The organism is Nonomuraea sp. MG754425, from assembly GCF_021699195.1.
Taxonomy (GTDB): Bacteria; Actinomycetota; Actinomycetes; order Streptosporangiales; family Streptosporangiaceae; genus Nonomuraea.
In genome coordinates this window covers 1-50,489 of the sequence record NZ_SSXE01000052.1, presented here as the reverse complement: position 1 = coordinate 50,489, position 50,489 = coordinate 1, and the positions used below count along the sequence as shown (strand labels likewise).

The 50,489-nt window shown below is 71.5% G+C and carries 37 protein-coding genes; 7 read left to right on the top strand and 30 right to left on the bottom strand.

Annotation, left to right across the window (positions count from 1 at the left end; translation table 11 throughout):
- Positions 1-166: 166 nt before the first annotated feature.
- Both FAF44_RS19885 and FAF44_RS19880 read right to left on the bottom strand, forming a co-directional pair.
- Positions 167-2,887 (bottom strand): alpha-L-rhamnosidase, encoded by a 2,721-nt coding sequence (locus FAF44_RS19885; protein ID WP_237104703.1) that lies wholly within the window; start codon positions 2,885-2,887, stop codon positions 167-169.
- 2 nt (positions 2,888-2,889) lie between these two features.
- Complete coding sequence (locus FAF44_RS19880) at positions 2,890-4,596, bottom strand: beta-L-arabinofuranosidase domain-containing protein (RefSeq protein WP_237104702.1); 1,707 nt, start codon at positions 4,594-4,596, stop codon at positions 2,890-2,892.
- A 139-nt stretch (positions 4,597-4,735) separates the two neighbouring features.
- Here FAF44_RS19880 and FAF44_RS19875 point away from each other — a divergent pair, with 139 nt between their 5' ends.
- A complete protein-coding gene (locus tag FAF44_RS19875) occupies positions 4,736-6,613 on the top strand; it encodes a glycoside hydrolase family 127 protein (RefSeq protein WP_237104701.1) in 1,878 nt (625 codons plus the stop codon).
- Positions 6,614-6,678: 65 nt separating this feature from the next.
- On the opposite strand, the gene FAF44_RS19870 is transcribed toward FAF44_RS19875, so the two are convergent.
- The 21 genes from FAF44_RS19870 to FAF44_RS19770 form a co-directional block, all read right to left on the bottom strand.
- Positions 6,679-7,983 carry a glycoside hydrolase family 28 protein gene (locus FAF44_RS19870; RefSeq protein ID WP_237104700.1) on the bottom strand — a complete coding sequence of 435 codons (1,305 nt, stop codon included), beginning with the start codon at positions 7,981-7,983 and terminating at the stop codon, positions 6,679-6,681.
- On the bottom strand, positions 7,980-10,166 hold the full coding sequence (locus tag FAF44_RS19865) for a hypothetical protein (RefSeq protein WP_237104699.1): 2,187 nt from the start codon (positions 10,164-10,166) through the stop codon (positions 7,980-7,982). The genes FAF44_RS19870 and FAF44_RS19865 overlap by 4 nt, the downstream gene beginning before the upstream one ends.
- Before the next feature lie 5 nt (positions 10,167-10,171).
- Positions 10,172-11,158 (bottom strand): DUF5605 domain-containing protein, encoded by a 987-nt coding sequence (locus FAF44_RS19860; protein WP_237104698.1) that lies wholly within the window; start codon positions 11,156-11,158, stop codon positions 10,172-10,174.
- A gap of 11 nt (positions 11,159-11,169) precedes the next feature.
- Positions 11,170-12,552, bottom strand: coding sequence for a DUF5060 domain-containing protein (locus FAF44_RS19855; RefSeq protein ID WP_237104697.1), 1,383 nt, complete (start codon positions 12,550-12,552; stop codon positions 11,170-11,172).
- 14 nt (positions 12,553-12,566) lie between these two features.
- Positions 12,567-13,997: an ABC transporter substrate-binding protein gene (locus FAF44_RS19850; protein WP_237104696.1), complete on the bottom strand. Its 1,431-nt coding sequence runs from the start codon at positions 13,995-13,997 to the stop codon at positions 12,567-12,569.
- Positions 13,998-14,018: 21 nt separating this feature from the next.
- Positions 14,019-15,191, bottom strand: coding sequence for an exo-alpha-sialidase (locus tag FAF44_RS19845; RefSeq protein ID WP_237104695.1), 1,173 nt, complete (start codon positions 15,189-15,191; stop codon positions 14,019-14,021).
- A complete protein-coding gene (locus tag FAF44_RS19840; protein WP_237104694.1) occupies positions 15,188-16,267 on the bottom strand; it encodes an exo-alpha-sialidase in 1,080 nt (359 codons plus the stop codon). The genes FAF44_RS19845 and FAF44_RS19840 overlap by 4 nt, the downstream gene beginning before the upstream one ends.
- Positions 16,264-17,310, bottom strand: coding sequence for an ABC transporter ATP-binding protein (locus FAF44_RS19835; protein WP_237104693.1), 1,047 nt, complete (start codon positions 17,308-17,310; stop codon positions 16,264-16,266). The genes FAF44_RS19840 and FAF44_RS19835 overlap by 4 nt, the downstream gene beginning before the upstream one ends.
- The gene (locus FAF44_RS19830; RefSeq protein ID WP_237104692.1) at positions 17,307-18,302 is read right to left on the bottom strand and encodes an ABC transporter ATP-binding protein; all 996 of its coding nucleotides are present in this window, start codon (positions 18,300-18,302) and stop codon (positions 17,307-17,309) included. The genes FAF44_RS19835 and FAF44_RS19830 overlap by 4 nt, the downstream gene beginning before the upstream one ends.
- A gap of 6 nt (positions 18,303-18,308) precedes the next feature.
- Positions 18,309-19,436 (bottom strand): ABC transporter permease, encoded by a 1,128-nt coding sequence (locus FAF44_RS19825; RefSeq protein WP_237104691.1) that lies wholly within the window; start codon positions 19,434-19,436, stop codon positions 18,309-18,311.
- A gap of 63 nt (positions 19,437-19,499) precedes the next feature.
- Positions 19,500-20,498 carry an ABC transporter permease gene (locus tag FAF44_RS19820; RefSeq protein WP_237104690.1) on the bottom strand — a complete coding sequence of 333 codons (999 nt, stop codon included), beginning with the start codon at positions 20,496-20,498 and terminating at the stop codon, positions 19,500-19,502.
- Positions 20,499-20,507: 9 nt separating this feature from the next.
- The gene (locus tag FAF44_RS19815; protein WP_237104689.1) at positions 20,508-22,496 is read right to left on the bottom strand and encodes an ABC transporter substrate-binding protein; all 1,989 of its coding nucleotides are present in this window, start codon (positions 22,494-22,496) and stop codon (positions 20,508-20,510) included.
- A 21-nt stretch (positions 22,497-22,517) separates the two neighbouring features.
- Complete coding sequence (locus FAF44_RS19810) at positions 22,518-24,863, bottom strand: Ig-like domain-containing protein (protein ID WP_237104688.1); 2,346 nt, start codon at positions 24,861-24,863, stop codon at positions 22,518-22,520.
- Positions 24,864-25,140: 277 nt separating this feature from the next.
- The gene (locus FAF44_RS19805; protein WP_237104687.1) at positions 25,141-26,157 is read right to left on the bottom strand and encodes a sugar-binding transcriptional regulator; all 1,017 of its coding nucleotides are present in this window, start codon (positions 26,155-26,157) and stop codon (positions 25,141-25,143) included.
- Entirely contained in the window at positions 26,147-27,709 is a 1,563-nt protein-coding gene (locus tag FAF44_RS19800; RefSeq protein ID WP_237104686.1) for an FGGY family carbohydrate kinase, read from the bottom strand. The genes FAF44_RS19805 and FAF44_RS19800 overlap by 11 nt, the downstream gene beginning before the upstream one ends.
- A gap of 4 nt (positions 27,710-27,713) precedes the next feature.
- Complete coding sequence (locus FAF44_RS19795) at positions 27,714-28,664, bottom strand: transketolase family protein (RefSeq protein ID WP_237104685.1); 951 nt, start codon at positions 28,662-28,664, stop codon at positions 27,714-27,716.
- Positions 28,661-29,569 carry a transketolase gene (locus tag FAF44_RS19790; RefSeq protein ID WP_237104684.1) on the bottom strand — a complete coding sequence of 303 codons (909 nt, stop codon included), beginning with the start codon at positions 29,567-29,569 and terminating at the stop codon, positions 28,661-28,663. Before FAF44_RS19790 ends, FAF44_RS19795 begins: the two co-directional genes overlap by 4 nt.
- 51 nt (positions 29,570-29,620) lie before the next feature.
- Complete coding sequence (locus FAF44_RS19785) at positions 29,621-30,604, bottom strand: sugar phosphate isomerase/epimerase (protein ID WP_237104683.1); 984 nt, start codon at positions 30,602-30,604, stop codon at positions 29,621-29,623.
- A gap of 21 nt (positions 30,605-30,625) precedes the next feature.
- On the bottom strand, positions 30,626-31,492 hold the full coding sequence (locus FAF44_RS19780) for a nucleoside hydrolase (protein WP_237104682.1): 867 nt from the start codon (positions 31,490-31,492) through the stop codon (positions 30,626-30,628).
- An 84-nt stretch (positions 31,493-31,576) separates the two neighbouring features.
- Positions 31,577-32,884, bottom strand: coding sequence for a hypothetical protein (locus FAF44_RS19775; protein WP_237104681.1), 1,308 nt, complete (start codon positions 32,882-32,884; stop codon positions 31,577-31,579).
- The gene (locus FAF44_RS19770; protein ID WP_237104680.1) at positions 32,877-34,277 is read right to left on the bottom strand and encodes a pectinesterase family protein; all 1,401 of its coding nucleotides are present in this window, start codon (positions 34,275-34,277) and stop codon (positions 32,877-32,879) included. Before FAF44_RS19770 ends, FAF44_RS19775 begins: the two co-directional genes overlap by 8 nt.
- A gap of 258 nt (positions 34,278-34,535) precedes the next feature.
- Here FAF44_RS19770 and FAF44_RS19765 point away from each other — a divergent pair, with 258 nt between their 5' ends.
- The 5 genes from FAF44_RS19765 (at position 34,536) to FAF44_RS19745 (ending at position 38,552) form a co-directional block, all read left to right on the top strand.
- Positions 34,536-35,210, top strand: coding sequence for a DUF998 domain-containing protein (locus FAF44_RS19765; protein ID WP_237104679.1), 675 nt, complete (start codon positions 34,536-34,538; stop codon positions 35,208-35,210).
- Between the two features lie 4 nt (positions 35,211-35,214).
- On the top strand, positions 35,215-35,589 hold the full coding sequence (locus tag FAF44_RS19760) for a YciI family protein (RefSeq protein WP_237104678.1): 375 nt from the start codon (positions 35,215-35,217) through the stop codon (positions 35,587-35,589).
- An 18-nt stretch (positions 35,590-35,607) separates the two neighbouring features.
- On the top strand, positions 35,608-36,867 hold the full coding sequence (locus FAF44_RS19755) for an RNA polymerase sigma factor (protein ID WP_237104677.1): 1,260 nt from the start codon (positions 35,608-35,610) through the stop codon (positions 36,865-36,867).
- Between the two features lie 90 nt (positions 36,868-36,957).
- The gene (locus FAF44_RS19750) at positions 36,958-37,329 is read left to right on the top strand and encodes a YciI family protein (RefSeq protein ID WP_237104676.1); all 372 of its coding nucleotides are present in this window, start codon (positions 36,958-36,960) and stop codon (positions 37,327-37,329) included.
- On the top strand, positions 37,326-38,552 hold the full coding sequence (locus FAF44_RS19745) for an RNA polymerase sigma factor (protein ID WP_237104675.1): 1,227 nt from the start codon (positions 37,326-37,328) through the stop codon (positions 38,550-38,552). The genes FAF44_RS19750 and FAF44_RS19745 overlap by 4 nt, the downstream gene beginning before the upstream one ends.
- Before the next feature lie 15 nt (positions 38,553-38,567).
- On the opposite strand, the gene FAF44_RS19740 is transcribed toward FAF44_RS19745, so the two are convergent.
- The 7 genes from FAF44_RS19740 to FAF44_RS19710 form a co-directional block, all read right to left on the bottom strand.
- Complete coding sequence (locus FAF44_RS19740; RefSeq protein ID WP_237104674.1) at positions 38,568-41,480, bottom strand: glycosyl hydrolase; 2,913 nt, start codon at positions 41,478-41,480, stop codon at positions 38,568-38,570.
- Positions 41,481-41,781: 301 nt separating this feature from the next.
- Positions 41,782-43,599 carry a right-handed parallel beta-helix repeat-containing protein gene (locus FAF44_RS55825; protein ID WP_237104673.1) on the bottom strand — a complete coding sequence of 606 codons (1,818 nt, stop codon included), beginning with the start codon at positions 43,597-43,599 and terminating at the stop codon, positions 41,782-41,784.
- A complete protein-coding gene (locus FAF44_RS19730; RefSeq protein WP_237104672.1) occupies positions 43,596-44,363 on the bottom strand; it encodes a hypothetical protein in 768 nt (255 codons plus the stop codon). The genes FAF44_RS55825 and FAF44_RS19730 overlap by 4 nt, the downstream gene beginning before the upstream one ends.
- Before the next feature lie 8 nt (positions 44,364-44,371).
- Positions 44,372-46,279: a hypothetical protein gene (locus FAF44_RS19725; protein WP_237104671.1), complete on the bottom strand. Its 1,908-nt coding sequence runs from the start codon at positions 46,277-46,279 to the stop codon at positions 44,372-44,374.
- Positions 46,280-46,281: 2 nt separating this feature from the next.
- Complete coding sequence (locus tag FAF44_RS19720) at positions 46,282-47,091, bottom strand: carbohydrate ABC transporter permease (protein WP_237104670.1); 810 nt, start codon at positions 47,089-47,091, stop codon at positions 46,282-46,284.
- Positions 47,088-48,020 (bottom strand): carbohydrate ABC transporter permease, encoded by a 933-nt coding sequence (locus tag FAF44_RS19715; RefSeq protein WP_237104669.1) that lies wholly within the window; start codon positions 48,018-48,020, stop codon positions 47,088-47,090. The genes FAF44_RS19720 and FAF44_RS19715 overlap by 4 nt, the downstream gene beginning before the upstream one ends.
- Positions 48,017-49,288, bottom strand: a complete 1,272-nt coding sequence (locus tag FAF44_RS19710) for an ABC transporter substrate-binding protein (RefSeq protein WP_237104668.1) — start codon at positions 49,286-49,288, stop codon at positions 48,017-48,019. Before FAF44_RS19710 ends, FAF44_RS19715 begins: the two co-directional genes overlap by 4 nt.
- Positions 49,289-49,448: 160 nt before the next feature.
- On the opposite strand from FAF44_RS19710, the gene FAF44_RS19705 reads away from it, so the two are divergent.
- Positions 49,449-50,489 (top strand): FCD domain-containing protein (locus FAF44_RS19705; protein ID WP_237104667.1); only part of this gene is annotated, 1,041 nt, incomplete at its 3' end.

The following is a 50,489-nucleotide window of genomic DNA, read 5'->3' as shown; positions in this document are numbered from 1 at the left end:
CGCCCGAACGTGACGGGACGCCCGCCGAAGGCGTTGGTCCGCCGCACCCGCAGCCCCGTCCCGCCCACGCGGGCGCGCACCACGTTGCGGACCGTCACCTCCCGCAGCCGCGCCCCGAGCGCCTCGGCGGCGGCCGACCAGGTGGTCACCGGCCGGCCGCCGGACCTCACCACGCCGAGGTGAAGGAGTACCGGCCGGACTTCACCCGGCACACCACGGCCGAGCCGGTCCACTCGGCCCCGGTCACCGGCTCGCCGGACTCGCGCACCGACGCGGGATCCGTGGTGGGCACGTGCACGGTGGCCACCGCGCCGGGCGGGATCCGCACCGACAGCCGCAGCGTGCCCCCGTCCACCTCCCACCGGCTGTCCAGCCGTCCGAGCGGCGTGTCGTACGCGGCCGACGCCCACCGCAGCGACCCGCCGACCAGGGGCCGGATCCGCGGACGGCGGAAGCCCACGGAGTCCTCCTCCTGCCCGAGCCCCGCCACGCCGGCGTACAACCACGCGCCGACGGAGCCCAGCGCGTAGTGGTTGAAGGAGTTCATGGCGACGGGGCCGAAGCCGGCCTCCTCGGTCCAGCCGTCCCACCGCTCCCAGATCGTGGTGGCCCCGCGCTTGATCGAGTACCCCCACGACGGGTACCGGTCGTCGTGCAGCAGCGCGTACGCCAGGTCGGCGTGCCCGTGCTCGGACAGGACGGGGCCGAGCAGCCCCACCCCGGCGAACCCGGTGGTCAGCCGCCGCCCGCGCCGTTCCAGGTCGGCCACCAGGTGGGCGACGGCGGCGGGCACGAGGTCGGCGGGGACCAGGGAGTGCGCGAGCGCCAGCAGGTAGCCGGTCTGCGTGTCGCCGGTGATCCGCCCGTCCGGGGCGACGAACTCCCGCGCGAACACCTCGCCGATCCGCGCCCGCAGGTCCGCGTACCGGGCGTGCGTCTCGTGCTCGCCGAGTACGGCGGCGGCCCGCGCGGTCAGGTCGGCGCTGAGCGCGAAGTACGCGGTGGCCAGCACGTCCCGGTCGGTGCGCACGCCGGCCTGGAGCCAGTCGCCGTAGTGGCTGCCGACCCGCTCGCGCCAGACGAGGCCGGGGTTGTGGCGTTCGATGTGGTCCACCCAGCGGCGCATGCTGGGCAGGCTGTCGCGCAGCACCCGCTCGTCGCCGTAGACCTGGTACAGGTGCCACGGCACGATCGTGGCGGCGTCGCCCCAGGCGGGGGTGCCGTTGCGCTCGGTCATGACGTGCGGCACGACGTCCGGCACCGCGCCGTCGGGCGTCTGCGCGCTGCGCAGGTCGGCCAGCCAGCCGGTGAAGAACGCCGCCACGTCCGCGTTGTAGCAGGCCGTGGGCAGGAACACCTGCGCGTCGGCGGTCCAGCCGAGCCGTTCGTCGCGCTGCGGGCAGTCGGTCGGCACGGAGACGAAGTTGTCGCGCTGGCTCCACCGGATGTTGCTGACGAGCCGGCGCACCGTGGCGTCGGAGCAGGAGAACTCGCCCGCCACCGGCGTGTCCGAGTGCATCGCCCGGCCCACGACCTCGACGTCGGCGTGCCCGGCGACCTCGACGTAGCGGAAGCCGTGCACGGTGAAGCGCGGCTCGAACGTCTCCTCGGCCCGGCCCGCCGCCACGTAGTGGTCGGTGGCCTCGGCCGAGCGCAGGTTGGCGGTGTAGAGGTCGCCGTCGGAGGTGAGCGCCTCGCCGTGCCGGAGCGTCACGCGGGTGCCCGCCGGCGCGCCGCGCAGGGTCAGGCGGACCCGGCCGGCGATGTTCTGGCCCAGGTCCACGATCGTCCGGCCGTCCCGGGTGGTGCGCTCGACCGGGGTCAGGTCCTGCGTCACCCGCACGGGCTCGGTCACGGACGGCACGAGCACCGTCAGGTCGGTGTCGGCGACGCGGGCGGGGGCCCAGGCGGAGTCGTCGAAGCCCGGCAGGTCCCAGCCGTCGTGCTCCAGGCGGGCGTCGTATGACTCGCCCATGAGCAGGTCGGCGTAGCGCAGCGGGCCGGTCGTCTCCTTCCAGCGCCCGTCGGAGCCGATCACGGTGCGGGTGCCGTCGGGGTGCTCGGCCACGAGCTGGACGAGCAGTTGCGGACGCCGGCCGTAGTGCTGGGCCTGCCGGCGGCCGTCCCAGCCGAGGCTGCCCGACCACCAGCCGTCCGCGAGCACCGCGCCCACGCACAAGGGCCCGTCCCCGGCCAGGTCCGTGACGTCGTACACCTGGTACGGGATGCGCTGCCGGTAGTCGGTCCAGCCGGGCGTCAGCTCGCCGTCGCCGACGCGCCGGCCGTTGACGCGCAGCTCGTACAGGCCGCGGGCGGTGACCGCGATCCGCACGGCGCTGGCCGGGCGCAGGTCGAGCACGCGACGGAAGTAGCGCGGCGCGGGCAGGTGGGACGTGCGCACGGTGCGCGGCTCGCGGTCGTCCGTGGGCGGTTCGAACGGCGGCTCGGTCTCGGGGTCGTGCTCGATCCAGGCCGTGCGCCACTCGTCGGCGTGCAGCACCCCGGTGTCGAACCAGGACCGCGCGGACCCGCCGTCGCGCACCTCGACCTGCCAGGTGTAGCGGGCGAACGACGCCAGCGGCGCGCCGCCGTAGCCGGCGCTGACGTCCGGCCCGTCGATCCAGCCGCTGTCCCAGGCCAGGACGTCGCCGGGGCCGCGCACCGTGATCCGGTGGCCGGCCGGGGCGTCGCCGCGCCGGTCGGAGGCCAGCCGCCAGCTCAGCCTGGGGGCGGCCGTGCCGACCCCGAGCGGGGTGTCGCGGTGCTCGCAGCGCAGGTCGTACGGGCGGAGTTCGGGCGCGGCGGGCGGCTCCGGCAGCGACCAGTCGTCCGGCATGGGCAGCCCGTCCGGGCTCACCACGTCCTGCGGCATGGGCGGTTCCGCCATGTTCACCACGTCCACTCCTTCGCGGGCCGGGTCAGTTCGTAGTGCCGCTTCGGGGCGGTCGGGTGCACCTTGCGCCCGCTGTACATCGGCCGGGCGGTCCCCTCCGGGCTGATGCCGATCACGTCGTCGCCGCGCCAGCGCACCTGGTACTCGCGCCCGGCCGCGACCTCGGTGCTGGTCGTCTCCGGGACGGGGAAGGTGACCGTGACGCGCTCGCCCGCACGCGGGGCGGGGATCGACAGGTAGCCGTCGGGCGCCCACACCCCGGCCTGGCCGCCCTCGACGCTCTCGGTGCCGCGTGTCACGCGGACCTTCGCGTACCCGGCCCAGTCGGGCACCCGCAGCCGCAGCTCCGGCAGGTCCTCGTGCACGTCGAGGTCCACCCGGCCCTCGTGGGGCAGGTGGCTGAGCACGGTGACCCGTCGGGTGGCGCGGGTGAGGAGCAGGTTGACGCGGGTCACCCGGTCGTCGGAGGTGACGATCGAGTTCCAGCCCCAGAACAGGCCGCGCACGCCGGAGCCGACGCAGCACGCCTGCACGTCGGCGGTGTGGCCGCGGCCCAGCTCGACGTCGCAGACGTAGTCGTTGGGGGCCCCGTAACCGGCGAAGGCCCCGCGGACGCGCTCGCCCACCCGTACGTGCGTGCTCCAGCCCGGCTCGTCGCCCGAGGCGTCGGGCGCGGACTCGACCCAGCCCAGGTCGAGGAGCTGCGACTCGACGAGGTGGTTGCGCAGGAACCGTTCGACCACGCCCCAGTAGGCGGTGTGCCCGGAGGCGGCCAGCGTCGTGCCGGTGCCGATGAGGTCGACCAGGGAGCAGCTCTCGTGCTCGTAGCGCTGGTCGGCCAGGTCGCCGGGCGTCCAGCCGAACGCGGTGGCCTGGCCGAGCGCCCAGTCGTAGCTTCGGCGCACGAACGCGGTCAGCTCGTGGTCGCCGGTGTGACGGGCGTAGCGGGCCAGCCCTTCCAGGGTGCCCAGGCGGGTGTGGAAGTGGCCGCTGCGGTAGGCCCGCGCCGGGTTGAAGCCGCCGTCCTCGTTGAACACGCCGCTCTTGTGCACGATCAGCCGGGCGAACCAGCCGCACAGCTCCAGCGCGTCCTCGTTGCCCGTCGCCTGGTGGTAGCGGAGCAGCGGCATGATCAACCGGCCGCTGAACGAGGCCGGGTCGGGGGCCAGGTGCAGCGCGATCGCGTTGGGGGAGGGCCAGCCGCCGGGGGTGTACTCGGAGGCGGGGTAGAACCACACGTCCCGCTCCTTGATCGCGATCCGTTTGAGCGCGGCCACGTGCCGGTCCACCAGCTTCTTCGCCTCGGGGTCGCCGTCGGAGACGAACCACGTGGTCAGCGAGAGCAGCACGGCCCGCTGGTCGATGAGGTTGGCGTTGGCCGGCCAGCCGCGTTCCGGACGGGCGTGCCGGTAGCTCAGGCCGTCCGCGCCGAAGAAGCCGGCGAGCCTGGTCCTGAAGCCCTCCTCGACCTCCCGCCACGTGTCCTGGCCGGTCATCTGCCTGGCCAGCAGGCAGGCGTCGAGCAGCCGGCCGTGGCTGGAGCCCCAGTCCCAGTCGCCGTGCCGCAGGACCGCCGGGCGGGCCAGCAGGTCGGCGCTGAAGTACGGAATGCCGCTCATGTCCGCGTCCGGCAGCCCGGCCACCGCGTTCATCGCCAGTTCGGCCCGTTCCTCGAGCAGCACCGTGTCGGGGATCTCAGGCATCTCCATCCCTTCGTTGCACATAAATATTCAGTTATGCATAGATGTCACATTCACCCTCCTTCGCCCGTGAGGTCGCCGTCAAGATGTGTATAAATATTCGTGGCTTGTTGGATATGTAAGTCTGGGGCACGATGGCCGCATGAGCGATGATTCGGTGGTGCGCCCGCGCCCGGAGGCGGCAGTGACCTTGCGACCGGCCCGTGCGGGGCGCGTCGGAGGCGGCTTCTGGGCCGCGCGGCAGCGGGTCAACCGCGACGTGACCATCCCGCTGGGCGGCACGCGGATCCGCGAGTCCGGCGCCTTCGCCAACCTCGAACGGGCCGCCCGCGGCTCCGCAGGCGGGCACCAGGGCAAGGTCTTCGCCGACTCCGACGTCTACAAGTGGCTGGAGGCGCTGGCCTGGGAACGCGGCCGGGCCGACAACGGCGTGCTGGCGAAGGCGTACGAGGAGGCGGCCGGGCTGGTCGCGGCGGCCCAGGCCCCCGACGGCTACCTGCACACCCACACCCAGCTCACCGGCCGCGAGCGCTACTCCGACCTGGCCTCCAGCCACGAGCTCTACTGCGCGGGCCACCTCATGCAGGCCGCCGTCGCCGGCAGCCGCGCCGTCGGCGACGACACGCTGCTGCGGGTCGCCACCCGCCTGGCCGACCACCTCGTCAAGGACCTGCCCGCGGACACCCTCGACGGGCACCCCGAGATCGAGACCGCGCTGGCCGAGCTCTACCGCGAGACCGGCACCCGCCCCTACCTCGACCTGGCCGCCCGCATGGTCACCACCAGGGGCGGCGAGACGCTGCCGCTCAAGGGCCACCACGGCCCCGGCATCCGCCAGGACCGGGTGCCGCTGCGGCGGGCCACCACCGTCGAGGGGCACGCCGTCCGCGCCGTGTACCTGGCCGCCGGGGCCACGGACGTCGCCGTCGAGACCGCCGACGAGGACCTCCTCGCCGCGCTCGCCCGCCAGTGGCGCGACATGGTGGCCACCAAGACGTACCTGACGGGCGGCCTGGGCTCCGTCTGGTACGGCGAGCAGTTCGGCGGCCCGCACGAGCTCACCCCCGAGACCGCCTACTGCGAGACCTGCGCCGCGGTCGGCAGCGTGCAGTGGGCCTGGCGGATGCTCCTCGCCACCGGCGAGGCCGACTTCGCCGACCTGATGGAGCGCACCCTCTACAACGCCGTCCTGCCCGGCCTCTCGCTCGGCGGCGACCGCTTCTTCTACGTCAACGCGCTGCGGGTGCGCGCCGGAGCCAACCCCGACGACCGGCGCGCCGCCGCCCGGGGCCGCCAGGACTGGTACGGCACCGCCTGCTGCCCGCCCAACGTCATGCGCCTGTTCTCCTCCCTCGGCCACTACCTCGCCTCCGAGGACGAAGAGGGCGTACAGGTGCACCTGTACGCCTCCGGCGAGATCCGGGCGCGCGGCGCCCTGCTGGAGGTGCGCACCGACTACCCGTGGGACGGCCGGGTCGAGATCGTGGTCCGCGAGACCCCCGACCGGCCCTGGACGCTCGCGCTGCGCATCCCCGCCTGGGCCGACGGGGCGGGCGTGGACGGGCAGCCCGCACGCGCCGGCGGGTACCACCGCGTCCGGCGGACGTGGCGGCCCGGCGACCGGATCACCCTCGACCTCGCCGTCCGCCCCCGCCTGACCGCCGCCGTGCCCCGGCTGGACGTGGCGCGCGGGCAGGTCGCCGTCGAGCGCGGCCCGCTGGTCTACTGCCTGGAACAGCCCGACCACCCCGGCGCCATCGTGGACGACCTGTGCGTGGCGGCGGACCCCGCCCTGCGGGACGGCTCCCCGGTCGCCGGCCTGCCCGCCGAGGTGGTGCCGGTGCTCGCGCGCGGCCGGGTGCACGCGCACCGCGAGGACGACGCGGGCTTCCCGTACCGGAGCGCGGACGGGCCCCGCGAGCCCGAGCACACGGGGCCGGTCGATCTCACGTTCGTGCCGTACTACGCCTGGGCCAACCGCGGCGCCGGGCCGATGACGATCTGGGCGCCGATGCACTGACCGCGCGACCGACGACGGCGCCGCCTCCACCCTGGAGGCGGCGCCGTCCTGTGACGGCGGGCCCGTCAGGGCGGGTCGGCCACCGTGACCCGCCGCACCGACAGGCCCTCGACGTCGCCGACCACGTCCGCGCGCAGCACCCGCGCGAACGAGCTGTCCCTGATCGTGATGTCGCGCAGCGGCTGCTCCGGATAACCCCGCAGCAGGTACGCGCTGCGCGTGCGATCGCTGCGCACGCCCGCCACGCTGATGTTGCGGATCGGCGGCGGGTCGTCCCCGTTGTGCCCGTCACCGTGGTAGAGGTCGATCGACACGGCCTCCTTGGTCAGCTCGCTGATCTCCACGTCCCGCACGAAGACGTTCTCCACGAAGCCGCCCCGCACCGAGTTCGTCTTGATGTAGAGCCCGAAGTACAGGCCGGGGCCGCCCCAGCGGCAGCGCTGGACGAACACGTTGCGGATCCCGCCGGTCGTGTCCGTGCCGATCGCGACCGAGCCGTAGCGGTAGCGCATGTCGCAGTCCTCGATCAGCACGTCCTCGCACGGCACCCCCACCCGCCGGCCGTCGGGGCCGCGGCCCGCCTTGACGGCGATGCAGTCGTCGCCCACGTCGAACACGCAGCCCGAGATCACCACCGACCGGCACGACTCGGGGTCGCAGCCGTCGTTGTTCGGGCCGTGTGAGTAGATGTCCACGTTCCTGACCAGCACGTTCTCGCAGCGGACCGGGTGGATCTCCCACATGGGGGAGCGTACGAGGCGCACGCCCTCCACCAGCACGTTGCGGCACAGGTACGGCTGGATCATGTTCGGCCGCAGGTAGTGACCGGCCCCGAACACCCGCTCCTCCACCGGCACCCCCTCGGCGGCCATACGCTGCAACTCGGCCCAGTCCCCGGCCTCGTACGGCATGCCCTCCCGGTAGCCGAACTCCGGCGTCCCGACCCACGGCCACCAGTGCTCGGGCCCGGCCGAGCCGTCCAGCGTGCCGCCGCCGGTGATCGCGATGTTCTCCTGGCCGTAGGCGTAGACGAAGGGGGAGTAGTTGTAGCACTCGATGGCCGAGAAGCGGGTGTAGACGGCCGGCAGGTAGTCGGCCGGGTCGGTGCTGAACAGGATCGTCGCGCCCGCCTCCACGTGCAGGTCCACGTTGCTCAGCAGGTGGATGGCCCCGGTCGGGTACGTGCCCGGCGGCACCCGCACATGCCCGCCGCCCGCCTCGTGGCAGGTCTCGATCGCGGCCCGGAACGCCTCCGTCCACGTCTCGCCGCCGCCGAAGTCGGTCAGGTCGAACCAGCGGTCGGGGAACTCCGGCGGGCGCACCCGCTCGCGCAGTTCGTCGGCGTACCGCCACGCCTCTTCCTCGTTCATGCCGCCTTCCTCATGCGCAGCGCGTGGTAGAGCGGCAGCGCGATCACCCAGGACGGGTTCCACGTGTTCGCCTCGCCCGTACGCTGCCAGTTGGTCTGGAAGAATCCCTCGCCCTGCTCTCCCGGCGTCCCGAAGCCCCAGTCGCCGGGCTCCCGGCAGACGCCCTGGCCCATGGCGAGCAGGATGCGCTCCGCCCGCTCGGCGTAGCGGGCCCTGCCGGGCGTCCGGCCGAACTCCATCAGCTCGGAGGTCGGGAAGAACACGTCGAGGTGGTGGTTCTGCACGCTCACCGCCGGCCAGCCGCACGCCTTGAAGCCGCGCCGCTCGAACGTGCTGCCCCTGCCGAACTCGGGCGACCACACGTAGACGAACGTCAGCAGCCAGTCGGCCGCCGCCTCCGCCCACCGCGCGTACGTCTCGTCACCGGTCAGCCGGAACATCTCGTGGGCGGCCAGGAAGAAGTACATCCCGGCCTCCTTGTCCTCGCCGGAGGCGTCCAGCGTGGCGTGCGCGAACGGCCGCTCGAACGTGGCCGCGTGCAGCCGGTGGTAGTGGCCGAGCACCTCCTCGGCCCGCAGCAGCCACACCCGTTCGCCGCTCAGCCGGTACGCGCCGAGCATGGCCTGCACGCAGGCGATGCCCGCCGCGCCGACCATCGGCGAGACCGGCGCCCCCATCGGGGTCCAGCCGACCGGGACGACGCCCTCGGGCAGCCGGGCGTGCCAGAAGATCGCGGCGGCGTCCTGCACCGCCTCCTGCCACTCGGGCGGCGTCTCCAGGCCGGCGTCCCGGAACTGGAGGGTCAGCGCGGCCAGGTCGGCGATCGTCTCGCCGTGGGCCCGGCTGGAGACGAACTCGCCCCAGCCCGGTTCCGCGCCCTTGCGGAACATCTCCCATCTGCCCTCGTCGACCAGGTACCGGCCGTGCCGCAGGCCGCGCACGGGCGTGGCGCTGCCCTCGACGTAGAAGTCGGCGGCGCGGCGGGCCCGCTCGATCCGCTCCGGCTCGTCCTGCCCGATGCCGAGCAGGGCGTCGCAGCGGGCCAGCTTCATGCACTGGCCGGTCCAGCCGTACAGGTACGAGCGGGGGCGGCCGTGGCGGGTGCCCTCGTAGGCGTGGTAGCCGTCGCCCGTCCAGCGCGCGTCCATGGCGGTGGTCTTGAGCCGGACGATCTCGTCCGCCGTCAGGGGGGCGGCGGCGGGCTCGTCGCGGTAGAGGTCGGTGCGCAGGAGCGTCCTGAAGCCGAGGCCGCGCGGCTCCACCCGGCCCCAGTCGAGGGTGTGACGGGTGCTGATCGTCTCCCCTGCGGCCAGGTCCCGGTAGCCGACCGGGCGCCGCTCGGTCTTGGCCTTGCTGACGTAGCAGACGTCCGGGTCGCCGTCGAACATGATGACGCCGGTCATGGCGGCCACGGTCAGGCCCGGGGACCTGACGACGCCGAGCGAGCCGTAGGCGACGCCGCCGTCCCGGTCGCGCACGGCCTTCGGGTGGGCGAACAGGCTGACGTAGCGGCCGTCCCAGGCGGCGTTCACCGCCGGGACGGGCAGGCGGTGCTCCTCGCAGACGTACCCGATGTGGGGGACGGGACGGGCCGGGTCGGAGGACGGGTTGTCGTTGTAGAGCACGCCCGGCATCGTGACGTTCGCGTCCTGGACCGGGAGGGGGAGCAGGAGGCCGGCGGCCACGTCGGTGAGCGGGCCGCCGGAGTCGTTGCGCCAGGTGGTGGTGAGGGTGAGCAGGCCGTCGGGGGTGAAGGCCAGCTCCAGGGCCGCGCTCAGCCCTCCGTCCGCCCGCGCCGTCACCACCACGCTCCCGCCCGCGTCCGGAACGCTCTCGGACGCCGGCAGAACGTTCCCGGGCACGGGCGAAGCGTTCCCGGACGCGGGGTGGGCCCCCGCGTCCGGAACGTTCCCGGACGCGGGGGGCGGGCAGCGGCGGACGGCCTCCGGCTCGGCGGGACGCAGCCGCCACGGACGGCCCGCCGACGCGGTGAGCAGGCCGCGCACGGGCGCGCTGAGGTGCGGCCCGTCCGCGTCGCGGTGGGACAGCCGCAGCTCCGGCCCGTCCGGCCCCGCCACCACCTCGACGACCTTCCCGCCGGGCTCGGCGACGCGGGCGAGCACACCCGGCCCGCCCCCGGAAGCGGCCCGCTGATCAGCGGGCCGGCCCGGCGACTCGCGCACCGGCGTCATGGCACCCGCCGCAGCCGGATGGCCTGGGCGACCGTTCCGGGCAGCGGCACCGTCACGGTCGGGCCCTCCTGGACCCCGTGCGGCGTCACCGTCATCTCCCAGGTGTCGATCACCTCGACCTCGTAGCGCCCCGGCGGCACGTCGTACGAGCGCTCCGGGAACCGGTGCTCCCCGCAGAACTCCAGGTAGAACTCGCCGGGCAGCTCCAGCATCGGCGCGTCGCGATCGACGTGGACCGCCTCGTCCGGGATCGCCCCGAGCACCTGCCGCAGCAGCCGCAGCCGGGCCACCGCGTCGCCGACCAGGCTGCCGCCGCTCTCCGACCAGGTCAGCCCCTCCTCGTCCGCGTACGACTCGCCGTGCGTCACGCACCGCCGCCGCACGGCCCCGTCCCACGCCTGGGCCACCACCTCCTGGGGGGTCAGGCTCAGCCACGGGTCGGGCGAGTCGCCCTCGTAGCCGCACATGTCCATGAGCACCGGCTTGTGATGGTCGCGCGTCTGGACCCAGGCGTCGCGCGGGCTGCGCGCGGTCACGCTGCCGTGGGTGAAGCCGCGCCGCCACAGCAGCGGCGAGCCGGCCTCGACGGTGATCGACAGCGGGTGGTGGCCCGGGTCCTCCTCGGCCACCAGGTCGGCCAGGCGCACCCAGTCGTGCTCGGAGACGCCGGGGAAGCGCGCCGGGTCCGACGACAGCGACCACCACACGTTCGGGTGCGCCGCCAGGCGCGGGACCACCTCGCGCAGGCAGCGGGCCGCCGCCGCCACGTCGGCGATGCCGTCGTCCGGGTGCAGCAGCACCAGTTCGGCGGTCACGCCGATCGCGGCCAGCTCCGCCACCCGCTCCTCCAGCGAGTCGAGCGTGCACCGGCCGGCCAGCGCGGCCATCCGCACCCGGTCGAAGGGCGCGGACTCGAGCGTGGCGAGCGTGCGCGCGCGCCGCTTGTCGCCTTGCAGGTGCCAGGCGAGCGCGGTCGTCGCCATCCCATGGAGAATCATGCTGAAACCCTCGTCATCCGCAGCGCCAGGTACGGCCGGCGCGGCAGCACCACCCGCGCCTGCTCCCGGTGCAGGCCGTCCACCGGGGTGACCGTCATGTTCCAGGTGTCGATCAGCTCGACCGTGTAGCCGGCGCCGTCGTCCGGCAGCTCGACCGTGACCTGCGCCTGCTGGCGCCGGCCCAGGTAGCGCAGCAGCACGCCGTCCCGGCGCGCCTCCATGACCTGGCGCAGGAAGGCGATCCTCTCCGGGCTCTCGCCGTGCAGGCCGCCGCCGTTGCCGATCCACGCCCGCTCCTGGAAACCGGCCAGCGACTCGCCGTGGCCTGCGTAACCGCCGCGCGCCATGCACTCCCAGAACCGGTCCATCAGCTCCTCGCCGGTGACGTTGCCCCAGCGCTTGCCGATGTTGCCCTCGTAGGAGATCTCGTCGATCACGACCGGCTTGGGGCACACGCGCAGCCACTCGTCGGTCGGGGTGGAGTCCCAGTGCTGGATGCTCTGGTGGGTCACCCACGGCTTGGTGTTGTCGTAGAGGGTGGCGTGCTCGTACATGCGGGTGCCGTTGTGGATCGAGCGCAGGTGCTCGTACGGGTCCAGCCTGACGATCGTGCGCAGGATGTCGTCCCAGTCCTCGACCGTCTTGGACCTGTTGAAGTCGTACTCGTTGGCGGCCGACCACCACACGTTCCGGTAGGCGGCCAGGCGGGCGATCACATGACGCAGGAAGGCGTGGTCGGTCTCGCGCCCCATGTCCTGGATGCCGCGCACGCCCCCGTCGTAGGGGTGGAAGAGGATCACGTCGGCCTCGATGCCGAGGTCGAGCAGGTCCCGGACGCGCGCCTCCAGGTGGCGGAAGAAGACCGGGTTGAACCGGGTCTTGTCCAGCCCGTCGGGGTCCTCGCCGGCGAACGGCACCTCGGGCGGCGCCATCTGCCCGGTCGGCAGCACGCACATGCGCAGCTTGTTGAACGGGGAGGCGGCGAGCGTGGCCAGCGTCTGCCGCTCGCGTTCGTCGTTCATGTCGTGCGTCCAGTGGTACGCGGTCGTCCCGAACGGCAGGTATGGCGTGCCGTCCGCGTACTCGAAGTCGGTGCCGGAGGCGCGCACGGGGCCATGGTTGCCCTCGGCGGCGGGGGTCACCTCGAAGGCGCCCGCGTGCCCGTCCAGCTCGGTCACATTGCTCACGGTGGTGTAGCTCCACGGACCCACCGCGTCCGGCATGAACCGGACGCGGTAGACGCCGTCGCCGTCGTAGAAGCCCTCGGCCTCGACGATGCGATTGCGGAACTGGAACCGGGCCGACAGACGAACGTCAGCGAAAGGGTTGCCGTCGGACGGCCCGGTCAGCTCGATCTCGTGGACGCCCCAGCGTTCCACGTCGGGGGTGATGGTTACCAATCCTTCCCTGCGGCGGCCTGCGCCTTGATGTAGTTGGGGATGTCCTGCTGCTGGGAGAGGGCCAGCGCCTGCTCGGGCGTCCCGCCGTCACGCAGGATGTGCTGGCGGTAGACCGACCACAGCGGCAGGTCCCAGTACTCGGTGTTCTGGTAGTTGGAGATCGCGGCGTTCTCGCCCCAGTAGACGGCCGAGGTGTCGATCTTGGCCAGCTCGGGGATGGCCTTGCCGAAGCTCTGCACGACGGCGTCGGTCTGCAGGACCGCCTTGAGGCCGTGGCTGGACAGCTCGGTCTGGCCCTCCTCGGAGACCAGCCACTTCACGACCTGCAGCGCCTGGTCCTTCTTGGGCGAGGACGGCGGGATGAACGCGGCCCGCGTGTTCGGCTGGTAGGTCGTCTCGGCGCCCTTCGTGAGCTGCGGGATCGAGCTGACGCCGATCTCGACGCTCTTGGCCTGCTCCGCGAAGGCGGCCTCGTCCCCGTCCTCGATGAACAGCTCGCTGCCTGCGTACATGTTCAGCCGCGACAGCGTGTCCACCGCCATGGCCAGGTGGCCCGGCTGGCTCATGTCACCCTTGAAGAAGTCGGTGACGGTGGTGAACTCGTTGCGCGGGATCTCCAGGAAGCGGTACAGGTTGTCGACGTACGTCTTCCACTCGGGGCTGCTGATGTCGACCTTGACGTCCTCGGGCGCGGGCTCCTCGCTCGTGGTCGGCAGGAACGGGTAGAGACCGGCCTGGTTGAAGTCCAGGTACTGGTCGGGGTGCTGCATGTAGCCCTTGTAGTGATCGAGGCCGTCGTCCCTGGTGAGCTGCTTGGCCTTCTTGAACGCCTCGTCGTAGGTCATCCCGAGCTTGGGGTGCGCCACGCGGAACTTGTCGAAGATCTTCTTGTTGTAGAGCAGCACGTGCTCGTCGATGAACAGCGGCACGCCGTAGATCCCGCCGTCGGAGCGCGACTTGGTCAGCTCGACCGACGCCTTGTTGAGCGTGCTCAGGTCGATGCCGGCCTTCTCGAGGTCGGCCGTGAGGTCACCGACCCAGCCCAGCGGTTCGAGGTCACGGTCGATGCGGTTCTTCGGGTCCTCGATGATGATGTCCGGGGTGACCCCGGCGGCCTTGAGGTCCTCGTAGCGGATGGGGTAGTCCCACGTCGCGTACTTGATCTTGACGTCGGGGAACTCCGCGCGCAGCTTGTTGCCGATGAGCTCGTCGAACACCCTGGTCGCGGCGGCCTGCTCGTTCTCGACGGTCGCCTCGAAGGGCTTGTAGTTGGCGGCGAAGATGAACAACTCGTCGTCGCAGACGCTGAACGGCAGGTTGTACTTGTTCGACACGTTCGTACAGGCGGCCGCCGAGGCGTTGGCCGGGACGGCGGTCACGGACAGGGCGAGCGCGAGCAGCGCGATGCCACGAACCTTGTTCATTCGGTCTTCTCCTTAGCCAGGCTATTTCACGGGGGTGTAGCTGCACTGACGCACGACATTCCGCCGGACGTCGTTCTTGAACTCGGTGATCGTGTGCTCGGGCCAATTGGAGAGCAGGCCCACCGCATTACGCAGGAATTCCTCGTTGAAGACGACGTGCCGAATGTTGTTGCGGTTGTAGGAATAGACCATGTGGATGAATCCGTCGGAGCTCTGCGTGAGCACCGGATAGGTGAACTGCGGGCCCGACTGCGCCTCGACGTCCACCGTGTTCTCCCACGTGCGCCCCTTGTCGGGCGAGAGGGAGAGCCGCATGGGGGAGCGGTGCTCCACCCAGGGGTTGTAGGCCAGCACCAGCTTGCCGTTGGCGAGTTGCTGCGCCGCGACGCGCGAGTTCGGGTTGCCGATGGGCTCGGCCGCCGGCGTGCTCCAGGTGCGGGCGAAGTCCGTGGACTCGCTGCGGTAGATCGCGCCGTCGCCGGTCCTCAGGTAGGCGACCAGCCGCCCCGGCTCCACCTCGGCGACCGTCGGCTGGATCGAGCCCTTCGGCGTGCGGATCCACGCCCCGGTGTCCTCCGGGTACGCCTTCCACGTGCTCATGTCCTGGCTGAAGACGTAGAAGCCGGAACTGGAGTTGCTCTCGTCGTAGATGGGCAGCAGCACCTCGCCGTTCGACATGCGGATCGGGTTGGTGCCGGTCATCCACCCCCACTCCTCGCGGATGACGGACGGGTCGCCCCAGGTGCGCCCGCCGTCGTCGGAGGTGATCAGGCGGATCGACGCCTGCTCCCAGCCGTGCCCCTCGATCGTCACGAAGAACAGGTAGACCCGCTTGCCGTCGGACCACAGCACCGGGTTGCCGTCGGCCTTGCCCGCCTCGTCGAACACCACCTCCGGCTTCGACCAGGTCTTCTTGCCGGCCTCCAGGCGCGACAGGTAGAGCGCCTGGTTCGCGGCGCCCTCCGAGGTGCCGCCGTAGTAGACGGTCAGGAGATCGCCCTGCGGCGCCTGGGTGATCGCGGCGGCGTGCACCTTGGGCACGTCCGGGTCAGGGGCCGCCACGTCCTGGCGGCAGGCGTACGCGCCGGTGGGCGCCACCTTCACGTCGCCGTCGTCGCCCGCGCCCGTCACGTAGGAGGGCACGGCGACGGCGACCGCCAGAGCGCCGTATAAAAGGCTCTGCCGAATTTTCATTGTGCGCCAATCTGCAGATGCTTGATGCTCTTCCTCAGATAGGAGAAGGCGACGTCCAGCCGTCCTTCCCCGCCGTCGACGACGCTCGGATAGGAATATCCGAGTTCGTTCTGCCAATATTCGGAGTCGGAGTCCTGCAATACGCGCCGGTGCGGCCAGTTCGCGCCGCCGTCCTCGGAGACGGCGACGACCAAGGGGGTGCGCAGCGCCTTCTTGCGCCGCTGCCCGTTCTTGGTCACCCACCTGAACTGGTCGCGCTCCAGGCTGGCGTCGTTGTAGACGAGCGCGAGCCGTCCGTCGCCGAGCCTCGTGAGCTGGACGGAGGAGTCGTTGTTGGGCAGGTCGGTCCGCTCGGGGACGGACCAGTCACGGCCGCCGGAGGAGGTGGAGGCGTAGACCCGCCCCGCCCGCCGGTCGCGGAACAGCGCCAGCAGCCGGCCGTCCGGCCGCCGCGCGATCGTCATCTGCACCAGGTCGGCGCTGCCGGGGACCTGGTGCTCGGTCCAGGTGCGCCCCTCGTCGGCGCTGACCTCGACCACGCTGCGGTCGCCGGAGGCGGCGCAGTGGTAGGCGGGCAGCACCCACGTGCCGTCGTCCAGGACGACCGGGGGATGCCGGACGAAGACGCCCGGCTCGGAGAGCAGCACGCGCGGCGCGCTCCACGTGCGGCCCGCGTCCGGCGAGGTGCGGGCCACCACGTGGGCGGTCGTCTGGTCGTACGGCTCGCTGGAGGTGTTCAGCAGCCAGACCAGCCCGTCGCCGCCCTCGAAGAGCACCGGGTTCTGCTCGCTGCGCTGCGGGTCGGCGGCGACGAGCAGGGGCTCCTCCCAGCGGTCGCCGGACAGGCGGGAGACCACCACGTTCGTGCCGGGGTTGCCCTCCTCCGGGCCGCTGAACCAGGTGCACAGCAACTCGCCGCCGCGCGTGCGCAGCAGGTTGGCCGCGTGGTTGTCGGGGCCGTGCGGGGCGGGCAGCAGCGCCTCGCGGGCGCCTGGCAGCACGGCCGAGGGCCGGACGATCCCGTCGAAGCGGGGGTCGCTCGGTCGCACCGTGCTGTCGGTCTGGGAGTCGGTCATGCCTTGACCACCGGGTCCTCTCGTACGTCGGGGTCGGGTACGCCGCGCAGGTCCAGTTCCTCGGCGAAGTGGCAGGCCACGCGCCGTCCCTGGACCTCGCGCAGCGGCGGGCGTTCGGTGCGGCAGGTGTCCTTGGCGTACACGCAGCGCGGATGGAACGGGCAGCCCGGCGGCACGTGCGCCGGGTCGGCGATGTCGCCGAGCAGCTTGATCCGCTCGCGGTGCCGCTTGGCGGCCGGGTCCGGGTCGGGCACGGCCGACAGCAGCGCCTCGGTGTAGGGGTGCGTGGGCCGCGTGTACAGCTCCTCGGTCGGGCCCTGCTCGACCACCCGGCCGAGGTACATGACCGCGACCTCGTCGGCGACGTGCTCGATGATGCCCAGGTCGTGGCTGACGAACAGGAACCCGAGGTCGGACTCCTCCTGAAGGTCCATCAGCAGGTTGAGGATCTGGGCGCGCACCGACACGTCCAGCGCGCTGACCGCCTCGTCGGCGACGACGAGCCGGGGCGACAGGGCCAGCGCCCGCGCGATGCCGACCCGCTGCCGCTGGCCGCCGCTGAAGGCGTGGGGGTAGCGGTTGGCGTACTCGGGGCGCAGGCCGACCCGTTCGAGCAGGTCGCCGACGCGCTGGTCGATCTCGTCGGCGGAGCCGTAGGCGTGCACCCGCATCGGCTCGCCGATGATCTCGCGCAGCGTCTTGCGCGGGTTGAGCGACGAGTGCGGGTCCTGGAAGATCATCCGCACCTCGGCCCGGTACGACTTGAGCTCCTTCTCCTTCAGCCTCGCCACGTCGATGGACGAGCCGTCGGGCCGCCAGTAGAGCAGGCGCCCGCCGGTCGGGTCGTGCGCCCGCACGATGCACCGGCCGAGCGTCGTCTTGCCGCAGCCGGACTCGCCGACCAGACCGAGCGTCCGGCCCGCCGCGATGTCCAGATCGACCTCGTCCACCGCCTTCACCGCGCCGATCTGGCGGCCCAGCAGGCCGCTGCGGACGGGGAAGTGCTTGGTCAGCCCTTCGAGCTTGAGCAACGGCTCGCTCACTTGTCCTCCTCGTACAGCAGGCAGGAGACCTGGCGGTCGGCCACCTGGAGCAGCCGCGGCGAGACCCGGTCGCACCGCCCCTCCACCACGTGCTCGCAGCGCGGGTGGAAGAAGCACCCGTCGGGCCGCGCGTACGGGGGCGGCACCATGCCCTTGATCGCGGTCAGCCGCCGCTGCCTGGCCCGGCCCAGCCGGGGCATCGAGCGCAGCAGCGCCTGCGCGTAGGGGTGGCGGGGCGTGGCGAGCACCTGCTCGGCGGAGCCGTACTCGACCACCCGCCCCAGGTACATGACCGCCATGCTGTCGGCGACCTGCGCGGCCACCCCGAGGTCGTGCGTGATCAGCATGATGGCCATGCCGAACTCGTCCTGGAGGTCGCGCAGCAGTTCCAGGATCTGCGCCTGCGTGGTGACGTCCAGCGCGGTCGTGGGCTCGTCGGCGATCAGCAGGCTGGGCTTGCAGGCCAGCGCCATCGCGATCATGGCCCGCTGCCGCATGCCGCCGCTCAGCTCGAACGGGTAGGCGTCCACCCTTCGGGCCGGCATCGGGATGCCGACCCGGTCGAGCATCTCGATCGCGCGCTTGCGGGCGGCGGCCTTGCCGATGTTCTCGTGCAGCCGCACCGCCTCGACGATCTGGCTGCCGATGGTGTGCACGAGGCTCAGCGAGGCCATCGGCTCCTGGAAGACCATCGCGATGTCGTTCCACCTGATCTGGCGCAGCAGCTTGGTGTCGGCGCCGACCAGTTCGACGGGGCCGCTGTCGCGGTGCAGGGTGATCGTCCCGCCCTCGATCTGGCCCGGCGGGTCCACCAGGCGCAGGATCGAGCGGGCCATGACGCTCTTGCCGCAGCCGGACTCGCCGACGATGGCCAGCGTCTCGCCCTTGCGCACCCGCAGGTCCACACCGTCCACGGCGCACACGACGCCGTCGTCCATGAGGAAGTGCGTGCGCAGGTCCTCGATCTCAAGCAGTACGTCGTCCGCGGGCACGCCTGCTCACCTCCCCGTCGCGGTGTTGATGGTCGCGCTCGCGCGCCGCGCCGCGCGGCCACGCCAGAAGGACTTCCTGCGCCGGGAGCGGCTCGCCGATCCGTACGGGTCGGCGGCGTCGCGCAGCCCGTCCCCGAAGAAGTTCATGGCGACCACGACGATCACCACGGCGACGCCGGGCGCGAGCAGCCACGGCGCGTTCGCCACGACGCGCACGTTCTGCGCGCCTTCGAGCAGCACGCCCCAGCTCACGGCGGGGGCCTGCAGGCCCAGGCCGAGGAAGCTCAGGCTGGTCTCGCCGAGGATCATGGCCGGGATGGCCAGCGACAGCGAGGCGATGATGTGGCTGGCGAACGACGGGATCATGTGCCGGAAGATGATCGACAACCGGCCCACGCCGTCGAGGCGGGCGGCGGTGACGAAGTCCTCCTCGCGCAGCGACAGGAAGCGTCCGCGCACGTCCCGGGCCAGGCCCGTCCACCCGATCAGCGACAGGAGCACGGTGATGGCGAAATATCGGGTCAGCGGCCCCCAGTCGGTGGGCAGCGTGGCCGACAGCGCCATCCACAGGGGCAGCGTGGGGATCGCCATCAGGAACTCGATGATCCGCTGGACGACGTTGTCGACGCCGCCCCCGAAGTACCCCGAGACACCGCCGATCAGCATGCCCAGCAGGAAGCTGGCCAGGACGCCGACCAGCCCGATCGACAACGACACCCGGGCGCCGTGGATGAGCCTGGACAGCAGGTCACGGCCGTTCTGGTCGGAGCCGAGCAGGAAGAACGGCTCGCCCTTGACCACGGGGCCGATCAGGTGGATGTCCGACGGGATCACGCCGAGCAGCTTGTACTCGTCGCCGTGCACGAACAGCCCCACCTTGATGACCTGGGTCGGGTCCTCGGTGTAGCGCTGTTCGTAGGTGTTCGGGTCGCGCTCGGTCGTGTACCCGTTCACGTGCAGGCCGTGCTCGCCGGAGAACTGCACCACCTGCGGCGGCGCGTACGTCATCGAGGTGTTCGCCGTGGAGCTGGACATCGGCGCGAAGAACTCCGCGAAGATCGCCACGAAGTACACCGGGATCAGGATCGCCGCACCGGCCATCGCCAGCCGGTGCCGGCGGAACTGCCGCCACATCAGCCGCCATTGCGGCAGCGTCCCTACTTCCCTTGTCGCGGGTCGCCTGAGAAACATGTGGCGCTACTCTCTCTTGTACCGTTTGCGAATTCGCGGATCCCACCACGCCAGCGCGAGGTCGCTCACCACGGTGCCGAGCACGGTGAGCACGCTGAGGATCATGATGAAGCTGCCGACCAGGTACATGTCCTGGTTCATGACGCCGCTGAGCAGCAGCGGGCCGCCCGTCGGCAGGCTCATGACGACCGAGACGATGGTCTCCCCGCCGATCAGTCCCGGCAGCAGCCAGCCCACGGTGCTGAAGAACGGGCTGAGCGACATCCGCACCGGATACTTCAGCACCAGCTTCCACTCCGGCAGCCCCTTGGCCCTGGCCGTGTGCACGTAGGGCCGGTAGAGCTCGTCGAGCAGGTTCGCCCTGGTCACCCGGATCATGCCGGCGGTGCCCGAGACCCCGATGACCACGATGGGCACCCACAGGTGTCCGGCCAGGTCCAGGACCTTGCCCAGGTTCCAGGCCGCGTCCTGGAACTCCGGTGAGAACAGCCCTCCCACGCTCGCCCCGAAGTAGCGGAACCCGATGTACATGAGGATCAGCGCCAGCATGAACTCGGGGATCGCCATCCCGATGAAGCCGAGGAAGGAGAAGCCGTAGTCGCCCCAGGAGTACTGCTTGACCGCGCTGTAGATCCCGATGGGGAACGCGATCGCCCAGACCATGAGCAGTGAGCTGAGTGACAGGATCGCCGAGAGCAGGACCCGTTCACCGATCAGCGTGGAGACCGGCTGGTTCCAGGCAAACGATTGACCGAAGTCGCCGTGCAGGACGATGGCGGAGATCCACCGCCAGTACTGGACGAAGATCGGATCGTCCAGGCCGTACCGCAACCTGAGGTTGGTGATCTCCGCGGGCGTGAGGCTGACGCCGCCCGCCTGCGCGTTCGCGATCACCGTCGAGACGTAGTCGCCCGGTGGCAGGTTGATGATGACGAAGGTGACGATCGAGATCGCCCACAACGTCACCACCACGTAGACCAGGCGGCGGCCGAAATAACCCAGCACGTCGGCCTCTCAGAAGGAGTACTGCTCGGGCATGGTCGGCCCGGGAGTCACCTGTGCGCTGGCCATGGAGTCGGGCACGTTCTTGACCGTGTTGGCGACGATGCCGTACTCGTTCGGGTACGAGCTGATCCCGATCGCGTAGAACTGCTCCTTCGCGATGCGCACGACCTCCTTGGCGTGCTCCAGCGCCTTGGTGAAGTCCGGCTCGTTGCGCATGGCGGTGAACGCGTCGAGTTGCTCGCGCACCTCGGCCGGCGGCTCGTCGCCGGTCTTGCCCTTGCTGCCGTACCACTGGGCCCAGCGGATGGCGTATCGGGCGCTGCCGGAGTTGCTCGGCACGTAGTAGTGGTCGCCGCCGGTGCCGGTGATCAGGTCGAAGTCGCTGCACGTGTACGTGGACGCCTGCGGGTTGTTGCCCATCGACCGCTCGGTGTAGAGCGTGGCCGCGACCGGGTCCACCCGGAGCCCGACGCCGACCGCGTCCCAGTGCTTCTTGACGAACTCCAGCGCCTGCACGTGGTGCGGGAAGTCGGTGGTGGCCATGATGGTGACGGTCAGCGGCTTGCCGTCGGGGCCGAGCCGCTTGCCGTCGGCGTCCTTCTTCGTCAGCCCGGCCTTGTCGAGGTACTCGTTGGCCTTGGCGACGTCGTACTCGGTGTGCTGCTTGGCGAAGTCCGCGTCGTAGAGGGCGTTGGCCTTGGAGGGCGCGGCCTGCCACGGCTCGCCCTGGCCCGCGTACACGCCGTCGATGATCTCCTTGCGGTTGATCGCGTACGACAGCCCGATCCGGAAGTCCTTCTTCCTGAACAGCTCTTCCAGGTCGTCGTCGCCGATCGTCTGGTTGAACTGGATGATCATCGTGTTGCTGAGCCGGCTCGGGATGTCGAAGATCCGGTACTTGCCCTTCTGCGAGTTCTGGGCGACCAGCGGCTTGTTCTCCGGCGTGTTGAAGTTGCGGGTCTGCATGTGGATCTCGCCGTTCATGATCTTCAGCAGCTCGACCTCGACCTCGCCGAGCACCTCCGACCTGAACCGGTCGATGTAGGGGAGCTGACGCCCCTGCTGGTCGACCTTCCAGTAGTACGGGTTCCGCTCGGCCACCACGGCGGTGCCGCTGCCCAGCGCGTTGGAGATCTTCCACGGGTGCAGCGTGGGGATGTCCGGGTTGTGCGGGACGTCGTTCTTGTTCATGAAGAGCTGGGTCCAGTCCTCCAGCTGCTGCTCCTTGGCGAGCTTGTCGGCGTCCGGGTTGTACTTCTTGTGGAACTGCTTGAGGTAGTGCTTGGGCAGCAGCAGCCCGCTGGCCCCGCCCCGCTCGAAGGTGGAGACCGCGATCTGGAACAGCAGGCCCGCCTTCGGCTCCTTATAGACGTAGCGCACGGTCCGCTCGTCCACCTTCTCGACCTTGGCCAGCTCGTCGGTGCTGCCGTTCTCCATGAACAGGTCGTAGACGCCGGTCGTGTGCAGGTCGTGGTAGGTGGTCACGTCCTCGAAGGCGAAGATCATGTCGTCGGCCGTGCAGGGCTCGCCGTCGGACCACTTCAGGCCCTCGCGCAGGCGGAAGACGTATTCCCGGCCGCCGTCCTTGACCTCGAACTCGGCCACGTTCGGGATGATGTCGTCCGGGCCCTTCTGGCCGTTGGTGCCGGGCTTGAGCCGGACGAGGGGCTCGTAGCCGAGCGTGTAGTACAGCCAGTCGATGTCGTCCTCGCCGACCATGGCCGAGTTCCAGGTGCCGCCGAACCTGCCCGCCTCCTTCAGCGGGGTGATGACCAGCGGGTTCTTCGGCAGGCGCTGCTCCAGCGGCGGCAGCTTGCCGGCCTTGACCAGCTCCGCCAGCGCCGGCGCCTCCTTGGCGGACACGTCGGCGACCTGGGCGGTGCCGCCCGCGCCCGAGTTCGGGCTGGTGTCGAAGAAGCTGCAGCCACTGGCCGTGGCCAGCATCAGCAGGCCCCCGCCGCGGAGCAGGTTCCTCCTTGTGAACGCTTGCTCTGTCATGGGTGGTGCTCCGTTCCGGGTCTAACGATTGACCTTGACCTGGCTGAAGGTCGCCGTGGTGTAGATGTGCACGCCGTTCGCCTCTTGGTTGCCGTCCACGGCCAGGCCGACGTAGAACCGTCCGGTCCGCATGACGATGCGCTCGTAACCGATGCGGTCCCAGTTGAGCGAGTTGGATGACAGGAATGCCTCGAACTCGGTGTCCCCGCCGGTCGGCAGGCTCCGGCAGACCAGGCGCAGCCAGTACGGCTTCGACCCGAGCGGATCGTCACTGGCCGCCGGGAAGACGCCGACGCTCGCCGCCTTGCCGTGGGAGGCGACCCTGATCGCCTTGGAGCGCTTGTGGGAGCCGTCCTCGTTGCTGGCCGAGTAGCCGATGCCGGCCATCATGAACGGCGAGTTGGGCTCCAGGTCCTGCCGCACCATGATCCCGGCCACGGCGTCGATGTGGTTCTTGCTCACGTCGTCCAGCCGGGCGGTGATCTCGAGGACCTCGCCGCGCTTGCTGAACCCGACCGCCTGGTAGGCGAAGTGGAAGGAGTCGTTCCAGCCCGCGATCTTGCCGGAGCCCTTGATCGTGAACACGCCGTCCTTGAGCGCCGTGTTGCCCGGGATCGGCACCTCGCCGATGTCCCGGACCTGCCAGCCCGTGTGCGTCCTGGTGCGGTTGACGTGGATCGGCACGAGGGAGGAGGTGGTGGCCGAGCCCGTGCTGTCGGTGGCCCTGGCGGTCAGGAAGTAGGTGCCGTCGGTCACGCCCGTCCAGGTCGCCTGGTACGGCGGGGCCGCCGCCTCGCCGATCTTCTCCGCGCCGTGGAAGAACTCGACGTTGGCGATGCTCGCCCCGTCGAGGGCCTTGGCGTCGGCCGTGACCGTGACGGGCTGCTTGTCCTTGGCCGCCGCGAACACCTGGTCGATCTTGGGGGAGGTGATCGTCACCTCCGGGTTGCGCGCCCCGGCCCGCTGGATCGAGTTCAGGTAGCGCTCCAGGTTCGTGTACCCGTCGCCGCCCACCGCCTTGGCGTCGTCGGCGTTGTTCGGGTCCAGCCCCTGCGCGCTCTCCCACTCGTCCGGGATGCCGTCGTTGTCGCTGTCGGCCGGCGCGGGCACCTCGGTCGGTAAGGGCAGGAAGCCGCCCACGTCCTTCTGCGAGTTGATGTGCCGGCCCGTGCCGGTGCGCGCCTCGGTGACCAGGCGGGCGTCGATGGCGTCCCGCCTCGGCAGGGTCGCCCCGGCCTGCTCCAGGACCGACGCGTACGCCTGCTGCGGGGTCTGCTCGGTGATGCCGTTCTGGAACTCCACCGCGTTCGGCAGCAGCGTGATGCCGCCGGTCGGGTAGGTGATGCCGAGCGTGTTGTCGGCGGTGACGTCGGCGTGGCCCTCGATCTCGTTGCCGCTGACGTGCCACTGGCCGAACCGGCCGGGGGCCACGATCTCCCTGGCGATCTTCGCCAGCGTGTTGGGGCCCGGCTTGTAGTAGTTGCCGACCATGTTGATGCCGTTGGACCACTCGCCGCCGTAGCAGGAGGTGATGCCGTGGTTGTAGATCACGTTGTTGCGGTGGTCCACCACGAGGGCCATGCCCTCGGTGAAGCTGAAGCGCGGGTTGCGGGCGTTCTCGTGGATCAGCAGGTTGTGGTGGTAGGTGATGGTGTCACCGCCCCACAGGCCGCCCATGCCGTGCCGGCCCTTGTCGTGCACCGAGTTCGTCAGGCCCTCGGAGATGATGCACCACTGGACGGTCACGTTGGTGTTGCCGTAGACGGAGAAGCACTCGTCCACGCCCCAACTGAACGAGCAGTGGTCGATGATGACGTCCCGCACGTTCCTGGCGCCGAACGTGTCGATCGGGGTGCCCATCTCGTCGCCGCCGCGGAAGCGCAGGTGGCGCAGGATGATGTTGTCGCCCTTGATCTGCGTCTCGTTGCCGATGACGGTGATGCCGTGGCCGGGAGCGGTCTGGCCGGCGATCGTGAGGTTGGACCCGGTGATGTCGAGCCCGCCCTTGATCCGGATGTTGCCGGCGACCCGGAAGACGATCGTGCCGTCGGACTTGGCGACCGCGTCCCGCAGCGAGCCGGGGCCGTCGTCGTCCAGGGTGGTCACCTCGTAGACGGCGCCGCCCCGGCCTCCGGTGGTGTACATGGCCGCGCCCTCGGCGCCGGGGAAGGCGGGGATCTTCTTCGCCGCCGCGCTCGCCAGTGCGCTCGGAGTCGGCGACGGCGACGGGGTGGGCGCCGAAGCGGCGGCGGCCTCGCCCGCCTGCCCGGTCCAGGCCACGGCGGGCGTGGCCAACGCGGCCGTACGCACGAAAGTGCGGCGGCTGAATTCTGATTGCTGGGGATCGAAGCCAGTGGCCTCGGTCATCGAAACGCTCTCTTTCCGCCCCGGGAATAGGCAGGGCTGTGCCGTGGATCGGCACACTCCGGACCACGCTGTCGATCGGTGAGAATTTTTATTCAGCCATGAATGGAGTGGATTGCATCACATCGTGAACGACACGGATGTGACTGTCAAGAGCGGTTTCTCGGCCAGATGACGGGCCGGTAAATTCTCAGGTCTCGTCCAGGAACGGCGAAGGCCGCCGTGCGGCATGCGCACGACGGCCCGATCGCCCCGGTATCGCCCCAGCTAGGGGGCGGGGTCAGTCCTTCAGCAGTTCCTCGGCCACGCCCACGTCGGTGATGAGCGTGTTGACCCACCCGCCCCTGAGCGCGGCGCGGATGGCGGCGGTCTTGCGCCGGCCGCCGGCGATGGCGATGCGCCGCGGCACGCGCAGCAGGTCGTCCGCGGAGATGCCGAGGATGCGATCCTCCAGCGGCGAGTCGACCAGCCGTCCTTCGGCGTCGAAGAAGCGCAGGCACACGTCACCCACCGCGCCCAGCCCGCGCAGCGTCTCCATCTCCTCCTCGCCGATCGCGTTGCCGCTCTCCTGCAGCAACGGCGACGGGTTGAGACTCCCGATGCCGACCAGCACGGTGGTCAGCCGCGACCAGGCGTCGACGACCTGCCGCACCACGTGGTCGTCGGACAGCGCCTGCCGCGCCACCGCCGAGCCGACCAGCCCGGGCGCGGGCAGGAAGACCGGCTCGGCGCCGGTCAGGTCGGCCAGGTGCGCGGCCAGGCGGGTGGCCTGCACCTGCGCGGAGCCCTTGCCGACGCCGCCGATGAGCTGCACGACCTCCTCGGCCACCCGCACGGGACGGCGCTGCATGGCCTCCACGGTGGCCAGCAGGCTCGCGCTCCACGACGAGATGCCGAGGTGCTCGCCGCCGATCAGCGTGGCGTCGAGGTAGGTGGCGCCCGCCGAGCCCAGCGCGGCCACCACGTCGTGGTTCTCGCCCGCGGCGTCCACGACGATGATCTGCTCCACGCCGTACTTGCGCTCGAGGTCCTCCTCCAGCAGCGCGTGCACGCCGCTGGGCACCACGACCACCGTGCGCACGATGCCGATCTCCGCGGCCTCCTTCAGCAGCCGCGACACCCGCGGCTGCGAGATGCGCAACTGCGCGGCGATCTGCGGCTGGCGCACGCCGTGCTCGTGGTAGAGGCGGGCGACCCGGACGAGCAGCCGCATGCGCTCGGACTCCTGGCTGAGCCGGCGACCGCTGTACCTCATGGACTCCGCGCGGCCCTTCTCGAACTGACTGTCAGCTCCCACGATCGCTGGCCTCCGCTTCGGCTCCGCCGCTCCTGCTGGTCCGGTGGCGAGCCCGGGCCACTGCCGAGTGCCATTCTGCTAGCGCCCGGCGCCGTTCGCACACCGACAGGACGGGTGTGTAACGCCGGCCGTGGCGGGGCAGCCCGGACAGCTCCCGCCGGGACCATACACCTGATGCCGCCCCGGCCAGGTGCACGGCCCCGAGCGCCGACGACTCCGGCCGCCGCGCCACCCGAACCACGTGCCCGGTCACGTCGGCCTGCCACTGCATGAGGTCGGAGTTGGCGGTGGGCCCGCCGTCGGCCAGCAGCTCCTCGACCGGACCGGCCGAGCGCTCCATGGCCGCCACGACATCGCCGACCTGCAGGCCGATCGAGTCGACCGCCGCCCTCGCCATGTCCTCCCGCCGGCTGTCCAGGCCGAAACCCGTCATGATCGCCTCTGCCCGGTCGTCCCACCACGGCGCGCCGAGGCCGCCGAACGCGGGCACGATGTGCAGCCTACCCCGGCGGCCGGAGGTCGCGAGCCGCGCCAGTTCCCCGGCCTCCGTCCCCAGGATCCCGGCCAGCCAGGCGATCGTGGCCCCGGTGGACAGGATGTTGCCCTCCAGCGCGTACGCGGGCGTGCCGTCGTCCCAGGCGATCGTCAGGCACACGCCCTCGTCGGCCGTCGCGTCCGGACCGGCCAGGCCCATCACCGACGAGCCCGTGCCGTAGGTGACCTTGACCCGGCCCGGCTGCCCCGCCGTGTGCGCGAACAGCGCGGCGTGCGAGTCGCCGAGCACCGCCGTCACCGGCACCCCGGACAGGGAGGGGTGCAGCGCGCCCGCGTCGGCGTGCGGGCCCGCCGCCGGGCCGCCGGGCGGCCCGGTCGAGGACACGATCCGGGGGAGCGCCTCCTCTGGCACGCCGAACAGGTCGAGCAGCTCGGGGCTCCACACCCGCCGCCGCACGTCGAGGAGCTGGGTACGGGAGGCGCAGCCGAGTTCGGCGACGTGCCCGCCGCCGAGCCGGTGCAGCAGCCACGAGTCCACCGTCCCCAGGCACAGCTCGCCCCTGACGGCGCGGGTGCGCGCCGGGTCGTGGTGGTCGAGCAGCCAGGCCGCCTTGGCCGCGGAGAACATCGGGTCCAGGGGCAGGCCGCTGGTCCGGCGGACGAGGGCGGCGGCGCCGTCCCCGGCCAGCCGGGCGCACAACTCGGCGCCGCGCCGGTCCTGCCAGCTCACCAGGGGGCCGAGGGGCGCGCCGGTGGCGCGGTCCCAGCAGATCACCGACTCGCGCTGCACGCTCAGCCCGACGGCCGCGATCCGCCCCGCCGGGTCGCTGTGAGGGCCGCCGGGAGAGACCGCCGCCAGGCAGCCGGCCACGGCCTCCACGACGCCGCGCCACAGCTCCTCCCCGTCCTGCTCGACCAGGCCGGGCGCGGGATGCCGCCGGGTAAGCGGGACCGAGGCCCGCGCCACGATCTCGCCCGCCGCGTCCACCAGGATCGCCTTGGTCGCGCTCGTGCCCTGGTCCACCCCCAGCACGAGGGGGTCCTCGCGCGCTCTCACGCGTTCATGAGTGGTCAAGCCCCAGCACCTCCAACGCCGTCCGGGCGATGCCGTCGGCGGTGAGCCCGAAGTACTCCAGCAGGAAGCCCGTCTCCCCGGTCGGCGCGAACGCGCGGGTGCCGAGCAGCCGCATCGGCACCGGCCGCGTCTCCAGCACGACCTCCGCCACCGCCGCCCCGAGCCCGCCGGTGGGCACCGCCTCCTCGGCGGTCACGACCGCGCCCGTCTGCCGGGCCGCCGCCATGATCTCCTCGCGGTCGAGCGGGGCGACGGTCGAGACGTTCACCACCCTGGCCTGCACGCCGCGCTCCTCCAGCAGCGCGGCGGCCTGCATCGCGCGGCTCACCATCGTGCCCGTCGCGACGATCGTGGCGTCCACGCCCTCGCGCAGCCGCACCGCCCGCCCGTACGTGAAGGCGGGGCCGCCGGGCGGCGACACGTCCGGCACGGGGAACCTGCCGATCCGCAGGAACACCGGACCGTCCGTCTCCGCCGCCCACCTGATCGCCGCGCGGGTCTGCGCGGGGTCGGCGGGCACGATCACAGGCAGGTCGGCGATGGCCCGCAGCCACGACAGGTCCTCGGTAGAGTGGTGGGTCGGCCCCAGCGCGCCGTAGGCGAGCCCGGGGCTCATCCCGCACAGCTTGACGTTGGCCAGGCTGTAGGCCACGTCCGCCTTGATCTGCTCCAGCGCGCGGGCGGTCAGGAACGTCGCCGCCCCGCACACGAACGGCACCAGCCCGGCGTTGGCCAGCCCGGCGCCGATGCCGACCATGTCCTGCTCGGCGATGCCCACGTTGACCAGCCGGTCGGGGAACTCGGCGGCGAAGGAGCCGAGCTTGCTGGAGCCCACGGAGTCGTTGCAGACGGCCACGATGCGGTCGTCGGCGCGGGCCAGCCGGACCAGCTCCTCGGCGAAGGCGTCCCTGCAGTCGTGCGTCTCGTCGAGGATCAACGCAGTTCCTCGAGTGCCGTGCGAGCCTGCTCGGCGTCCGGCACCTTGTGATGCCACTCCACCCGATCCTCCATGAACGAAACCCCTCGCCCCTTCACGGTCCTGGCGATCACGCAGCGCGGCCGGCCCGAGCCGTGCGGCGCGGTGACGGCGTCCAGCAGCGCCAGGTGGTCGTGGCCGTCCACCTCGACGGCCTCCCACCCGAAGGCCCGCCACTTGTCGGCCAGCGGCTCCAGGTCGTTGGTGTCGCTGGTGCGCGCGCCCTGTTGCAGGCCGTTGCGGTCGATCACGGCCGTCAGCGACGCGAGCCCCCGGTGACCGGCCGTCATGGCGGCCTCCCAGTTGCTGCCCTCCTGCAGCTCGCCGTCGCCCAGGACGACCACGGTCCTGGCCGCCGAGCCGCGCAGCCGCAGGCCGACCGCGATGCCGACGCCCACCGGCAGCCCGTGCCCGAGCGGGCCGGTGCTGGTCTCGACGCCGGGCACCGCCCGGCGGCTCGGGTGGCCGTTGAGCGGCGACAGCGGGGCCGCGAAGGTGCTGAGCCGGTCCGCGGAGAAGAAGCCGCAGGTGGCGAGCGTGGTGTAGAGGGCGACCGAGCAGTGCCCCTTGCTCAGGACGAACCGGTCGCGGTCGGGCCAGCCGGGGTCGGCCGGATCGACGCGCAGCACGGCCCCGTACAGGGTGGTGAGGATGTCGGTCACCGACAGGTCGCCGCCCGCGTGGCCGAGGCCCGCCGCCGTGATCGTGCTGATCACGGTACGCCGGATCTCCCCGGACAGCGTGGCCAGGGCCGTGGCGGCGGCGTCCCGGTCGGCGCGCGCCAGCCGCTCGCGCAGCCGCCGCCACCCGGCGATGGCGTCGTGGTCGGGCAGGAGCAGTTCGTGGGCGGTCGGGGTGAGCGTCACTGGACACCGCCCGAGGTCGCAGGCCCGTTCGTCGGCACGGGCGGCGCCGCGCTACGTCGTGGCACGTGCTGTCCCGATCGCCGACCAGAGGACCTGCTGGGCCGCGAGGGCGTCCTGCCGCTCCTGCGCCTCCCGCAGCGCGTCGAGGTCGACCCGATCGCACACCTGCTCCAGCATGCGGATGGTGGCGATGCTCTGCGACAGCGCCCGCACGGGGTCCTCCCTGAAGGGGAACTGGTCGAGCAGGACCGGCGCGTCCCACCCGATCCGCCGCACGGCCAGCAGGTACTCGATGGTCTCGAACAGGTGCACCGAGGCCACCGGCAGGTCGTCGTCCCAGCCGCGCCAGTTGTCGTTCAGCTCGACCGAGACGAGCCGGCCGCGCCGGTGCACGAGCTGCACCGCCTCGGCGGGCGTCTCGCCGGCCAGCAGCGAGTGGCCGAAGTCCATGACGATGCCGACGTTCGGCTGCCCGGACTCCTCGATGGCCAGCAGCGTGCGCGCCGCGTCGGAGAGCGTGATGCGCACCCGCGGTTCCTTGGCCTTGTACTCGATCGCGAACTGCACGTCGGGGTGCGCCGAGGCCAGGTCGCGGATCGCGCCGACCGTCAGCTCCCACAGCCGCGCGTAGTCGGCCTGTCCCGGCAGGTCGAAGCCGTCCTGGCCGGGCCAGAACTTCACGTAGCCGGCGCCGAGTTCCCTGGCCACGGCGACGGCCTCGTGCACCCGCTCGGCCGCTTGGCGGCGCACCTCGGGGTCGGGGTTGGTGAACGCCCCCTTGGCGAACTCCCTGGTGTACAGGTGTGGCGTGATCGCCCTGGCCCGCAGGCCGCGCTCGGCCAGCGCCGGCGCCAGCTCCGACGCCTTGGAGATCCCCTCGGCGAACGGCACGTTGATGTCGAGGCACTCCAGCCCGTCCACCGCCGCCGCCAGGTCCAGCATCTCCGTCATCGTCCTGGACGGGCCGTAACCGTCGGTGGCGTACCTGTCGACGATCTGCCCGAACGCCCATATCCCGGCGCCGAACGTCAGCATGGTTCCTGGTCCCTCCTTGTGTCAGTGGTGTTCCGCGAAGGCACGTAGCTTCGCGAAGAAGTCCTCGTGGATGAAGCGCGCGTCGATCGAGTCGTAGACGCGGATCGGCCGGTTGGCGGCGGAGAAGTCGTACGAGCCGTCGTAGCGGAAGTTCGGCGCGGGCCGCTGCTTCCAGATGCCGCACTCGGGGTGCAGCGCCAGCCCGATGGCGGGGGAGTCGCCGAGCACGCGGAACTCGATCGACGCGCGGTGCTGCTTTTCGTTCCATTCGACGAGCTGGCGGACGAGGTATTCGCCGATCTCGCCGTACGGCGCCACCTTGGCGTCGAGCTCGGCGTAGCCGACGGCCGTCATCCGGTACGTCGGCGCGGGGATCTGCCAGACCTGCACCGCCGAGGAGAAGACGATGTTGGCCGCCACGATGTCGTTGGACAGGTTGAATTCGGGCCGGCCGGTCTGGGGGCCGACCCCGTCGTAACCGCCGCCGCCGATCCAGATCACGGTCACGTCGCGTTCGGCGATGCGCGGTTCGAGCATCAGGGCGGAGGCCATGTCGGTCAGCGGGCCGAGGAAGGCCACGTAGAGCGGCTCGGCCACGTCGCGCATGGCCTCCTCGACGATCAGTTCGACGCCGGGCGCGGGGACCGGGGTGCCGGCGTCGGGCAGCGCGTACGGCGCGCCGTCCGCCACCGGCACCTGGCCGTCGAGCTTCATCAGCCGCAGCAGCAGGTCGATTTCGGCCCGGCTTTCCTCAAGGCTCGACCGGGTGCGCCGGTTGCCGAAATGCGCGGCGACCAGACCCCGGATATCCAGGCTCGGTGAGAGCAGGGCGTGCACGATGGCGAATTGGTCGTCCGCCTCATTTTTCGCGTCGGTGTTGACGATCACTCTGCGCCGATGGGAAAACGTCCTGCCGGCCACGGGCCCTCCCGGCTTTGAATATTTATTCAGTAATGTATCTATATTCCGATATTATGTTGTGACATTTGCCGTGTCAAGATCCCAGAGGATCACGGAAAGGGCGTGCGGCGAGATGGTGTGGTCGTCGTGCGTGGCGTCCTCCAGCAGGTCCCACCGGCCCCGTTCCGGCCGGCCGCCGGCCAGCAGCGCCACCCGGTCGCGCACCGGGGCCTGGTAGACCCGGTGGCTCACCCCGTTGAAACAGCAGTCGTCGAACCGGTTGAGTATCTGCACCTGCCCCCGGTTCTCGCCCACCGAGGCCATGACGTACATCTGCAGGTAGTCGTCGGCGGTGCCGGCGGTGATGCTGGAGTAGAAGCCGGGGAACGACGCCCTGGTCTGCTCCCAGTCGCCGGTGGTGGGGCTCGGCTTGGGGGAGGCGGCGCGCAGGAAGAACGGCAGCGAGCCGGCCGCCGGATAGCTGTGGTTGATCCGCGGGTCCAGCGCCGAGTAGACCGTGGTCGTCCAGCCGCCGCCGGACAGGCCCAGCATCTCGACCGACGCCGGGCGGTAGCTCGCCTGGGCGTGGTTGAGCGTGACGACGAGCGGCTCCAGGAAGAACGACAGCGTGGAGAACGTCTCGCTCTCCCACGGCGCCAGCTCCTTGTGCGACGGGCTCGGCAACATCGTGCCCGGGTTCGCCGGGTCCTCGATCTGCTGCCCGCCGTTCCAGTGGTGGAAGGGCATCGCGTACGCCATCACGCGGTAACCCCGGTCGAGCAGTGCCTGGACGGCGCGGAGCATGGTGTCGAGCGGCTCGCCGTGGCCGTTGTGGTAGAGGGCCAGGCGGCGGTTCCAGCCCTTGCGGGGCCTGATGTCGTACACCTTGGCGGTGATCCGGTAGCTCAGGGGGACCGTCAGCAGGTCGATGCCGGCCACTCCGGTGAGCGAGGCGAGGTCGGGGACGTTCACCCCGGTCTCGACCGTCGGCAGCCCCTTGGGCAGGCCGGCGCCCTTCCAGATGAAGTCGGCCATCCGCTGCCGCCGCGCCGCGATGTCCGCGGCCCCGGAGATGCCGATGAGCGGCTCGATGTCCACCCCGGCGACCGCGGCGGGCAGCGTCTTGTACGCCTCGCTGAACCTGGCCGCCACCTCCTGGTTCACCGGAGCCACCGGGCGGGGCGGGCGCTTGGCCCCGGCCGCCCCGGTGGTCGCCCCGGTGGCCGCCTCGGGAAGTCCGGCCGCGACCGCCGGGCCCGGCATCGCCCCCGCGACCATCGCGGCGCCGAGCCCGCCGAGCACGCCGCCCAGCATCCGGCGCCGGCTGGCTCCCGTCGCGCCGCGACCGGCTCCGTCCGCATCACGCGGGTTCTCAACCATGGCGAGCCTCCGGGTCCCAGCCGCCGAGCACGAACGAGGGGTCGCTCCACTGCGCGGCCTCGTCGGCCGTGAGCTGGCGGGAGCAGGCCAGCCGCTGGGAGGTGTCGATCGGACGGCCGTCCAGATCGGTGCTGCGGTACTCCCACATCGAGGCCGACTGCGCCTGCGCGCAGTCGTTCGGATCGATCTGCCAGCCCACCGGCGCGATGTGGGCGTCCATCCTGGTGTCGATGAACACGGCCTGGCTGTGCGTGAACCGCCACACCGCGCTGCGTCCCAGCACGACGGAGGCGTCCGGCACCCCGGCCGCGCGGGTCAGCCTGGTGCGCACGAACACGTAGCCCGGCCGCGTGGCGTCGCTGCGGCTCTGCGAGATGTAGCCGGAGTCGGTCGACTCCAGCACCGAGTCCTGGACGAACACGGTTCCGGTGCCCCACACGAAGTCGGTGTCCCCGCTGATCCGGCTGTCGGTGATGAAGCCCTTGCCCTGCAGCCGGAGGGTGTCCTGGAAGCTGACGAGGTTCACCCGTTCCAGCGTGATGCGGTCGTTGTTGCCGCGGAACGCCTCCGCCTGCGAACCGCCGTCGGGGGTCGTGTTGTGCACGGTGAGGTCGCTGAGCCGGAAGTCGGAGGCGTCCACGCCGAACGTCTGCCGCCAGCAGTTGTGCAGGTCCGAGGTCTCCAGCACGCGGCGCGGGCACACGTCCGCGGGGCCGCCGTTCGCGAGCGCCTTGTCGCCGTTGCGCAGGTCGTTGTTGGGGTAGCGGATCACGGTGCGGCCCGCGCCCGCGCCCTTGATCGTCAGGTGCGGCCGGTCCTCACGGACGTACACGATCTCGGTGTAGACGCCGCTCTTGACGTCGATCGTGACCGGCCGCCGGTTGCCGATCGGCACCGCGTCGATGGCGCCCTGGACGGTGCAGAAGTCCCCGGTCCCCGAGGCGGAGACGGTCAGGCGGCGCGGGTCGCGCGGCGGCTGCTTCCTGGTCGTGAACTGCCAGCTCGCGGCGTCCCAGCCGGGGAAGACGCCGGGTTCGACGGTGACGGAGTACTTCTGGCCGTAGTCGAGCCGCCGGTGGGGGTGGACGGTGGCGGTGTCGCCGTCCACCATGATCGATTCGTAGGAGAACTCGTGGGGCAGGCCGGTGTCGGAGACGGCGCTGCCGATGTTCTTGCGGTCGGTCCTGGCCTCGGCCGCCTCGATGCGGTCGGCGAGCGTGCCGTCCGCGCGGCGGATCTCGATCGCGCCGGTGGAGCCGAGGGAGACGGGCTCCGGGAAAGTGATCTTCAGGGGGGTGTCCACGCAGGTCCCGCCGGCCTGTCCCGGCACCGAGAGCCGGGGGCCCGCCTGCGCGGTGGCCGCGGGCGCGGTGCCTAAGAGGAGTGCCGTCACTGTCGCGAGAACGGGGATCGATGCCTTCACATTCGGCCTCTCTGTGCGCGAATGGATAGTTGGAGGTGAATATATATGTAGACCTCTCAACAACTCCGGTCAAGGGGTTGTGAGCCCGTTCCCCAGGAACGCGGTTGTTCCGGAGCCGCGAAAAAAGGCCGGAAAAAGTTCCGGGGGTCGTGTCGAAATCCGCCCGGCTCGTTCGCCGCCTGGTCAGAGGGCCGGACCGGCCGGCCCCGGCAAGCAAGGCGGCCGACCATGACACAACTCGCGTTCTCCCCCGCCCGTCCGATCTCCCGCCGGCGGCTGCTGCTCGGCTCCGGCGTCCTGGCCGGCCCCGTGTACGTGGCCGTCGCCCTGGCCCAGGCGTTCACCCGGGAGGGCTTCGACCTCGCCCGCCACCCCTGGAGCTTCCTGGCCAACGGCGACCTCGGCTGGATCCAGACGCTCAACTTCGTGCTGACCGGCCTGGCCACCATCGCCGCCGCCGCCGGCCTGCGCGACGCCCTGGCCCCCGGACGCGGCGCCCGGTGGGTCCCGCTCCTCCTCGGGACGTTCGGCGCCTCCATGCTCGGCGCCGCCGCCTTCCCGGCCGACCCCGCCATGGGCTTCCCGGCCGGCACCCCGCAGGGCCCCGGCGTCGTGACCCTGTCCGGGACGCTGCACATGGCCGTCGGCGGCGTGGGCTTCCTGTGCGCCGTCGCGGCCTGCTACGTCCTGGCCTCGCGCCACGCCCGCGACGGCCGTCCGGGCTGGGCGTGGTACTCCCGCCTGACCGGCACGCTCTTCCTCGGCGCGTTCGCCGGCATCGCCAGTGGCGGGGCCGTCCCCGGGGCGAACGTGACGTTCATCGTGGGCATCCTGGCCCTGTGGAGCTGGCTGTCGCTAGTGTCGCTGGACCTGTCCCGCTCCTCCTCCATCGAAAGGCACTGAACTCATGCGCTACCTGGTCACCCTCCGAGTCGCCGCCCAGCCCGACGGCCCGCCCCCTGCCGACCTCATGGAGGCCATCGTCAAGCTCGGCCAGGAGGCCACCGAGTCCGGCGCCCTGCTGGACACCAGCGGCCTGGCGCCCAGCTCCGAGGGCGCGCGGGTCGAGGTCGCGGGCGGCCGGCTGGTCGTCAGCGACGGCCCGTTCGCCGAGGCCAAAGAGCTGATCAGCTACGCCCTGTACGAGGTCAGGACCAAGGAGGAGGCCGTGGAGTGGGCCTCCCGCTTCGTCCGGCTGCACCACGACCTGTGGCCGGGATGGGCGGGCGAGGCGGACGTGCTCAGACTGTTCGGCCCCGCGGACTTCGCCCCGCCCGCCTGAACGCGGTATCCAGGACGCATGACGGTTGCCGATTCACACCGGGCGGTCGAGGCGGTCTGGCGCATCGAGTCCGCCCGGGTCATCGCCACGCTGGCCCGGATGGTCAACGACATCGGGCTGGCGGAGGAACTGGCCCAGGACGCCCTGGTGGCGGCGCTCGAGGAATGGCCGCGTAACGGCGTACCGGACAATCCGGGCGCGTGGCTGACGCTGACCGCCAAGCACCGCGCCATCGACCAGTTCCGCCGCCGCGACACCTACCAGCGCAAGCTGCAACAGCTCGGCCACGACCTGGAACTGCGCCAGGAGTGGGCGGAAGCCGAACTCGACGACCACATCGACGACCACATCGGCGACGACCTGCTCCGCCTGATCTTCACCGCCTGCCACCCGGCGCTCCCGGCCGAGGGACGGCTCGCGCTCACCCTCCGGTTGCTCGGCGGCCTGAGCACCGCCGAGATCGCGCGGGCCTTCCTCGTCCCAGAGCCCACCGTCGGCCAGCGCGTCTCCCGGGCCAAGCGCACGCTCGCCGACCGGAAGGTCCCCATCGAGCTGCCCCCGCCCGCCGAACTGCCCGCCCGGCTGGCGTCCGTCCTGGAGGTCATCTACCTGATCTTCAACGAGGGGTACGCGGCCAGCGCGGGCACGGACTGGATCCGCCCGTCGCTCTGCCAGGAGGCGATGCGGCTCGGGCGGGTGCTGGCCGGGCTGATGCCGGCCGAACCCGAGGTGCACGGCCTGCTGGCGCTCATGGAGATCCAGGCGTCCCGCATCCCGGCCAGGACCGCCCCCGACGGCTCCCCGATCCTGCTCCCTGACCAGGACCGCAGCCGCTGGGACCGGCTGCTCGTCCGCCGCGGCCTGGACGGGCTGCGCCGCGCCGAGGACCTCGGCACGCTCGGCCCGTACGGGCTGCAGGCCGCCATCGCCGCCTGCCACGCCCGCGCCCGCACCCCGCAGGCCACCGACTGGGCCCGGATCGCCGCGCTGTACCGGCTGCTCGCCCACCTGACGCCCTCTCCGATCGTCGAGCTCAACCGGGCGGTCGCGGTCGGCATGGCCGCCGGCCCCGAACACGGGCTGGCCCTCGCCGACGCCCTCCTCGACGAACGGGCGCTGCGCGGCTACGCCCATCTGCCCGCCGTCCGCGGCGACCTGCTGGCCAGGCTCGGCCGCGACGACGAGGCGGCGGCCGAGTTCCGGCGCGCGGCCGGGCTGACCCGCAACGCCCGCGAACGGGAGCTGTTCCTGCGGCGCGCCGCGCAGGCGGGCGGCTGAGCGCCCCAGAGGATGTCAAGACGACGGCGGCGGCTCCGACCATCCGGTCGAAGGGCCTGGCCTGGGCCCCGCGAGCCACGAGGAGTCACGATGCAGTTCCTGATCAGCATGCACATCAACCCGGCCGTGCTGGACGCCCTGACCGACGAGGAGAAGGCGGCGATCGGCGACGGCCACGGCGCGTTCATCGCGGCGCTGAAGGAGTCCGGTGAACTGATCACCACGCAGGCGCTGGTGGACCCGTCGCAGGCCGCCGTGGTGACCGTGCGCAACGGCCAGCCGGTGGTGACCGACGGCCCCTTCCTGGAGTCGAAGGAGTACCTGGGTGGCTTCTACCTGATCGACTGCGAGAACAAGGAGCGGGCGATCGAGCTGGCGGCGCAGATTCCCGACACCAGGATCGAGGGGCTGGGCGTCGAGGTGCGCCAGGTGATGTTCGCTGACGGACAATTGGAGGCATGACCGGGGCACGCTCCATCGAGGACCTGCTGCGCGAGCTGGCGCCGCAGGTCCTCGGCACGCTGTTGCGCAGGCACGGGCAGTTCGAGGGGTGCGAGGACGCCGTCCAGGAGGCCGTGCTCGCCGCGGCCGTGCAGTGGCCGCGGGAGGGGGTGCCGGACAACCCGCGCGGCTGGCTGGTCACCGTCGCCTCCCGGCGCTTCATCGACCAGGTGCGCAGCGACCACGCGCGCCGCGAGCGGGAGTCGGCGACGGTGGCCGCCGACGTGCCGCCCGAGGACGTGCCCGACACCGACGACACGCTCGTCCTGCTGTTCCTGTGCTGCCACCCGACGCTGACCCCGGCCTCCCAGACCGCGCTGACGCTGCGCGCGGTCGGCGGCCTGACCACCGCCGAGATCGCCCACGCGTTCCTGGTGCCGGAGGCCACGATGGCGGCCCGGATCAGCCGGGCCAAGCAGCGCGTCAAGGCCGCGGGCAGCTCGTTCGCGCTGCCGGAGGGCGCGGAGCGCGAGGAGCGGCTGCGGGTCGTCCTGCACGTGCTCTACCTGATCTTCAACGAGGGGTACACCGCCTCGTCCGGCAGCGAGTTGCACCGCGCCGACCTCGCGCGCGAGGCGATCCGGCTGACCCGCGCCGTGCACGCCCAGCTCCCCGGCGACGGCGAGGTGACCGGGCTGCTCGCGCTCATGCTGCTGACCGACGCGCGCCGGGAGGCCCGCACGAACGCGGCCGGCGATCTGGTGCCGCTGGCCGAGCAGGACCGCGCGAAGTGGGACCGCCTGCTCATCGACGAGGGCACCGAGCTGGTGAAGGCGTCGCTGGCCGGCCCGGAACTGGGGCCCTACCAGCTCCAGGCCGCGATCGCCGCCACGCACGCCGACGCCGCCACCGCCGAGCTGACCGACTGGCGGCAGGTGCACGCGCTCTACCTCATCCTCGACCGCATCGCGCCCAACCCGATGGTCACCCTCAACCGGGCGATCGCGCTCGCCGAGACCATGGGCCCGCAGGCCGGGCTGGCCCTGCTGGCCACGCTGGACGACGACGGCCGGATGGCCGGGCACCACCGGCTGCTGTCCGTCCGGGCCCACCTGCTGGAGCGGGCCGGCGACCCGGCCGGGGCGTACGAGCACTACCGCAGGGCGGCCAAGGCCACCGCCAGCCTCGCCGAGCAGCGCCACCTGGAGTCGCGGGCCCGCCGGTTGCGGACGCCCCGGCCGTAGACGTCCCGCGGGAGGTCACCGGATCCGCGCCTCCCCGTACGGCACCAGCCTGACCGGCCCCAGCAGCCCGTACGGCCGGCGCGCCAGCCCTCCGTAGACGGCCGGGTCGCTCACCCTGAGCCGGTTGCCCAGCGGCGTGGCCACCTCCACCTGGATCGTGTTCTCCCCACGCCGCAGGTGCGGGCCGAGGTCCACGACGGGGTGGAGCTGGTCCACCGGGTCGAGGCGGCGGCCGTTGACGCGCACCCGGCAGGTGTCGGTGACCTCGCCCAGCTCCAGGTACGCGGCCCCCTCCACGGTCACCACGGTCGTGTACGTCCCGACTCCCGAGGCGTCGGCCAGCTCGGGGATCTCCGACCAGGGCACGAGCCGGTCGAGGGTCACGGAGCGGACGAACCCCTCCGGGCCGCGGTCCTGCACCGTCAGCCGCCACGAGCCCGGCTCGACGGGGGAGGGGAGCGGGCCGATCTCGGCGGTGACCGCGCGGCCGTCGGACAGGGTGGTGGTCCGGACGCCCGCCGAGCCGGCGCGCACGACCAGGTGCTCGCCGTCGAACCGCACGAGGTCGGCGTCGGTGGTGACGGCGTGCGCGCGCCCGGCCGCCGGGACGCCGAACAGGCCGGGCCGGCCGATGGCCACGATCCGGGCCTGGCCCGGCTGCAGGGCCACCCGCAGGCGGAGGTCCCCGCCGGCCTCCTCCGCGTACCGGGCGATCCGCTCGGCGCGGCCCGTCCACGGGTCGAGCAGGTACGGGACGCCGTCCGGCGCGGTGCGGGCGAGCGTGACCTCGTGGTCGATCGCGGTCACGGGCGGCTTGGGGTTCTCCTGGTGCTTGCCGTTGCACAGGTAGTAGTAGTCCACCCGCCCGGCCACCCGGCGCATGGTGAGCAGCGTGGACGGGGTCGCGTACCGGACGTCCGGGCGCACCCCGAGTGCGGCCAGCGCGCCGGGTACCTCCGCCGCGGTGGCGACCATCCGCACCGAGGGCCGCGCGAGCAGGTCCGCCAGCAGGGCGCGCAGGCGCTCGTCCGCCCCGTCGCGGGCGACGCCCGGCACCGTGGCGGCGCGCCAGTCGCCGAGCAGGACGACGGGCAGGCCGGCGTCGGCGTAGGCGAGCAGGCGCCGGGCCACGCCGGTCGGCATCGTGCACTTGCCCGCGTAGAACTTGTCGCCCTCGACGAACAGCGCCTTGTAGGCGGGCCGCCCGAGCCGCCCGTCCGAGACGCGGGCGGTGGGCAGGTCGAGCAGCGGGCCGCTGACGAACTGGTGGGTCCAGCCGGTCGGGACGCCGCTCGCGGTGAACCAGGACGCGCCGAGGCCGGTCTTGGTGTAGCCGGTCTGCCGCAGGACGGCCACGTCGGCACGCGGCACCCCCTGTCGCATGATCAGGTGTATTCGAGCGAAATATCCAGAAATATCGGTGATGTGATCCCAGGTCGGCTGGCGTGGGCCCCACGACTCCGCGTACCCCGCCGTCCCGTCGTACGGCGTGAACGCCGCGAACCCCGGCCACGCCGCGCCCGGCGCGTCGGCGTACGAGAAGCCGTGCAGCACCGTCTGGTTGAGCCCCGCCGCGTACGCCCCGCCCATCGTGCGCAGCAGCGTCTTCCACGTCGTCGTGTACGCGCCCCCCTGGTACGCCCCCGCCTCGCAGGACAGCACCTCCCGCCCGGCCAGGTCCCGGCCCCCGGCCAGGCAGCGGTAGTCGTCGAGGTTCTTGAACCCCAGCGACTCCCCCTCCGGCACGTCGAGGATGGCCGCGGCCTCGATGGCGTCGGTCCGCAGCCCGTACGGCTGCGCCCGCAGCCGCAGGCCGATCGAGTGGGCCCAGTCGCGCAGCGCGGTGAAGTGGTGCTCGTTGAACAGCTCGGAGACCGTGTCCCAGTAGTCCTTGCGGGCGTGCCGGGTCAGCGCGGCGTCGTAGGCGAAGACGGGATCCTCGTCCGCCAGCAGCACCACCGGCAGGATGGAGGCGAGGGGGTAGCCGCGCCGCCGCCCGAACTCCTCCGTCAGCCCCGGCGTCCACGGCAGCGCGTCGGTCTCGATCTCGATGGAGTCCTCGAACAACGCCCCGCCCGCGCGTCCGAGCAGCCGGCGGACGGCGGGGGTGAGCAGCTCCGACTCCCAGAAGTCGATCACCGCCTGGGTGCCGGCGCGGCTGAAGTGGTCCACCACGTACGACTCGGGTGCGGTGTGCGGGCCCGACTCGGGACGCTGGCCGGAGCCACGCTCCCAGTAGGCGATGAGCAGCCAGTCGCCCTCGTCCGGGGCGGTCCAGGTGATCGTGCCGCCGGTGACCGGGACCTCCCGGACGGAGGCGGGGTCGAGGCCGGTCTCGTCGCGGGTGGAGTGGGCCGGCTCGGTCCTGGCGGCCTGGACGAGCAGCAGCGTGCGCTCGGGACGTCCGTCCACGGCGGGCGGCGGGACCGCGCCCGTGTACGTGACGCCCGCCGCCACCGCCACCGAGCCGTGGGCCAGCTCCTTGCAGGCGGCCTCGCTCTCCGGGGTGATCGACGGGACCGCGGCCGGCCAGGAGGGGCCGATCGTGAGGTCGATGCCGAGCCCGCGCCGGCCGGCCTGGTCGAGCGCGGCCTCGACGGCGGCGTTCCAGGCGGGCGTGCCCCAGCCGTGCCCGGCCGGGTCGAGCACGGACTTGTCGCGGATGCTGTGGTGCACCGCCGCGATCTCCGCGCCGCCGAACCCGGCGTCGGCGAGCTGGTCCACCTCGCGCCGGATCTCGGCCGGATCGACGTGGGCGTCCGGCCACCACCAGCGCACCATCGGCCGGACCTCACGCCGCGGCCGGGCGAACCAGGCGGCCGAGTTCGCGGGGGCCGCGGCGGCGGGGGAGGGGGGAGGCCCGGTGAGGGCGAGCGTGGCGGCGGCTGTGGTGGTGGCGCCGAGCGCGAGAAAGCCCCGCCGCGTCACCGGCCGGCCGCCCGTGCCGGGGGCGTGCGTGGGCGTGCGAGGTGAACCGCGTCGCGTTGCCAGGAGGTCGTCTGTGCCGGTGGTGTTCTCGGTCGTGCGGGGTGAACCGTGTCGTGTTGTCAGGGGGAGAGTGTGCTGCGTCAGGTCGTCCACGGGGCGCTCCATGATCCGGTCCTGCGGGGGGTGGCCGGTTGGATGGGGCGCCGGGCCGGCCGGCCCGGCGCCCCGGCCGGAGGGACGGCGGCGAGACCGGGCGCGCGCGAGCGGAGAGGATGCGCGAGCCCGGCCCCGGGCCGTCGGCCTAACTAGGGATCGGGTACGGGAACGAGCTCGTCACCCCGATCTTGTCGTACTCCATCTTCGAGGCGTCGAACCCGTCGGCCCAGTTGGCGTTGGTCACCTGGTTGCACTGGTAACTCTGGTACTTGTCGTCGCTGACCTTGCCCACCTCGATGCTCTCGAAGGTGAAGCCGCAGCCGCCGGCGTCCATGTGCACGCCGCGGGTGCCGCTGTCCGGCATCGCGCCGGCCGGGTCGTTGATGACGTCAGTGATCACCATCTGCTTGACGTGGTTGTCCATGGGATGCGGCTCGACGTTGCTGACGCCGTAGGTGTAGAAGGCGCCCATGTCGCCGCTGTCCAGGCCGGTCTCCTCCAGCTTGATGTAGGAGAAGTTGTTGTTGCGGGCGTAGTTGTCCGCCGGCTTGACCTCCGGCCGGACCTCCAGGCTGATGCCGTACCGGGCGCTGTGCTTGACGTTGATGTTGCTGACGGTGTTGTTGCCCGTGCTCATCAGCTCGATGCCGGCGGCGTCGCCCGGCACCAGCTCGCCCACGTGGTAGATGTAGTTGTTGCTGATCGTGTGGTGCCCGGAGATGTCGCCCTCGCCGGGGTAGCCGCCCTCGACCTTGATGCCGTCGGCGCCGATGTTCTCCAGCAGGCTGTCCGACACCTTGACCCGCTCGTTGGCGAAGAGCATGTACACGCCCATGAAGCCGGTGTCGGAGATGTGCAGCCTGGTCAGGTCGATGTCGCGGGTGTTGGTCAGCGTGATCATGCCGAACCGGTTGCGCGGCATCTCGATCTGCCGGTCGTAGACGGGGTACTTGTGCTCGTAGCCCGAGTCGCCCTCGCTGATCCAGCCGGCCCGGTACCAGTCCACGAAGTCGCTGTACTGCAGGGCCAGCCCGTCGAAGCCGAGGTTCTGCACCCGCTGGTCGGGCGTGCTGCCCTTGAGCGACAGGATCGTCTTCACGGTCGGCGCCACGACGTTGTCGATCGAGGTCTTGGGCCAGTAGTAGACCTCGCTGTTGGCGAAGTCGAAGTAGTACTCACCGGGCTGGTCGAGGAAGCGCAGCGTGTTCTGCAGGAAGTAGCGCGAGCCGCTGCGGCTGTTCATGAACGCGTAGCGCGCCCAGTGGTTGAGCGTGAAGAAGTTCTTGCGGAAGTCGGCCCCGCCGAGCGGCACCGTGTCGGTGAACCAGCTCCACGAGCCGCCCGACCAGACCACGACCTGCGAGTTCTGGTCGAAGTCGGCGTCCCACTCCTGCGGTACGTCCTCAGGCTTGAAGTACAGCCACTGCCGCACCGCCTCCTTCTCCGGCTCCCCGAGCACCGAGAACAGGTACGGCGACCACAGGTCGTCGCTGTTCCGGTTCGGGTATCTGGCCGTCGTGGCGCGTTTGCCGTCCTCGAACAGCGTGTAGAAGGTACGATCGACCTTGGTCTTGTAAATGTTGTCCTTGTACTTCTGCCATCCCGTCACCGGCTTGGCACCCAGCAGGCGGGCCTTGCCCGGGCCATCCGCACTGCGATAGGTGATCTTGTGGCCGTCTCTGCCCGAGTCGGCCTCGGTGAACTCGATGGTCTTGTCCACGACATAGTCGCCGGCCTTGACGTTGACGACGATGTCGCAGGTCTGCTTGCCCTTCCTGGCGCGCAGCGCGTCACGGGCCTGCTCGATGTTCCGCCACGGGCGGGCGGCGCTGCCGTCGCCGCGGTCGCCCCCCTGGGCGGACACGTGGTAGTCGCAGTTCGGTCTGGCCGTCGTCGTCGAGGGCGCTGGGCTGGCCAGGCCGCCTACGAGTAAGACGACAGCGCCAACGGACCTGAGGATCACTGGCTCTCCTTCATCTCCCGCCACCGTTCGTACTCGGCGCGGGTATCGGGGGTGAGTGGGTAGTAGTCGGAAAGCGCCCCGCCCTCCTCGATGCGGGCGCGGCTGTAGCGCTCCCACTGCTCGTGGTCGGCGGCGGCTTCGAGCACCTGCCCGGCCCGGCGCAGCGGCACCACCACGGCGCCGTCGTCGTCGGCCACGCACAGGTCGCCGGGCAGCGCGAGCGCGCCGCCGACGGCCACCGGCACGTCGTACGCCCACGGGAACAGCTCCGCCTGCGAGGCGTAGTGCGGGGTCGCGCCGGTGGACCAGACCGGCAGGCCGACGCCGCTGACGCGGGGCAGGTCCCTGATCCGGCCGTCCACGACGATGCCGGCGCCGCCCTTGCGCTTGAAGTAGCGCACCAGCATGTCGCCGAAGCAGCCGGTGTAGGCGCTGCCGTACGCCTGCACGACGAGCACGTCACCGGGTTCGATGTCCTCCAGGACGTGCCACAGGGCCGTGTGCCGCTCCACGTACTCCTGGCCGAGCCCGGAGGCGATGTCCTCGCGCTGCGGCATGAACTGCAGCGTGCGCACCCGTCCGGCGATCTTCTGCCCCTGCGCGATGGGGCGCGGCCCCTCGACGAAGGTCCGTCGGATGCCCTGCGCGTGCAACTTGGCGCAGGCGGTGGCCGAGCTGATCCGGGACAGCCCCTCCACAAGAGCGGGATCGGGCGCGGCGGGTAGTTTCCCGCGAACAGGCAGATCCCAGATTGCGTCGTCCATGTAACTCCTCAGTAGTGCTGGTGTGACGGCGTGCGGACGCGCGCGGTCGTGTGCAGGTCGAGCCGGACGCGGCGGCCGGGCGGCAACTCGACCAGCAGGCGCGGGCCGTCCACCGTCACCTCCTGCTCGGTCGTGTCGATGGGGGGTGAGGTGTAGGCGCGCGGGTCGCCGGGGTAGCCCTCGCCGGCGGCGCGGTTGACGGTGACGGTGTCGATGCGGTGCTCGCCGAACTGGCCGGCCTGCACGACGACCCGGCGGGTCCGGCCCACGCTCAGGTTGACCAGCTCGACGGAGGTGCCGTCGGGGCGGACGGAGTCGACCAGCGCGGCCACGTCCCGGGGCAGCCCCGGGCGGTGCCGGTCGGCGTCGAAGTAGGCCAGCCGGGTGGGCAGCAGCCCGCCGTTGTAGAGCACCTGCGGGGTGCCGGTGACCAGTTGCAGCAGCGCCTCGGTGAGCACCGGGTTGAGCCGCTGCCAGTGGTGCACGTGGATGGTGGACAGGTCCGCCTCGTCGGCGTCGATGAGCGCCATCCGGCGCTGCACCTGGCCGAGCGCGGTGGACAACATCCGCTCGGGGAAGCCGGGGTTGGCGCCGCGCAGGAACTCCAGCCACGGCGCCTCGTGCCCGGCCTCCTCCTTGTTGCGGAACGGCCGCACCGTCGTCCAGTCGTAGCCGGACGCCTTGCGCAGCCGGTCGAGCCGGTCGGCGTCGTCGCGGCCGAGCGACATGTGCCACAGCCAGACCGGCAGGCCGAGCTGCGGCGGCTGGAAGTCGAACCAGCCGTTGTCGTCGTGCCGGTTCGGCACCAGCATGGTGGGCTTGCCGGCCTCGTCGCCCAGCTCCGCCAGCCAGCGGTCGCTGATGCTCATCTCGGTCTCGGTGACGGCGGCCTGCCTGGCGCGCCCGTACACGGCCTCCAGGGGGTCGCGGCCGATGGCGAGCGCGGTGCTCTCGCCGGTCAGCAGGTGCGCGTTGACCGCGGCGATGGCGGCGGCGGCGCCCACGCTGTACAGGCCGTGCGGCCACTGCCAGCCGTAGTTGCCGCCGTACCAGCGGCCGTCGTGCAGCTCGCCGACCACGCCCGACGGGCCCACGTTGTCCGGGATGACGCCGTCGTTGGCCACGGCCCTGCGCTGCCAGGCGTCGATGTAGCGCAGCGCCCAGTCGCGGTAACGGTCGTCGCCGTCGTACAGCCAGGCGTTGACGGCCAGGCTGGTCGCGGCCAGGTTGACGGCCACGTCGCCGCGGCCGATGCGCTCGCTCATCGCCGCGCCCATCCGGGCGGCGTTGCTCGGGTCGGCCAGGTCCTGCCATTCGGCGATGCCCGGCAGGTCACGCAGCGGCAGCCCGAACGGCCGCATGCTGGTCAGGTCCGTGTGGTAGGAGGCCCACTCCCACTGCAGGCCGTAGCGGGGGCCGACGGCGCCGTTGTGCGGGGCGCGGATGATGTCGTGCTCCGCGTCGTAGTTGGCCGAGCCCGGCAGGTACAGCTCCGCGAAGCGACGGGCGCGCTCCCGGAACCGCTCGTCGCGCGGGTCGGCCGCGCAGATGCCGTAGAACAGCAGCATCGACTCGCCCTGGTGGAACCAGTCGTAGCCGCGCTCGTACTCGTCCACCAGGTAGCCCAGCTCGGTGAGCTGGACGGTGATGCCCTCCCAGTGGTGCTTGGCGGCCTCCAGCAGGTCGTCCGCGCCGCCGAGTTGATAGAGCGTCGGCCAGTTGAAGAACGCCTCGTAGAAGTCGTCGGCCCCGTCCCGGTCCGCGGCCGGGCCGTGGTAGATCAGCCGCCCGTCGGGGCCGCAGTAGCGGGCCGCGAAGCCGCGCCACGCCTCGTCGAGGGCGTCGAACAGTCTGCGTTCCAGCACCGCCCAGGCCGGCGGCACGCCGAGCGGCACCGTCGCTGTGATCTCGCGCATGTTCACCCTTTCGTTGCTCCTGCCGTGAGGCCGCTGATGATGTGCCGTTGCATGAAGACGAAGAAGATCAGCAGTGGCGCGATGGCCAGCAACAGCGTCGGGAAGACCACCGTGTAGTCGGTGGAGTACTGGCTGACCGCCGCGTACACGCCGGTGGTGACGGTGTAGAGGCCGCTGCCTGGACCCAGGATGATCTGCGGGTTCACGAAGTCGTTCCACACCGAGAAGGTGTTCAGGATGACCATCGTGGCGACCGCGGGCCGCATCAGCGGGAAGACGATCTGCCAGAACGTGCGCAGCCGGCCCGCCCCGTCCACGGCCGCCGCCTGGTCGAGCACGGCGGGGACGGTGGCGATGTAGCCCGCGTACAGGAAGATCGAGAACGGCAGCGTGAGGGTGGTCTCGAAGAGCACGAACCCGCGGATGGTGCCCATCAGGCCGAGCGTCTTGAGCACGTACACGACGGGGATGACCAGCACCTGGCCCGGGATGAACGTCCCGGCCAGGAAGAACAGCATGAGGACGCGGAAGCGGCGCTTCGGGCTGCGCGCGATCACGTACGCGGCCGGCGCGGCCAGGCCCACCGACAGCACGTTGACCGCCACCACGAACAGCAGCGTGATCGCGTAGCCCTTGAACACGTTGAAGTTCGGGTTGGTCAGCGCCCGGCCGAGCGGTTCGAGGCTCAGGCCGGACAGGCCGAACGGGTTGGCCAGGATGTCCTGCTGGCCCTTGAACGCGTTGACGGTCAGCACGTACAGGGGGATGAGCATGAAGGCGGCGGTCGCCCAGAGGAAGGTCTTCCTGGTCATTGGTGCACCGCCAGCTCGCCGCGCCTGCGCAGCTTCGTCACCACGAACGCCAGCGCCGCCGTCACCAGCATGAGGAGCACCGACTGGGCGGAGCCGAAGCCGAGGCGGGCGTCGTGGAAGGAGTTCCAGAGGATGAGGTAGGCGACGGTCTGCGTCTGCCCGGCCGGTCCGCCCGCCGTGAGCGAGACCACCAGGTCGTACGTCTTCAGCAGCGTCACCAGCGACAGCACGATGTTCACCGTCACCGACGGGCCGAGCGCGGGCAGGGTCACGTTCCTGAACACCTGCCAGCGCGTCGCCCCGTCGATGCGGGCCGCCTCGACCAGCGAGTGCGGCACCGCCTGCAGGCCCGCCAGGTACAGCACCACGTTGACGCCGAACCCGGCCCACACCAGCACCGCGATCATGGTGACCGTGGCCCAGGCCGGGTCCGACAGGAACGGGATCACCGCGCCGCCCCAGGTCGTGACGAGGTTGTTGACCGCGCCGCTGGTGCCCAGGATGGCCGACCAGAGGAAGCCGACCACCAGGGCGCTGAGCACGTGCGGGTAGAACAGCACGATCCGGAAGAACGTGTTGGCCCGGGAGGCGCCGTTCACCAGGAGGGCGAAGCCGAGGCCGAGCAGGTTGAGCCCGGCGGTGCCGGCCGCCGCGACCAGCAGCGTGACCAGGGCGGCGCGGCGCAGGTCGGGGTCGTCCAGCAGGGTCACGTAGTTCGCCGCGCCGACGAACGCGGGGTCGGCGCTGAACCCGTCCCAGTCGGTCAGGCTCAGGTAGAGCGCCAGACCGACGGGGACGATCAGCATCACGACGTAGAGGACCGTGGCCGGGGCCACCATGAGGGTGGTGGCCAGGCCGTCGTGTCGCCTCCTGCGTTCGCCGACGGGCTTTCGCACGACGGGTGGCGCCTGCTCACGGGTCAGGGTCATGACCGTCCGGCCAGCCAGCGGTCCACGCCCTCGGCCACTTCCTTGGGCGACTTGCCCACGTACAGGCCCTGGACCTCGGTGTTCCAGGCGGAGTTGAAGCCCTTCGGGAGGGTGGCGTCGCCGTATCCCTCACCCTGGGGGACGCCGGAGGGGGCGTTGTCGAGGATCTCCTGCACCTGCTTCTCCAGCGGGGTGAACTCGCGCTCCACGCCGGTGCGGAAGTTGCCGTCCTGCGCGAGCTGGCTCTTGACCGCCTCCGGGTCGGTGACCAGCCACTGGACCAGCTTGAGCGCCGCGTCCTTGTTCGGGGTGGACTTCAGCACCATGTACGGGGCGGCGAGCGTGGCCCCCTGCGGGCCCGGGTAGGTCTGGCCCTTGTCGACCGGGGCGGGGAAGACGCCGACCTCGAAGTCCTTGTCGGCCTTGGCCTCGGAGGCGGTGAACCAGCTTCCCATCACGTACATGGCCGACTTGCCCGTCAGGAACGCGGTCTCGGCGTCGGCGTACTTCATGCCGAGGGCGTTCTTGTCGACGTAGCCCTTGTCGATCCAGCCCTGGTAACGCTCGAGGTAGGGCTGCAGCGACTCGCCGGCCTTGATCGTGCCCGCCTTGACGTCCTGCTGCCAGGTGGGGTGGGTCTGGGCGCGGCTCGGGTTGGACAGTTGCAGGAGCTGCAGCCCGGTCAGGAAGTCGCCGCCGGTCTGCAGCGGCAGGTAGCCGGCGTCCTTGAGCTTGCCCATGGCGCTCTCGAAGTCGTCGAACGTCTGCGGGGGCTCCTTGACGCCGGCCTTGTCGAAGGCGGCCCGGTTGTAGAAGACGAGCGACTGGGCCTGCACGCCGACGCCGACCGAGTAGATCCGGCCGCCCAGCTTGGCCTGCTCGGCCAGCGGCGTGTCCTTCGCCCACGGCTGGTCGGTCAGGTCGAGCATCTGCTTGGCGAGGGTCTCGTCGGCCATCAGGGTCTCGACCACGTCGGGGGCGTTGCCGGCGGCGAGTTGCTGCGGCAGCGTGTCGGCCACGCCCTTGCCGGTCGGCGCCTCGATCTTGACGTCGATGCCGGGGTTGGCCTGCTCGAACGGCTTGACCAGGTCGTCCCAGTACGTCTGGGTGAGGTTCGGGCTGATGTTGACCAGCATGCGGACCGAGACCGGGCCGCCCTCGCTCTGCTGTGCCTGGGAGTCGCCGGCGAAGCCGCCCCCGCCGCAGCCGGTGAGAACGAGCAGGCAGCCGATGGCCGGAAGGGCAAGTGATGGACGGGGGGAACGCATCGCACCTCCAAGGGGGCGAGATCTGCGACGCCTTTTAATGGGTCGTACTCGATTAGCGATTATTTAATACGTTGGTCACATGGCCCCGTCAAGGGGAAACGTGGCGCTACAAATACGTGTCTTGTGCGTTGCTGAGTCATAAGTACGTTAAAGTTGCCGCGTGTCTGGACACGAGGACGACAACAGGCTGATATTGGGGGCCGAGGAGCTCGCCGCCCTGCGCGAGTGGGCCGGCCGCGAGCGGGGCGGCGGGCTGGCGCTGCGCAGCCGCATCGTGCTGGCCTGCGCCGACGGCGTGCCCAGAAAGGAGATCGCGACCCGGCTGGCGGTGAGCCCGGCCACCGTCGCGAAGTGGCAGGCCCGCTTCGTGGAACGCGGCCTCGACGGCCTGGCCGACGCGCCCAGGCCGGGGCGACCGCGCAGCGCCGAGCGGCAGGAGGCCGAGCGGGTGATCGCCGCCGCGGCCGGCGGCGGCGCGGTGCCGTCCACCCGCACCATGGCGGCCCAGCTCGGGCTGTCGCAGTCCACCGTCGCGCGCATCTGGCAGGAGCAGCAGATCGCACCCGACCCGGCCCGCGTGCTGCCCAGAGAGCTGCTGTCGGACCGCGTCTACGCGCTGCTGCGCGGCTGGATCGTCGCCGGCGAGCTGGTGGCGGGGCAGCGGCTGGTCGAGGCGGAGATCGCGCGCCGGGTCGGCACCAGCCAGGCCCCGGCCCGGGAGGCGATCAAACGGTTGGCGCACGAGGGACTGGTCATCTCCTATCCCAACCGGGGCAGCTACGTCGCGGAGATCTCCGACGAGCAGGCCCGGGAGGTGCGCGACATCAGGGTATTGCTGGAGGAGTATGCCGCACGCGGCGCGGCCGTCCGCGTGCGGCCCGAGACGCTGCGGCAGCTCTCGGCCGACGTCCTGGCCATGCGGCAGGCGGCCCGCGACGGCGACATCGGCGCTTTCCGCGACGCCGACCTCGCCTTCCACCGCCGGGTCTGCGCCGCCTGCGGCAACTCCTTCCTGCTGCGCCTGTGGCGGACGATCGAGTCGAACCTGTGGAGCCTGCACGTGGTCGGCAACCCGCTCTACGACGGGGACTGGTCGGCCATGGCGGGCCACCACGACGACCTGGTGGCGGCCCTCGCCTCCGGCGACCCCGACGAGGCCGCCCGCCTCTTCGCCGCGGGCGTGCGCGGCGAAGAGGCGGGC

What these genes read in the sequence shown, in the direction of transcription:
- FAF44_RS19785 (WP_237104683.1), bottom strand. Translation starts at nt 30,604, where the DNA reads ATGCTGACGTTCGGCGCCGGGATATGGGCGTTCGGGCAGATCGTCGAC.
- FAF44_RS19875 (WP_237104701.1), top strand. Translation starts at nt 4,736, where the DNA reads ATGAGCGATGATTCGGTGGTGCGCCCGCGCCCGGAGGCGGCAGTGACC.
- FAF44_RS19885 (WP_237104703.1), bottom strand. Translation starts at nt 2,887, where the DNA reads ATGGCGGAACCGCCCATGCCGCAGGACGTGGTGAGCCCGGACGGGCTG.
- FAF44_RS19870 (WP_237104700.1), bottom strand. Translation starts at nt 7,983, where the DNA reads ATGAACGAGGAAGAGGCGTGGCGGTACGCCGACGAACTGCGCGAGCGG.
- FAF44_RS19815 (WP_237104689.1), bottom strand. Translation starts at nt 22,496, where the DNA reads ATGACAGAGCAAGCGTTCACAAGGAGGAACCTGCTCCGCGGCGGGGGC.
- FAF44_RS19710 (WP_237104668.1), bottom strand. Translation starts at nt 49,288, where the DNA reads ATGCGTTCCCCCCGTCCATCACTTGCCCTTCCGGCCATCGGCTGCCTG.
- FAF44_RS19880 (WP_237104702.1), bottom strand. Translation starts at nt 4,596, where the DNA reads ATGCCTGAGATCCCCGACACGGTGCTGCTCGAGGAACGGGCCGAACTG.
- FAF44_RS19860 (WP_237104698.1), bottom strand. Translation starts at nt 11,158, where the DNA reads ATGGCGACGACCGCGCTCGCCTGGCACCTGCAAGGCGACAAGCGGCGC.
- FAF44_RS19775 (WP_237104681.1), bottom strand. Translation starts at nt 32,884, where the DNA reads ATGGTTGAGAACCCGCGTGATGCGGACGGAGCCGGTCGCGGCGCGACG.
- FAF44_RS19810 (WP_237104688.1), bottom strand. Translation starts at nt 24,863, where the DNA reads ATGACCGAGGCCACTGGCTTCGATCCCCAGCAATCAGAATTCAGCCGC.
- FAF44_RS19760 (WP_237104678.1), top strand. Translation starts at nt 35,215, where the DNA reads ATGCGCTACCTGGTCACCCTCCGAGTCGCCGCCCAGCCCGACGGCCCG.
- FAF44_RS19720 (WP_237104670.1), bottom strand. Translation starts at nt 47,091, where the DNA reads ATGACCAGGAAGACCTTCCTCTGGGCGACCGCCGCCTTCATGCTCATC.
- FAF44_RS19825 (WP_237104691.1), bottom strand. Translation starts at nt 19,436, where the DNA reads ATGTGGCGGCAGTTCCGCCGGCACCGGCTGGCGATGGCCGGTGCGGCG.
- FAF44_RS19730 (WP_237104672.1), bottom strand. Translation starts at nt 44,363, where the DNA reads ATGGACGACGCAATCTGGGATCTGCCTGTTCGCGGGAAACTACCCGCC.
- FAF44_RS19725 (WP_237104671.1), bottom strand. Translation starts at nt 46,279, where the DNA reads ATGCGCGAGATCACAGCGACGGTGCCGCTCGGCGTGCCGCCGGCCTGG.
- FAF44_RS19750 (WP_237104676.1), top strand. Translation starts at nt 36,958, where the DNA reads ATGCAGTTCCTGATCAGCATGCACATCAACCCGGCCGTGCTGGACGCC.
- FAF44_RS19745 (WP_237104675.1), top strand. Translation starts at nt 37,326, where the DNA reads ATGACCGGGGCACGCTCCATCGAGGACCTGCTGCGCGAGCTGGCGCCG.
- FAF44_RS19850 (WP_237104696.1), bottom strand. Translation starts at nt 13,997, where the DNA reads ATGAACAAGGTTCGTGGCATCGCGCTGCTCGCGCTCGCCCTGTCCGTG.
- FAF44_RS19840 (WP_237104694.1), bottom strand. Translation starts at nt 16,267, where the DNA reads ATGACCGACTCCCAGACCGACAGCACGGTGCGACCGAGCGACCCCCGC.
- FAF44_RS19765 (WP_237104679.1), top strand. Translation starts at nt 34,536, where the DNA reads ATGACACAACTCGCGTTCTCCCCCGCCCGTCCGATCTCCCGCCGGCGG.
- FAF44_RS19755 (WP_237104677.1), top strand. Translation starts at nt 35,608, where the DNA reads ATGACGGTTGCCGATTCACACCGGGCGGTCGAGGCGGTCTGGCGCATC.
- FAF44_RS19715 (WP_237104669.1), bottom strand. Translation starts at nt 48,020, where the DNA reads ATGACCCTGACCCGTGAGCAGGCGCCACCCGTCGTGCGAAAGCCCGTC.
- FAF44_RS19845 (WP_237104695.1), bottom strand. Translation starts at nt 15,191, where the DNA reads ATGAAAATTCGGCAGAGCCTTTTATACGGCGCTCTGGCGGTCGCCGTC.